Origin of the sequence: Corynebacterium sp., assembly GCF_022712275.1 — a bacterium.
Classification (GTDB): domain Bacteria; phylum Actinomycetota; class Actinomycetes; order Mycobacteriales; family Mycobacteriaceae; genus Corynebacterium.
On sequence record NZ_JALAGU010000011.1, the window covers coordinates 1 to 57671 of the forward strand.

General features: G+C 68.3%; 53 protein-coding genes (1 of these 53 running past the window's edge). 27 read left to right on the forward strand and 26 right to left on the reverse strand.

Annotated features, from left to right (window positions below; translation table 11 throughout):
- Positions 1-262: 262 nt before the first annotated feature.
- The 5 genes from Q0A27_RS01610 (at position 263) to Q0A27_RS01630 (ending at position 6758) form a co-directional block, all read left to right on the forward strand.
- Positions 263-1903 carry an ABC transporter ATP-binding protein gene (locus Q0A27_RS01610; protein WP_291473333.1) on the forward strand — a complete coding sequence of 547 codons (1641 nt, stop codon included), beginning with the start codon at positions 263-265 and terminating at the stop codon, positions 1901-1903.
- Positions 1900-3657: an ABC transporter ATP-binding protein gene (locus Q0A27_RS01615; protein ID WP_291473334.1), complete on the forward strand. Its 1758-nt coding sequence runs from the start codon at positions 1900-1902 to the stop codon at positions 3655-3657. The genes Q0A27_RS01610 and Q0A27_RS01615 overlap by 4 nt, the downstream gene beginning before the upstream one ends.
- Before the next feature lie 10 nt (positions 3658-3667).
- On the forward strand, positions 3668-4303 hold the full coding sequence (locus Q0A27_RS01620) for a TetR/AcrR family transcriptional regulator (RefSeq protein WP_291473335.1): 636 nt from the start codon (positions 3668-3670) through the stop codon (positions 4301-4303).
- 76 nt (positions 4304-4379) lie between these two features.
- Positions 4380-5372, forward strand: coding sequence for an ABC transporter substrate-binding protein (locus Q0A27_RS01625; RefSeq protein ID WP_291473336.1), 993 nt, complete (start codon positions 4380-4382; stop codon positions 5370-5372).
- Between the two features lie 24 nt (positions 5373-5396).
- Entirely contained in the window at positions 5397-6758 is a 1362-nt protein-coding gene (locus Q0A27_RS01630; RefSeq protein ID WP_291473337.1) for an aminotransferase class I/II-fold pyridoxal phosphate-dependent enzyme, read from the forward strand.
- On the opposite strand, the gene Q0A27_RS01635 is transcribed toward Q0A27_RS01630, so the two are convergent.
- On the reverse strand, positions 6745-7497 hold the full coding sequence (locus Q0A27_RS01635) for a LiaF domain-containing protein (RefSeq protein ID WP_291473338.1): 753 nt from the start codon (positions 7495-7497) through the stop codon (positions 6745-6747). The two genes, Q0A27_RS01630 and Q0A27_RS01635, sit on opposite strands and share 14 nt — an antisense overlap.
- Positions 7498-7770: 273 nt before the next feature.
- On the opposite strand from Q0A27_RS01635, the gene Q0A27_RS01640 reads away from it, so the two are divergent.
- The 9 genes from Q0A27_RS01640 (at position 7771) to Q0A27_RS01680 (ending at position 17479) form a co-directional block, all read left to right on the forward strand.
- A complete protein-coding gene (locus tag Q0A27_RS01640) occupies positions 7771-8784 on the forward strand; it encodes a substrate-binding domain-containing protein (protein WP_291473339.1) in 1014 nt (337 codons plus the stop codon).
- Positions 8785-8864: 80 nt separating this feature from the next.
- Entirely contained in the window at positions 8865-9839 is a 975-nt protein-coding gene (locus Q0A27_RS01645; RefSeq protein ID WP_291473403.1) for an ABC transporter permease, read from the forward strand.
- Entirely contained in the window at positions 9836-10603 is a 768-nt protein-coding gene (locus tag Q0A27_RS01650) for an ATP-binding cassette domain-containing protein (RefSeq protein ID WP_291473340.1), read from the forward strand. The genes Q0A27_RS01645 and Q0A27_RS01650 overlap by 4 nt, the downstream gene beginning before the upstream one ends.
- Positions 10604-10748: 145 nt before the next feature.
- Positions 10749-11444, forward strand: coding sequence for an ABC transporter ATP-binding protein (locus Q0A27_RS01655; RefSeq protein WP_291473341.1), 696 nt, complete (start codon positions 10749-10751; stop codon positions 11442-11444).
- A complete protein-coding gene (locus tag Q0A27_RS01660) occupies positions 11444-14035 on the forward strand; it encodes an FtsX-like permease family protein (protein ID WP_291473342.1) in 2592 nt (863 codons plus the stop codon). Before Q0A27_RS01655 ends, Q0A27_RS01660 begins: the two co-directional genes overlap by 1 nt.
- Positions 14032-14382: a hypothetical protein gene (locus Q0A27_RS01665; protein WP_291473343.1), complete on the forward strand. Its 351-nt coding sequence runs from the start codon at positions 14032-14034 to the stop codon at positions 14380-14382. Before Q0A27_RS01660 ends, Q0A27_RS01665 begins: the two co-directional genes overlap by 4 nt.
- Positions 14383-14386: 4 nt before the next feature.
- Entirely contained in the window at positions 14387-15451 is a 1065-nt protein-coding gene (locus tag Q0A27_RS01670) for a hypothetical protein (RefSeq protein ID WP_291473344.1), read from the forward strand.
- Positions 15452-16178: 727 nt separating this feature from the next.
- On the forward strand, positions 16179-16499 hold the full coding sequence (locus Q0A27_RS01675; RefSeq protein WP_291473345.1) for a hypothetical protein: 321 nt from the start codon (positions 16179-16181) through the stop codon (positions 16497-16499).
- Between the two features lie 98 nt (positions 16500-16597).
- Positions 16598-17479 carry a hypothetical protein gene (locus tag Q0A27_RS01680; RefSeq protein WP_291473346.1) on the forward strand — a complete coding sequence of 294 codons (882 nt, stop codon included), beginning with the start codon at positions 16598-16600 and terminating at the stop codon, positions 17477-17479.
- A gap of 7 nt (positions 17480-17486) precedes the next feature.
- On the opposite strand, the gene Q0A27_RS01685 is transcribed toward Q0A27_RS01680, so the two are convergent.
- From Q0A27_RS01685 to Q0A27_RS01705, 5 genes are read right to left on the reverse strand one after another with little or no spacing between them, the layout of a single operon-like run.
- Positions 17487-19259 carry an FUSC family protein gene (locus tag Q0A27_RS01685; protein ID WP_291473347.1) on the reverse strand — a complete coding sequence of 591 codons (1773 nt, stop codon included), beginning with the start codon at positions 19257-19259 and terminating at the stop codon, positions 17487-17489.
- Between the two features lie 49 nt (positions 19260-19308).
- Entirely contained in the window at positions 19309-20622 is a 1314-nt protein-coding gene (locus Q0A27_RS01690; protein ID WP_291473348.1) for a hypothetical protein, read from the reverse strand.
- A gap of 11 nt (positions 20623-20633) precedes the next feature.
- Complete coding sequence (locus Q0A27_RS01695; RefSeq protein WP_291473349.1) at positions 20634-20861, reverse strand: hypothetical protein; 228 nt, start codon at positions 20859-20861, stop codon at positions 20634-20636.
- A 9-nt stretch (positions 20862-20870) separates the two neighbouring features.
- Positions 20871-21854: a C40 family peptidase gene (locus tag Q0A27_RS01700; protein ID WP_291473350.1), complete on the reverse strand. Its 984-nt coding sequence runs from the start codon at positions 21852-21854 to the stop codon at positions 20871-20873.
- The gene (locus tag Q0A27_RS01705) at positions 21851-22156 is read right to left on the reverse strand and encodes a hypothetical protein (protein WP_291473351.1); all 306 of its coding nucleotides are present in this window, start codon (positions 22154-22156) and stop codon (positions 21851-21853) included. Before Q0A27_RS01705 ends, Q0A27_RS01700 begins: the two co-directional genes overlap by 4 nt.
- A 62-nt stretch (positions 22157-22218) precedes the next feature.
- On the opposite strand from Q0A27_RS01705, the gene upp reads away from it, so the two are divergent.
- Positions 22219-22866 (forward strand): uracil phosphoribosyltransferase, encoded by a 648-nt coding sequence (gene upp, locus Q0A27_RS01710; protein WP_291473352.1) that lies wholly within the window; start codon positions 22219-22221, stop codon positions 22864-22866.
- 6 nt (positions 22867-22872) lie between these two features.
- On the opposite strand, the gene Q0A27_RS01715 is transcribed toward upp, so the two are convergent.
- Genes Q0A27_RS01715 through Q0A27_RS01725 form a run of 3 tightly spaced genes read right to left on the reverse strand, consistent with a single transcriptional unit; the run spans position 22873 to position 27141 of the window.
- Complete coding sequence (locus tag Q0A27_RS01715; RefSeq protein WP_291473353.1) at positions 22873-24684, reverse strand: DUF2029 domain-containing protein; 1812 nt, start codon at positions 24682-24684, stop codon at positions 22873-22875.
- Between the two features lie 49 nt (positions 24685-24733).
- On the reverse strand, positions 24734-26314 hold the full coding sequence (locus Q0A27_RS01720) for a phospho-sugar mutase (protein ID WP_291473354.1): 1581 nt from the start codon (positions 26312-26314) through the stop codon (positions 24734-24736).
- The gene (locus tag Q0A27_RS01725; RefSeq protein ID WP_291473355.1) at positions 26311-27141 is read right to left on the reverse strand and encodes a purine-nucleoside phosphorylase; all 831 of its coding nucleotides are present in this window, start codon (positions 27139-27141) and stop codon (positions 26311-26313) included. Before Q0A27_RS01725 ends, Q0A27_RS01720 begins: the two co-directional genes overlap by 4 nt.
- 142 nt (positions 27142-27283) lie before the next feature.
- Here Q0A27_RS01725 and Q0A27_RS01730 point away from each other — a divergent pair, with 142 nt between their 5' ends.
- Positions 27284-28477, forward strand: coding sequence for an amidohydrolase (locus Q0A27_RS01730; protein ID WP_291473356.1), 1194 nt, complete (start codon positions 27284-27286; stop codon positions 28475-28477).
- A gap of 160 nt (positions 28478-28637) precedes the next feature.
- On the opposite strand, the gene Q0A27_RS01735 is transcribed toward Q0A27_RS01730, so the two are convergent.
- The 11 genes from Q0A27_RS01735 to Q0A27_RS01785 all read right to left on the reverse strand — a co-directional run bounded on the left by Q0A27_RS01735 (position 28638) and on the right by Q0A27_RS01785 (position 42790).
- Positions 28638-29294 carry a DUF1707 domain-containing protein gene (locus Q0A27_RS01735; RefSeq protein ID WP_291473357.1) on the reverse strand — a complete coding sequence of 219 codons (657 nt, stop codon included), beginning with the start codon at positions 29292-29294 and terminating at the stop codon, positions 28638-28640.
- A gap of 23 nt (positions 29295-29317) precedes the next feature.
- Positions 29318-30580 (reverse strand): helix-turn-helix domain-containing protein, encoded by a 1263-nt coding sequence (locus Q0A27_RS01740; protein ID WP_291473358.1) that lies wholly within the window; start codon positions 30578-30580, stop codon positions 29318-29320.
- On the reverse strand, positions 30577-32022 hold the full coding sequence (locus Q0A27_RS01745) for an NAD(P)/FAD-dependent oxidoreductase (RefSeq protein ID WP_291473359.1): 1446 nt from the start codon (positions 32020-32022) through the stop codon (positions 30577-30579). Before Q0A27_RS01745 ends, Q0A27_RS01740 begins: the two co-directional genes overlap by 4 nt.
- Positions 32023-32074: 52 nt before the next feature.
- Positions 32075-33898 (reverse strand): DUF3556 domain-containing protein, encoded by a 1824-nt coding sequence (locus Q0A27_RS01750; RefSeq protein WP_291473360.1) that lies wholly within the window; start codon positions 33896-33898, stop codon positions 32075-32077.
- Between the two features lie 90 nt (positions 33899-33988).
- On the reverse strand, positions 33989-35479 hold the full coding sequence (locus Q0A27_RS01755) for a class I adenylate-forming enzyme family protein (protein ID WP_291473361.1): 1491 nt from the start codon (positions 35477-35479) through the stop codon (positions 33989-33991).
- 192 nt (positions 35480-35671) lie between these two features.
- Entirely contained in the window at positions 35672-37255 is a 1584-nt protein-coding gene (glpK, locus tag Q0A27_RS01760; RefSeq protein WP_291473362.1) for a glycerol kinase GlpK, read from the reverse strand.
- Between the two features lie 16 nt (positions 37256-37271).
- On the reverse strand, positions 37272-39047 hold the full coding sequence (locus tag Q0A27_RS01765) for a biotin carboxylase N-terminal domain-containing protein (protein WP_291473363.1): 1776 nt from the start codon (positions 39045-39047) through the stop codon (positions 37272-37274).
- 118 nt (positions 39048-39165) lie between these two features.
- A complete protein-coding gene (locus Q0A27_RS01770; RefSeq protein ID WP_291473364.1) occupies positions 39166-39996 on the reverse strand; it encodes a sulfurtransferase in 831 nt (276 codons plus the stop codon).
- Positions 39997-40270: 274 nt separating this feature from the next.
- Positions 40271-40924, reverse strand: coding sequence for a nucleoside triphosphate pyrophosphatase (locus tag Q0A27_RS01775; protein ID WP_291473365.1), 654 nt, complete (start codon positions 40922-40924; stop codon positions 40271-40273).
- Positions 40917-41183, reverse strand: coding sequence for an acetyl-CoA carboxylase subunit (locus tag Q0A27_RS01780; protein ID WP_291473366.1), 267 nt, complete (start codon positions 41181-41183; stop codon positions 40917-40919). The genes Q0A27_RS01775 and Q0A27_RS01780 overlap by 8 nt, the downstream gene beginning before the upstream one ends.
- Positions 41184-41203: 20 nt before the next feature.
- On the reverse strand, positions 41204-42790 hold the full coding sequence (locus Q0A27_RS01785; protein ID WP_291473367.1) for an acyl-CoA carboxylase subunit beta: 1587 nt from the start codon (positions 42788-42790) through the stop codon (positions 41204-41206).
- A gap of 32 nt (positions 42791-42822) precedes the next feature.
- On the opposite strand from Q0A27_RS01785, the gene Q0A27_RS01790 reads away from it, so the two are divergent.
- From Q0A27_RS01790 to Q0A27_RS01810, 5 genes are read left to right on the forward strand one after another with little or no spacing between them, the layout of a single operon-like run.
- Complete coding sequence (locus Q0A27_RS01790; RefSeq protein WP_291473368.1) at positions 42823-43695, forward strand: biotin--[acetyl-CoA-carboxylase] ligase; 873 nt, start codon at positions 42823-42825, stop codon at positions 43693-43695.
- A 4-nt stretch (positions 43696-43699) separates the two neighbouring features.
- Complete coding sequence (locus Q0A27_RS01795; RefSeq protein WP_291473369.1) at positions 43700-44254, forward strand: PH domain-containing protein; 555 nt, start codon at positions 43700-43702, stop codon at positions 44252-44254.
- Between the two features lie 5 nt (positions 44255-44259).
- Entirely contained in the window at positions 44260-45519 is a 1260-nt protein-coding gene (locus Q0A27_RS01800; protein ID WP_291473370.1) for a 5-(carboxyamino)imidazole ribonucleotide synthase, read from the forward strand.
- A complete protein-coding gene (purE, locus tag Q0A27_RS01805; RefSeq protein WP_291473371.1) occupies positions 45520-46032 on the forward strand; it encodes a 5-(carboxyamino)imidazole ribonucleotide mutase in 513 nt (170 codons plus the stop codon).
- Between the two features lie 9 nt (positions 46033-46041).
- The gene (locus Q0A27_RS01810; RefSeq protein ID WP_291473372.1) at positions 46042-47067 is read left to right on the forward strand and encodes a YdcF family protein; all 1026 of its coding nucleotides are present in this window, start codon (positions 46042-46044) and stop codon (positions 47065-47067) included.
- A 31-nt stretch (positions 47068-47098) separates the two neighbouring features.
- On the opposite strand, the gene Q0A27_RS01815 is transcribed toward Q0A27_RS01810, so the two are convergent.
- The 6 genes from Q0A27_RS01815 to Q0A27_RS01840 form a co-directional block, all read right to left on the reverse strand.
- Positions 47099-47596: a hypothetical protein gene (locus Q0A27_RS01815; RefSeq protein WP_291473373.1), complete on the reverse strand. Its 498-nt coding sequence runs from the start codon at positions 47594-47596 to the stop codon at positions 47099-47101.
- A 66-nt stretch (positions 47597-47662) separates the two neighbouring features.
- On the reverse strand, positions 47663-47893 hold the full coding sequence (locus tag Q0A27_RS01820; RefSeq protein ID WP_291473374.1) for a hypothetical protein: 231 nt from the start codon (positions 47891-47893) through the stop codon (positions 47663-47665).
- Positions 47893-48726 carry a carbohydrate ABC transporter permease gene (locus Q0A27_RS01825; protein WP_291473375.1) on the reverse strand — a complete coding sequence of 278 codons (834 nt, stop codon included), beginning with the start codon at positions 48724-48726 and terminating at the stop codon, positions 47893-47895. Before Q0A27_RS01825 ends, Q0A27_RS01820 begins: the two co-directional genes overlap by 1 nt.
- Positions 48723-49808 carry a carbohydrate ABC transporter permease gene (locus Q0A27_RS01830; RefSeq protein WP_291473376.1) on the reverse strand — a complete coding sequence of 362 codons (1086 nt, stop codon included), beginning with the start codon at positions 49806-49808 and terminating at the stop codon, positions 48723-48725. The genes Q0A27_RS01825 and Q0A27_RS01830 overlap by 4 nt, the downstream gene beginning before the upstream one ends.
- 104 nt (positions 49809-49912) lie before the next feature.
- Positions 49913-51181, reverse strand: a complete 1269-nt coding sequence (locus Q0A27_RS01835; RefSeq protein WP_291473377.1) for an ABC transporter substrate-binding protein — start codon at positions 51179-51181, stop codon at positions 49913-49915.
- Between the two features lie 198 nt (positions 51182-51379).
- Positions 51380-52420 carry an ABC transporter ATP-binding protein gene (locus Q0A27_RS01840; protein ID WP_291473378.1) on the reverse strand — a complete coding sequence of 347 codons (1041 nt, stop codon included), beginning with the start codon at positions 52418-52420 and terminating at the stop codon, positions 51380-51382.
- A gap of 62 nt (positions 52421-52482) precedes the next feature.
- On the opposite strand from Q0A27_RS01840, the gene Q0A27_RS01845 reads away from it, so the two are divergent.
- From Q0A27_RS01845 to Q0A27_RS01870, 6 genes are all read left to right on the forward strand, one after another.
- Complete coding sequence (locus tag Q0A27_RS01845; RefSeq protein WP_291473379.1) at positions 52483-53766, forward strand: histidine kinase; 1284 nt, start codon at positions 52483-52485, stop codon at positions 53764-53766.
- Entirely contained in the window at positions 53763-54536 is a 774-nt protein-coding gene (locus Q0A27_RS01850) for a response regulator transcription factor (RefSeq protein ID WP_291473380.1), read from the forward strand. Before Q0A27_RS01845 ends, Q0A27_RS01850 begins: the two co-directional genes overlap by 4 nt.
- Before the next feature lie 127 nt (positions 54537-54663).
- On the forward strand, positions 54664-55680 hold the full coding sequence (locus Q0A27_RS01855) for an ABC transporter ATP-binding protein (RefSeq protein WP_291473381.1): 1017 nt from the start codon (positions 54664-54666) through the stop codon (positions 55678-55680).
- 5 nt (positions 55681-55685) lie between these two features.
- On the forward strand, positions 55686-56420 hold the full coding sequence (locus Q0A27_RS01860; protein ID WP_291473382.1) for an ABC transporter permease: 735 nt from the start codon (positions 55686-55688) through the stop codon (positions 56418-56420).
- Positions 56421-56545: 125 nt separating this feature from the next.
- Positions 56546-56881 (forward strand): hypothetical protein, encoded by a 336-nt coding sequence (locus tag Q0A27_RS01865; protein WP_291473383.1) that lies wholly within the window; start codon positions 56546-56548, stop codon positions 56879-56881.
- A 267-nt stretch (positions 56882-57148) separates the two neighbouring features.
- On the forward strand, positions 57149-57671 hold the 5' portion of the coding sequence (locus tag Q0A27_RS01870) for a hypothetical protein (RefSeq protein ID WP_291473384.1). Its footprint extends 131 nt past the window's final position; the window shows 523 of its 654 coding nt (coding positions 1-523); it begins with the start codon at positions 57149-57151; its stop codon lies beyond the right edge, outside the window.

Sequence of the window (57671 nt, forward strand, 5' to 3'; positions counted from 1 at the left end):
GGATGGGGGAGGGGTGGACGGGTGTGACCCTTGCGTGCGTGGTTCCACGCAACCTAGTGTGATGAGCATTCACAGTTAGGTAGTGCAAGCCTCAAGGAGGACCATGTCTGCGCAGTCGCAGAGTCCGCATAGCCCGCATAGCCCGCAGGGGCCACCCGCACAGTCTCCACCGGTTGTCCCTGATGCACCGGACAACAGGGCCGAACAGAAAGCCGGCGCGGCCGCGCTGAAGAATCTTCTCCGTCCGGTCTCAGGGCGTCTCATGCTCGGACGGATTCTTTCCGCTCTCTCCGCCGTCCTGGCTGTCGTCCCGTACATCGCCCTGGTCAAGATCGGTGCACTGCTCATCGACGGGGCGTCCTCCGGCGACGGTTCCGGCGCCGGCACCGGCATCGACGGAGACGAGGTCAACCGTTGGCTCACGATTCTGCTCGGCGCCTTCATGGCTCGGCTCGTCATCTACTTCATCGCCCTGTCGGTCACCCACTTCGCCGATGTGGCCCTGGGGCACGGTATCCGGCTGCGGATGGTGACACGCTTCGCGAAGGTCCCGCTGAGCTGGTTCACCGCGACGAACTCCGGCCGCGTCCGCAAGGGCCTGCAGGACGACATCACCACCGTCCACTACCTCATTGCCCACCAGCCGGTCGAAGGCACCGGCGCGGTGGTCATGCCGCTGGCGCTGATGGTCTACGCCTTCATCGTGGACTGGCGGCTCGGACTGCTCTCCGTCGCCGTCGTCCCCGTGTACCTGCTGGCCATGATGATGACCATGAGGAACATGGGGGAGAAGACGGTGGAGATGGACCGGCGGCTCGGCGATGTCTCGGCCCGCATGGTCGAGTTCGTCACCGGCATCTCCGTGGTCAAGGCCTTCGGCCGGGTCGGACGCGCGCACCGCAGCTACCAGCGTTCCGCCGATGAGTTCTACGACTTCTATCTCGCCTGGGTGAAGCCGCTGATGGCCGTCTCCTCCCTCGGCCAGTCCATCCTGGCGGTGCCGCTGATCCTGCTGGTCAACCTCGGCGGCGGCATGCTGCTGGTCCACAACGGTTACGTCGGTGTGGCAGATGTCCTGGCCACGTCGCTGATCGCACTGCTGGTGCCGTACTCCCTGGAGACCATGCAGAACAACACCTGGTCCAGCCAGATCGCCGGGGCCGCCGCGCTGCGCCTCACAGGTCTGCTCGAGACCCCCGTGCTGCAGGACGCCGCCAGTGCGAAGACCGCCCCCGTCTCCCACGAGGTCACCTTCGACCACGTCACCTACCGTTACCCCGGGGCAGACACCCCGGCGGTCGACGACGTGAGCTTCACCCTGCCCGCCGGCACTGTCACCGCTCTCGTCGGCCCGTCAGGGTCCGGTAAGTCCACCATCGCCACCCTGCTCGCCCGTTTCGATGATCCGCAGTCGGGCACGGTGGCTATCGGCGGCGTCCCTGTGAGGGACATCGCCGATCTGTACTCCCATGTCGGGTTCGTGCTGCAGGATCCGCAGCTGGTCGCCGTGAGCATCCGCGACAACATTGCGCTGGGTCGGCCGGACGCCACCGATGCCGAGGTCCGGGATGCCGCCCGGGCCGCCCATGTCCTCGACGAGATCGAGGCCCTGCCCGACGGCTTCGACACCGTCTACGGCTCGGACACCGGACTGTCCGGCGGACAGGCCCAGCGCATCGCCATCGCCCGCGCGCTGCTGATGGACGCCCCGGTGCTCGTCCTCGATGAAGCGACCGCGCTGACCGACCCCGAGTCGCAGCACGAGATCCAGCAGGCCCTCTCCACCCTCGCGGAAGGACGCACCGTGCTGGTCATCGCCCACCGCCCCGAGGCGATCGCCGGGGTGGACCGGGTCATCCACGTCAACAACGGACAGGTCACCGCCGAGGAGGCACGGGCATGAAGCTCCCCCTGATCGACATCGTTCCCCGGATGCGCCGGATGATCTCCCATCCGGAGGCCATGACTCCCGCCCTGCTCACCAGTGCCGTCGCGGGGCTGGTCGAAGGTCTGGCCCTGGCGGCCCTTCTGCCGGCGATCTCGTCACTGGCCGCCGACGAGGCCTGGTGGGGGCTGACCACACCCGGCTGGCTGGTGGTCTTTGCCGTCCTGGCGCTGGTCAGTGTCGCCCTGAACTTCGTCAAGGACCAGCGCAACTACCGCGTGGCGATGGACTTCCTGCGCAGTATCCACCGCCTGGTGGGTGATCAGGTGTCGCGTCAGCCGCTGGGCTGGTTCGCGCGTCCACTCGCCGGACGTCTGTCCCGGATGGTCTCCTCCGAACTCATGACCACCGGCGAGATCTTCGCCCACATGATCGGCCCGCTGGTGTCCCGCATTGTCACGGCGACGGTCGTCATCGTCGCCGCCTGGTTCTGGAGCCCGTGGCTCGGGCTCGTCCTCACCCTCGCCGTCCCGGTGTTCCTGGTGATCACGCTGTGTTCCACGGCGCTCGCCAGGAAGGGTGGACGCATCCATGAGCCGGACGAGGAGGAACTCGCCGACCGCATCGTGGAGTACGCCCAGTGTCAGGGTGCGCTGCGTTCCTGCGGGCACAGTGAGGACTTCGCCCCGCTGACTGCGGCTCTGGACAATGCGGTCGCGTCAAAGGAGAAGTCACTGTGGATCGAGACACTGGGACTGCTGCTGTCCGGCGCAGTGACTCAGGGGGTGATTGTCGCGCTGATCGCGGTGACCGGCACATTGGCCGTCGACGGGACGCTGGAGCCGGTCCCGGCACTCGCCTTCATCGGACTGGCACTGCAGTTCACCTCCACACTGTCGGCGATCACCGAGGGGGCGATGGGTCTGGAGACCAGGCGTCCACTGCTGGACAGCATCGACGGCGTCCTCACCGCCGAGCCGTTGGCCGAACCGGACACCCCCGCGCGGCTCACCGCGCCGGGCTCGGTGGAGCTGCGCGGCGTGACCTTCGGCTACACGCCGGACGCCCCGGTGGTCCGGGACCTGTCCTTCGAGGTGCCCACCGGGTCGATGGTCGCGCTGGTCGGGCCGTCCGGCTCGGGTAAGACGACGGTGGAGAAACTCATCTCCCGGTTCCACGATGTCGATTCCGGTGAGGTGTTCGTCGGTGGCGTCCCGGTGACGCGGCAGACCACGGAGCAGCTCATGGCGCAGCTGTCGATGGTCTTTCAGGACGTGTACCTCTTCGACGACACGCTGGAGGCGAATATCGCGGTGGGCCGGGAGGGGGCGTCCACCGCCGAGATCCGGCACGCCGCGGAGCTGGCGGGTGTCACGGAGATCGCCGCGCGACTCCCGGAGGGCTGGGCGACACAGGTCGGGGAGGGTGGTAAGGCACTGTCCGGCGGTGAGCGGCAGCGGGTGGCGATCGCCCGGGCACTGCTCAAGCAGGCTCCGGTCGTGCTGCTGGACGAGGCGACGAGCGCGCTGGACGTGGAGAACGAGGCACATATCGTCGCATCCGTCGAACAGCTCCGGAAGGACGCGACACTGCTGGTCGTCGCACACCGGCTGGACACCATCGCGAAGGCGGACTCGATTGTGCTGTTCACCGCCGACGGGCAGATCGAGGCGCAGGGCACGCATGAGGAACTGCTCGCGGCTGAGGGCACGTACACGAGGTTCTGGAACCATCTGCACCATGCGCAGGGGTGGACACTCGTCGACCGGTAGGCTGGTCATCATGGGTGTCGGAAAGAAGACCGGGCCGAAGCCGTCGTTCACCAGGGGGGACGTGGTGGACGCCGCACTGGCGATCGGCGTCGACACGTTCACGCTCGCCCAGGTGGCGAAGCGTATCGGCGTGGTGACCTCGGCGGTGTACCGGCGGTTCGATTCCCGCGATGACCTGTTGGACGCCTGCCTGGCGAAGGCGGCGTCCTCCATCGCGGTCCCTGCGCCGGGGGCGAGCTGGCAGGAGGTCTGCCGGCTGTGGGCCGACGAGTGCTGGCAGGTCTGCGAGAACTTCCCCGGCCTGGCTCGTGCCGTGTACTCCTATGCGCCGGCCTTCACCCATGTGGGGCAGGTCGCCGGGGCGTATGCGGCGGCGCTGGAGTCTCACGGGTACACCCGGGGACAGGCGGGGTTCGCGCTGGACTTCCTGGGGGACACGGTCTTTGCGTGCCGGCTCGGCGTGGAGTCCATGCGCGCCACCGACGGGTCGGGGGAATCCGGTCTGTCCCGGGCGAAGGCGAGGGTAGGGAAGGAGGTTCCCGACCATCCGTTCCAGCCGGACGAAACCTGGGCTGACCGCGGGGCCACTGATGTGAAGGTGGAGTTCATCATCGACGGTCTGGGGCGGCACTGGCCGGAGATGTGAGGGTGTGTCCGGTGTTCACCCCCATTACCGTGAATACTGTTGACAGTTGGGTGAGCGCTGCCTAACTTCTGTGAATATGACGTACACATCCGCCCTGTCACGGGCCACCGCCGCCATCCTCACACTCGGGCTCGCCGCCGGCTTCACCGCCTGCGGCTCCGACGACGCCTCCTCCGACGGTGGTGCTGACACCATCACCCTCACCAATGCCTTCGAGGACGCCGACTACCCGGTCGCCCCGGAACGTGCGGTCGTCACCGCGTCCGCCCTCGACAATGTCCTCGCCCTCGGGATCACCCCGGTCGCCGTCGTGATGACCGAACAGGACGAGGACGCCCCGTGGCGGGAAGGCAGGCTCGACGGGGTGGAGCGGATCACCGTCGCCGCCTACGGAGACATCGATGCCGAGGCGATCGCCGCCGCTGACCCCGACGTCATCATCGGTGACATCTACTGGATCGACTCGCAGGACGAATACGACCAGCTCACCGGAATCGCGCCCACACTCAACGGTCCTTCCGCGGACCCGACGGAGGCCACCTGGAAGGAACGGCTCAGCCAGCTCGGTGACCTCTACGACAGGGAGGACGAGGCGCAGCAGATCATTGACGAGGACGCGGACCTCTTCACGCAGTTGAAGGAGGATCTGCCTGGTCTGTCGGGGAAGACCGGCTGGGTGGGACGTGACCAGGGCGACGGGAAGATCGGTACGTCACCGGACCCCTCCGAGGCGTCCAACTCCTTCCTCTACGACCTCGGCATGACCCTGCCGGCGACCATCGAGGGGAAGGAACCCAATGCGGCAGGTGGCGCGTACGTCGTCAGTCCGGAGAGCTATGACGAGTTCGCCGCCGACTTCTCGGTGATCTACACCTCTGCCGGGATCGCATCGCTCGAGAGCCGCCCGACCTTCGCTGCCCTGCCGCAGGTGAAGAACGGGACCATGATCAGCGACAACTATGCGGTGGTCATCGGCCTGGCACAGCCGAGTTCTCTGGTCCGTACCTGGGCGGTCGACGAACTGCGTCCCACCCTGGAGAAGGTCGCTGCGGCTGACCCGGTGGAGTGACCTGCCTGTGGCATAGTGGCTCACGTGACTGAGCAGGAAAAAGGGCACCTCCCCATCACCGGATCGACCGCCGCCGGCATCGCCGACAGTGTGCGGGGACTCGTCGACCGTGGCGTCCTCGTCCCGGGTGACCGACTGCCGCCGGTCCGCAGCCTGGCGGACACCCTCGGCGTGAACCGGAACACCGTACAGGCGGCCTACCGGAACCTCGTCCACGCCGGAATCGCCGTCAGCCGTCGGGGTGCGGGCACGACCGTGGTGGGAGTCGAGGAAACCGCGACAGAGGGGGCTGCGTCCGGTAACTCCTCCACCGTGCGCGACATCGGCCACGGCAACCCGGACGCCACCCTGCTGCCGGACGCCTCCTCGGTCCGCCTCGCTCCGGCACCACCACCGCTCTACGGCACCGCTGCCACCCATCCTGAGCTGGGACGCGTCGCCCTGCGGTTGCTCGGCCCCGACCTCGCTGACCGGGCCGAGGACGCCGTGATCAGTGTGACCGCCGGCGCCGTCGACGCCCTCGAACGCCTCCTGGCCACCGTCGCCACCACCGGCGACGCCGTCGCTCTCGAGGACCCCTGTTTCCTCAGTTCCGGCAACTCCACGCGCCTGGCCGGTTACCGCATCCTGCCCGTTCCGGTGGACGCCGAGGGGATGGACGCTGCCGCACTACGCGCCGCCCTGGATGACGGCGCACGGGCCGTGGTCTGCACGCCGCGGGCACACAACCCGACCGGGGTGAGCCTGACGCACGCGCGGGCGCAGGCGCTGCAGGAGGTGCTGGCGGACTACCCGGGCGTCCTCGTCATCGAGGACGACCAGTTCGCGGGACTGTCGCAGTCACCCTACGAGACCGCGATCCCGGCAGGTCAGACGCGGTGGGCGCTGGTGCGCTCGATGTCGAAGTCCCTGGGTCCGGATTTGCGGACCGCGCTGGTGGCGTCCGACCCGGAGACCGCGGAGAAACTGTCCCGGCGGATCAACGGCGGCACGACCTGGGTGAGTCATCTGCTGCAGCGCACGGTCGCCGCCCTGCTGTCGGACGCCGACATCCGCTCCAGGCTCGATGCGGCGGCGACCCATTACGCCGGACGCAACGCGGTGTTCCTGGCCAAGCTGGCGGGGGCGGGGCTGGTGTCCCCCAGCGTCGACGGACTGAATATCTGGGTCGACCTGGGTGTTCCCTCGGCTGCGGCGGCCGCCGACCTGCGGGGACGCGGCTGGATCGTGCGTGACGGCGGGCTGTTCCGGCTCGACGGTGCAGCCGGTGCTGATGCGGACACGCATCTGCGTCTCACGGTGCATGAACTGTCGGACGCCGACATGGACCGTCTGGTGGCCGACCTGGTGGCGGTGTCTGGGGAGGCCACGTCTAACCTTCGGTGAGCCAGCTCCAGAAGCCCTGCTTCTCGCCCGGCTCGGCGACCCGTACCCGCAGATCGCCGAACATCGACCGGCCGGTGAGGACGACCGTCGGCGCACCCGGGTAGTTCGGCGTCGCACCGCCCTCGCGCTGCGAGACCTTCACATCGCCGAAGGTGAGCTTCATCTGGTTGACGACCTGTACCCCCGGTGGCACGGTGAGTTTCACGTCGCCGAAGATCTGGTTGACCTGCAGCACCGTGGTGGACGCCGTGAGCGTCATATCCCGGATATCCAGGTCGAGGTCACCGAAGACGAGGCTGTAGCCCTCGCGTCCGCGCAGCTGCATGGTGCCTCTGAGAGCGATGTCGCCGAACCAGGTCGACTGGGTGGGGACGTGGTTCTCGGGGACGACCGTGGTGGACTGGTAATGGTTGATGGTGGTGGAGAAGGAACTGATACTGCCCTTGGGCTTCGCCGCCGGGGCGGGGTTCCCGGCGTCCTCGGGGGAGGGGGCCGCCTTTTCCGCGAGCCGGTCGATCTCGGCGTCATCGGGCGGGGAGGTCTTCCCCGCGACGAGCTGCTCGATGCGGGTGAACCGGTCGGCGTCGGTGACCGACCAGACGGCGTCGCTGATCGTGGAGAACTCGCTGAGGTCGATCCGCCCCTGGCCGACGGCGAGGGTGAGCTTCTCATTGAGTGCCTGGCGTCGCTCATCGGTGATGCGTGCGGGCAGCGGGTCAGTCGGTTCAGAGGACGTCATATGGTCGAGGATACCTTCGGGCTTCGTGTCGCCATTGCAGCAGTTCTGCGTCAGGCACAGGTCCGGACTCCGCTGCCACAGAATCGCGATTCCGTGCCTGACGCAGAATTGAAGCCCCAGGATGGGGAGGGGCGGCAGGCGGGGCGAGATGTCGTACCCGGGGTCGGCGTCCTACTGCAGGTAAACACCGCTTAACCGATCAAGTTAATCGATAAATGAGCAGGTCAGACGGCTTGACTTAAACGCTTCAGAAGCCTTGACTGAGCCGTTGTGATGTTCAAGAAGACCCTCAGGACCGTTGCTGCCGCCATGACGGCAGCCCTCGCAGTGTCCCTCGCCGCCTGCTCCTCCACCGGCGGTGCGCCGCGTGACAACGGCGACGGCTCCGGCGGTGGCACCGTCGACACCCCCCGTTACGTCGTCAGCATGGTCAGCCACGGCGCGCCGGGTGACACCTTCTGGGACCTCGTCCGCAAGGGTGCCGAGGACGCCGCGCAGAAGGACAACATCGAGCTGCGCTACAGCTCCGACCCGCAGGCTCCCAACCAGGCCGCCCTCGTGCAGAACGCCATCGACTCCAACGTCGACGGCATCGCCGTGACCATGCCGAACGCCTCCGCCATCGGCCCGGTCGCCAAGAAGGCCGTCAACGCCGGTATCCCGGTCGTCGGCCTCAATGCCGGCATGGAGCAGTATGAGAAGTACGGGCTCACCGGATTCTTCGGGCAGGAGGAGGGCGTCGCCGGTCAACGGGCCGGTGAACGCCTCAACGACGAGGGGGCCAAGAAGGTCCTCTGCGTCATCCACGAGCAGGGCAACCAGTCCCAGGAGGACCGCTGCGCCGGTGTGAAGAAGGGCCTCGGCGGTGCCGGCACCGTCGAGACGCTCTACGTCAACGGCCAGGAGCTCACCTCGGTCCAGTCGACCATCAAGGCCAAGCTCGCCCAGGACAGCTCCATCGACTGGATCATGTCCCTGGTCACCCCGGTCGGCCTCGTCGCCGCCCAGGCCGCCGAGGAGGCCGGCCGCAACCCCGGTGAGGACGTGCAGATCGGCACCTTCGACACGAACGCCGAGCTCGTCCCTGCGATCGGGAGCGGCGACATCTCCTTCGCCGTCGACCAGCAGCCCTACCTGCAGGGCTACATGGCGGTCGACTCGCTGTGGCTCGCCAAGCGCAACGGCACCACCGTCGGCGGTGGACGCCCCGTCTACACCGGCCCGAGCTTCGTCGACGCCGACAACATCGACACCATCTCCGAGGCGGCCAAGGAAGGCCTGCGATGAGCGTCCCCTCCACCCAGGTGACCGCGGAGATCTCCGCGGAGACCACCACCCCGCGCACCCGCCGGGGCCTCGACAAGCTCATGCACCGCCCTGAGCTCGCCAGTGTCATCGGCGCGGTCGGCGTCTTCGTGCTGTTCATGATCGTCGCGCCGAGCTTCCGCTCCTTCGACTCCTTCGCGACGGTCCTCTACGTCTCCTCCACCCTCGGTATCGTCGCCCTGGCCGTCGGCCTGCTGATGATCGCCGACGAGTTCGACCTGTCCACCGGTGTGGGCGTGACGACCACGGCCCTGGCCGCCACGATGATGAACTACCAGTGGCACCTGCAGTCCTGGGTCGGCTCGCTGCTCGCCCTGGTGCTCGCCCTGGCCATCGGCTTCTTCAACGGCTGGATGGTCACCAAGACCGGTGTGCCCAGCTTCCTCATCACGCTGGCGACCTTCCTCATGCTCCAGGGGCTCAACCTGGCGCTGACCAAGCGGATCATGGACGCGGTCTCCACCAAGTCCATCGCGGACATGCAGGGCTTCGAGTTCTGCCGGAAGCTCTTCGCCGGCCAGTGGGACATCTTCGGCGTCACCTTGAAGGTCACGGTCTTCTGGTGGATCCTCTTCGTCCTCGTGGCACACTTCGTCCTGTTCAAGACGAAGTTCGGCAACTGGATCTTCGCTGTCGGAGGCAACCCGGAGGCCGCCCGTGCCGTCGGTGTGCCGGTCGACCGGGTGAAGATCACCCTGTTCATGGTCGTCGCTGCGTCCTGCTGGTTCGTCGGTCAGCACAATCTCTACGAGTTCGACTCGATCCAGGCCGGACAGGGTGTCGGCAACGAGTTCTTCTACATCATCGCCGCCGTCGTCGGCGGTGTGGCGATGACCGGTGGCAAGGGAACGGCGATCGGCACCGCGATCGGTGCCCTGATCTACGGCATGACCACCCAGGGCATCGTCTACGCCGGCTGGAACCCGGACTGGCTGAAGTTCTTCGTCGGCGGCGTCCTGCTGCTGGCCGTCCTGTCCAACCGTTCCTTCTCGAAGTTCACGGAGGCCCGCAAATGAGTGAAGAGCACATCATCGAACTCCGTGGCGTCGGCAAAGCATACGGCGCTTTCCGTGCGCTGAGCGACATCAACCTCTCCGTCGACGCCGGCACCGTGACCTGCGTCCTCGGTGACAACGGTGCCGGTAAGTCGACGCTGATCAAGATCCTCGCCGGGCTGCACAAGCCCACCGAGGGCGAGATCCTCGTCGACGGGGAAGAGGTGAGCTTCGGCTCCCCGCGTGACTCCCTCGACCACGGCATCGCGACCGTCTACCAGGACCTCGCCGTTGTCGGTGACATGCCGGTGTGGCGCAACTTCTTCCTCGGCCAGGAACTCACCGGCCGGTTCGGGAAGATGCGTGAGGCCGAGATGCGGGAGATCACCCGTGAGCGGCTCCACCATATGGGCATCGACCTGCCGGATGTGGCGGTCCCGATCGCCTCACTGTCCGGTGGTCAGCGCCAGGTCGTCGCCATCGCCCGCGCCATGTACTTCGGCGCCCGCCTGCTCATCCTCGACGAGCCGACCGCGGCCCTCGGTGTGAAGCAGTCCGGCATGGTGCTGCGGTTCGTCGCCGCAGCCCGTGACGAGGGGCTCGGCGTCATCTTCATCACCCACAACCCGCACCACGCGCACCTGGTCGGTGACCGGTTCGTCCTGCTGAACCTGGGACGCCAGAAGATGGACGCCACCCGCGACGAGGTCACCCTCGACGAGCTGACCCTCGAGATGGCCGGCGGTGGGGAACTGTCCTCCCTGGCGCACGAACTGGAGCGGTGAACGGAACCCGCTACAGCGGTTGGGGAAAGAAAAGTACCTGGCAGGGACAGGTTTCAGGAAAACTTCCGAATAGGTGAGGCACGCCCGTTAAAGGTAGGCTACATTCAGTTGCATCCGCACTGACTGATCCGAGGAGCCTCCGCACGTGTCACACGCCTCATCGCCGGTCCGCGCCGCCGGCCTGTCCCGGTACTTCCGTTCCGGTGACGAGACCGTCACCGCCGTCGACGATGTCTCGCTGACGGTCGAACCCGGGGAGATCGCCGTCGTCATCGGCCCCTCGGGCTCGGGGAAGTCCACCCTCCTGCAACTGCTCGCCGGACTCGACCGCCCGGACGCCGGCAGTGTCGCCATCGGCGGCGTCAACCTCGGCGGCCTGCGGGACAAGGCCCTGACCCGGCTGCGCCGCGACCGGGTCGGCTTCATCTTCCAGGACTTCCAGCTGCTGCCCCGGATGACCGCCCGTCAGAACATCACCCTGCCGGTCCGTCTCGCCGGACATTCCGTGGATGACGCCGAGGTCGACTCGCTGGCGGAGTCGCTCGGCATCTCGCACCGTCTCGACCACCGGCCCAGTGAGCTCTCCGGAGGCCAGCAGCAGCGCGTCGCCGTCGCCCGGGCCCTGCTGAGCCAGCCCGACATCATCTTCGCCGATGAACCGACCGGGGCACTGGACTCCGCCACCGCCGGGGACCTGGTGGATCTGTTCACCTGGGCGGCCCGGAACCGGCAGCAGAGTTTCGTCATCGTCACCCACGACGACCGCATCGCCGCACGCGCGGACTCGGTCCACCGGATGGCCGACGGGCGGCTCACCACCGACGTCGGAGCGGGCGCCTGATGCGTGTCCCCACCACCCTGTCCCTCGTCGGGCATGAGCTCGCGGCATTCCGCCGCACCCGCGCACTGCTCGTCGCCGTGCTGCTCGGTGGCATCCTCGTCGTCGTCGGCAGCGTCCTGGGAACCACCCTCGACAACCGCGTCGACGCCGGCGCCGGGATCAGCTACGAGGGCGCTGACCTCGTGGTGCGCGGCCAGACCGGCGCCGGGACCGGCGTCGGAGGAGAGGACGCCGACCCGACCGCCGCCGGTGGCGGGACCGGCATGTCCCCGGGGGACGTGGACAGTCTCGGTGCTCTCGACGGCGTGGCCTCGGCGGACGGACTCACCCGCGCCCGGGCCGCCCTGTGGGCCGGTGGGAAGGTCACCCCGACCGTTATCGAGTCACTGCCCGCGGAGAACTTCCGCTGGCAGGACCTCACCGACGGCGCCTACCCGCAGACCGGCACCGAGGTCGCGCTGAGCAGGGAGACCATGGAATCCACCGGGCTCAGTCTCGGTGACGAGGTCACGATGGGCACCGATGAATCCGGCACCGGCGACTTCACGGTCGTCGGTGAGGTCGACACCCGTGGTGCCCTGGACTACACGGGCACCGACTACGCGGTCGTCACCCCGGAACTCGCGCAGGCCTTCGCCGGCACCGACGGGTCCAATGAAGTGCGCATCGCCCTGGAACCGGATGCCGACGTCCGGGCGGTCACCGACGAGATCAACGCCACGGTCCCGGGCAACTGGCCGGAGACCACCGCCGCACTCGTGACGTCTACCAAGACCCTCTACGACACCGGCCTGTCCATCCTGTCGTTCACCGTCAACGGGTTCGCACTGATCACCGCCTTCGTCGCTCTGACGGTGCTGGGCACCGTGATCTGGGCGTCCCTGCCGGGACGCCGGCGCCAGCTCGCGCTGATGCGGCTCATCGGCGCCTCCCGGACCCAGATCAGTGCGGTCCTCTTCCTCGAGTCCGCGCTTATCGCCCTGGTCGGCGGACTGCTGGCGGTCCCGGTCGGCATCGGCCTGGCCTACCTGGCCACCCCACTGCTCGGCATGGTCCCCGGCGTCCCGGAGATCCCCTGGTCCCAGGTGGTCGTCCCGGTGGCCCCGCTCATCGCGGTCCCGGTCGTCGCCGTCCTCGGTGCCCTGGTGGCCGTGGCAGGACCCGCGGTCGCCGGTGGTCGTGTCTCCCCGGCGGATTCACTGCGCCGGTCCACCGGTGCCGGCCAGGCACGGCCGAAGGCCGTCACCGCCCGGCTGGCGGCCGTCGTCGTGCTCGCCGCCCTCGCCCTGCTCATGTCCCGGTTCGCCGGGTCCGGTGCGACGGTCGTGGTCGGGGTGCTCTTCGCCCTCGCGCTCGTCCTCGCCGTTCCGGCACTGTGCTGGGCGGCGGCGGGTCTGGCGGGACGGCTCATCGGTGACCGGCATCCGCTCGGGGAGATCGGTGCGGCGGAGATCCGCAGCTTCCCGGGGCGGACCGCCGCCACCGGGATGGCCGTGGTGCTCGCCGCGGCGGTCATGGCGGTCAGCTGGGTCAGTCTGGCGTCGGTCTCCGCGATCGCGGACGCCCGCTCCAGCGACGACCCCGGCCCGGAGATCATGGTCGGCGCCTACTCAGGATCCGCCCCGCTCGACACCGTCGTGCTGGAGGCACTTGACCAGGTCGAAGGGACCGACGGTACCGTACCGGTCACTATGGGCCAGATGCGGTTGACCGGGGAACCCTCGCCGGAGTCGGCGTCCTCCCCGGGGCAGACCCGCAGCGAGACCCGGCTGATCACCGACATGGTCGCCGGTCACGCCGAGGACTTCGGGAAGGTCACCGACGGCCGGTTCCCCCTGGCGGAGTCCGACCCGGATGCGGTGTACCTTCCCGCCTCCGAGCAGGCACCGTTCCGTGACGGATCGACGGTCACTCTCACCGGCCCCACCGGGGAACGTGCACTGACCGTGCACTACGTCGCCGACCTGCCGCTGTCCGGCCTCATCGACCCCTCGGTGACCTCGGCGGTCGGCATCACGACCGCCCCCTCGGCGATGTGGGTCCGGGTCGACGGCGACGCCGACCGCGGCGACGTGCTGACATCGGTGCGCACCGTGGCCACCATCGGTGGTGATCTGCCGGTCACCGGCACCGCCGTCACCGACGCGAAGGTCGACACCATGGTCGACACGGCGCGGGTCATCGCCACGGCGATGCTCGCGGTCGCCGTGGTCATCGCGGTCCTCGGTGCCGTCGTCACCCTGACGACGAGCCTGCGGGACCGGTCCGGCGAGTTCGCGGTCCTGCGGCTGCTGGGCATGGAAGGCGCCCAGTTGCGCCGCCTGGTGGGCTCGGAGACCGTTGTCGTCGGTGCGGTGAGCGTGCTCATCGGACTGGCGGCCGGCGTCCTGCTGGGATGCGTGACCGCCGGCGCCGTCGCCGGGGCACTGGGGGTGGGGACGCATATCGCCGTCCCCCTCATCGCCCTGGCCGTCATGGGTGTGGTGACCGTCGTCGCGCTGCGCGCTGCGGTCACCGGCCCGGTCGACAAGATTTCACTCGTCCCTCCGGCCGATGCGCTGCGGGACGCCAACCTGGGAGGAAACCAGTGACCCATTCACGAACCGGGCGGTGGAAGGCCTGCGTCGCCACCGCCGCCCTCGCCCTGACCGTGGGCGCCACCGGAACCGGGACGGCCGTCGCGCAGTCCACGGAACCGCCGGCGTCAGGCTCCGTGTCTGTCCCGGCGTCCGCCATGCAGGAAGCGACTCCTGCGACCGGGGAGGCCGGCCCCGCCGATGAGGAGGCCGCCCCACAGGACGACCCGCACAAGAACGACATCTGGGTACCGGATTGGATGCTTCTGGTCATAGCCGGTCTCGTCGTCGCCGCCGCCGTCTCGGTGGCCACCCAGTCCTATCTTCGTTTCGCCACCACCCGCAGAGATCTGGAGGGTTAGCCCCATGCCGAAAAACTCCACCATCGTCCGGACCGCGGCCTGCGGCTCCGTCGCCGCTCTCGGACTAGGGCTCGCCCCGGTGTCCGTTCTTCCGCAGGCGCTCGCCGCCCCCGCCACCGCCCAGCAGACCTACAACTGCGCGGTCACCGTCGACGAGAACCCCACCGAGCCCAGCTACATGGACCTCACCGCCAACATCACCCTGAACCTGCCCGACCAGGTTGCCGCGGGTGACACCTTCTCCGTCGACGGCACCTTCCAGGTGCAGCTGCCCGGCGAGATCGGCGCACTGTTCGCCGGCTACTTCCCGTTCGCCCAGGTCACCTCGGATGCGCTGACGCTGCCGGTCAATGTCGCCGGCGAGGACCAGCTGGTCGCCGCGTCCCGCATCGACAGCGGGCGGGTGGACACCCGCAACCTGCCGGTCGTCTTCAACAGCAGCTTCAGCACCGACCAGATCACCGTCCCGGCGGACGCCCGGGGCGAGGTGGCCTTCGGTATGCCGCGCAATGACAGCGTCCCGTCGCTCAACGAGGAGGGTATGGCCGCCTTCACCGCGACGCTGTTCGCCGAAGGTGGTCTGGTGCCCGGCTATGACAAGGGCACCGACCGCGTCTCCTGCAAGTCCGCGTCGGGCGAGTCCGCCCCGATCGGTTCTGTCCCGGTGTCCGGTGCCGCAGCAGGTACCGGTGGGGGAGCTCCCGCAGTGACGTCCGGTGCCACCGGTACCGCCGGTACGGCTGCCGGTGGTGCGGCGACAGGCGGCGCGAACCGTATCGCCGCCGCCCAGGACGCGGACGCGGCCGGGGACGACAAGGAGAACAAGGACGACGCCGGGAACACCGATAACGCAGCCGACTCGTCTCAGGTCGACCAGGCGCTGGCGGACCAGCTGCGCCTGATGTCGATGAACCAGGCTGCCTCGAACAACAGCAACGACGGCGGGGCCTACATATCCAAGGCGGCCGTGGGCTGGGGGACTCTCGGCATCGTCGTCGCCTCGGTACTGTTCACCGTCCTGACCAATGTTCGCACCCGCCGACTGGAGCGCGCCGAGGACGAGTACTGACATTCCCGGCTCCGACCTCGTCGGATAGGATGGGCTGGTCGACACGCGGGCCTTCCGGGCGCAGCGCACGGAACGCACGGAGGAACAGTGGCGCAGGACGCGGTACACCCCGGCCAGATGGTCGTGGACGATCTCATCGGGCACCGCGTCGCCCTCGACCCGGGCAGACCCTGATGACCGGGCGCTCGGCGTCCTTCCCGGTCGGGGAGGGCACCGAGTTCATGGACCGGAGGTTCCTCCCGTCCTCGACGACGGCATCGACCTCGGCACGATGACGGTGGGTCGCGGTGAAGGTACTGGAGAGTGCCGGTGCCCCCCCCCGACAGCCTGCAGCGTTTCCGGTAGGAGAGTCGGATCCTCGGGCAGCTGCGTCATCCCGCGATCGTCAGCGTGCACTCGGCACGGACCTCGCCGGAGGGGGTGGCGTACTCCGCCATGGACTATGTCGAAGGCGGTGACCTCGGGGCACTCATCGCCTCACGGCGCAGGTATGTGACGCCGGCGAATATCCTCGTGCCGGACCGCGCCCACCGCGACAGTGCATGGAGTGTCCCGCTGCTCACCGACTTCGGCATCAGCCTCACCCAGGGCGGGACCCGCCTGACCTCCGCAGGATTCCTCATCGGCACCGACCGGTACATGGCCCCGGAGCAGTTCCGGTCGGTCCAGGTCGGACCGGTGCCGGGGAGTCCGTGGACCTCTACGCCTTCGCCTCATCGTCTTCGAGATGCTCACCCTCCGGTCACTGCGCGATACCATGAGCCAGGAAGCCTGGCATTTCGTCCGGCGGTTCCCCGAGGTGCCCGCCCACGCACTGGCCGGCCCGGACCAGGTCAGGGCGCAGGCGGAGGCCGCCGCGACCCGCGACCGGCTCGGATCGAGTCAGCAGCTCCAGGTGTGGTCCGACGGGGAGTGCGTCATCAAGATCGGTCCGGTGGGTGATGCACAGGTCGCGCTGTCGCAGACGGCAGGGAAGGACAGGTATTCGCTGCTGCTGTCGGCGGAGAACGCAGAGGACGATCTCAGAGGCATTCCGGTCTGTTCATGACATTCCCGTGAGATTCCCGACGAATTTTCAGGTTGATGTATTAGTGTTTCACTCTGTCAATAATGAGTAGGGTTCACTCACCGAGAACCAGAACGGACGTGACCAGAGCAATGCCCAACTACGACCTGTACACCGAGCTGGGGCTGGACAAGGACATGCCGCCCGCGGAAATCGGGACGCTGCTCGACGGACGGATCAACGGACTCGTCGGCCAGGGTTATCCGACGAACTCCCCGGAGGTCGACCAGCTCGCGACGGCACGGGCAATCCTCTCCGACCCCTCCAAGCGCAACACCTACGAGGCTGCGCTGGCCGGTCCCGACGGCGTCATCGACGTCTCCTGGCTGCACCAGCTCGCCGACAGCCCTGCTGCGTCCTCGGTGCCCTCGGTGTCCTCGGAGTCCTCTTCGTCGGGCTCCTCCGCGGTCCCGTCCTACGACGCCGCGTCGACCGGTGTGATCAACGCCTCCGGCGATGCAGGGTCTTCCTCTTTCCCGGAGGACGCCGCCCCGGCCCACGCCGCCGGCTCCGCGCAGAGCCCCTACGGTCAGTACAGCGGCTACAGCGAGCAGGGCCAGTCGCCCTACGGCCAGTCCCAGTCCGGGCAGCAGGGTCAGTACGGCCAGCAGCAGTTCAGCTCCGGCAACTTCGGTGCCCCGGTGCAGCCGGCCCCGGCCAAGGCGCAGTTCAACACCGCGCAGCTGTCCGTTGCCGGTCGCGACCGGTCGCAGTCGAAGGTCTACCTGGCCTGCCTGGGCATCATGGTTATCGGCATGATCTACCCGCTGATCCTCATGTTCACCGCCGACGACGGTGACCTCAGCATCTTCAAGGGCATCCTGTTCGCCATCGCCCACACCGCCGCCTGGGTCGGCATCGCCGAGATCATCTGGGGCGTGCGTCGCATCGTCGCCCCGGAGGAGGAGAAGGAGGACGACGACGTTGTCTCCTCCTCCTCCTCCGCCGACTCCGGCAGGTAGCGGGGGATCAGGACGTCGCTGCCTGCCGGGCGTCCTTCACCGTCGCCGCCAGCCGCGTGATCTCCTCCGGGGTCGCCGGGCGGTCACCGACGGCGGTGCAGAAGTCCAGCAGTCCGTAGCCGGAGCGCTGGATCACCAGGTGACGCGGCCAGTGCCGGTCAGCGAAACCGGCGGTGTCCAGGGCGACGGACTGCGCGGCACGACGCTCGCTGAGCAGCTCGTACTGCAGGTCGCGGCGCTGGGACAGGGCGTCCTGCACCGAGGGGGAGGTCATCAACTCACCGAGCAGCGCACCCATCGCCTCGAAGGAACGGTTGACCAGCCGTTGCGCATGACGGACCGTGGCAGCGCGCGGGTACAGCCACAGCACGCCGAGGGAACACACCGTCGCCAGCCCGATCTCCGCCCAGCGGGCGCTGATCACCTCGCCGAGCGGCAGGTGGATCGTGCCGCCCATGAGCAGGGCCAGGGAGGTCGAGGACACCACCGTGAGCGCGTAGTTCTTCACGACGAAGACCTCGGCGAAGAACTGGCAGACCGCCAGGGCCAGCAGCAGCGTCCAGTCGTGGACCCCCAGCAGGTGAAGGATTGCGAAGATACCCACACCCACCACCGAACCGATGACGCGGTGCAGACCACGGATTGTTCCCGAGCGACGCTCCGGACCCCACTGCAGCACCAGCATCGCCGAGAGCACCGCCCAGTCCGGCCGGTCGAAACCGCAGGCGATGCCCAGCACACCGGCACCCAGGCAGGCCACGGTGACCTTGATCGACGCCATCGTCGCCCGTGAATACCAGTGCAGTGAGCGGTACACGCGGTAGCGTATCGACGGCCGGGCCAACGGCACGTTGTGCCGGGAGAGGTCGATGTAGTTCGGGGTGTCGGTGAGCTCCTCGGCGGCGGAACCGTCGCGGCGTCCGACCGAGGGGTTGCTCCGGGCCAGCCGCACATGGGCGGTGAGGGTGCGCTGCACCAGCTCTTCACTGAGAGTTCCGGGCTGGTCGGGGCAGGCATGGGATGTGCTCTCTCCGCCGCGGGCGTGACCGGCGTCGAAGAGGGTGTACCAGGTAGTTACGAGCAGCGTCTCGACCTGGTGGGTGCGGGCGACGGTGGGGGCGGGATCCGTGGCGTAGGACGCCACCGCCTTCTCCAGGCGTTCCACCGCGGTGATCTCCGGGCGGTGCAGACCCCACAGGGCAGGAACCATGCCGATGAGGATGGCAGTTACGGCGCCGAGGAGGGCCCAGCCGCCGACTTCGACCGGGTTCATGCCCTGCTTGGCGACCATCGTCGCGCCACCGGAGACCATGATGATGAAGAAGCCGCCCGGCGGGGGAAGACGCAGGGCGTTCTGCATGAACACCACCAGAGCGGAGACGGCGGTGGCGTAGAGCGCGATGAGCAGCATCCACCAGTCGGACCCACCGGCGTCGATCGCGGGCCAGACCACCGAGCCCACGAAAGCACCCGCCATCTGTCCCAGGGAGAGAAGCAGCCCGGCGGTGACCATGATCTTCAACCGGGATCGGAACGGGTGGCCCTCACCGTAGATGACGGCGAAGGAGCCACCGGTGATGAGCAGCATCTGCTGTTCGTAGCCCAGCAGCAGCGCGGTACCGGCGGGGATCGCCACAGCCAGGGCGGCGCGCAGGGCACCTGGCCAGGTCGGACGCGGGTTGTGGATCGCGGTGAGCAGGGCCCACCATCCCGGGGAGGTGGGGATAGCGTCGGGGGCCGGAGTTCCGGATGTCGGGGACGGGGGAGTCGGGCTGGTCACCGGTCAACTATAGGACCACGAGCTACCGGATCCCGCGCGGTGGGCAGGCTCAGAACTTCGTGAAACGCTCGGTGAGACGACGCTCCATCTCGCCCCAGCCCTCAGCCTCCTCGTCGAAGGGGGCGGTCGGGGTGCCGGAGGACGGGGAGCCGAGCATGTAGGCCACGTAATCCTGCAGCCGCGGGTAGGCCAGCAGCACCTTGTTCACGGAGTCATCGTCGGCCCAGTCGGCGGCGTCGGCGACGAGCTCGTAGGCGCGGCTCAGCTGGTCGGTGTCGACGGCATCGGTGCCCTTGGCGATGTCCTCACGCAGGCCGGTGAAACCGTACTCGTTCGACGGGTGGACGCTGACCTCCAGCTCACCGGCATTGGCCAAGGTGACCAGGTCGTCCCAGGTCTCGAAGTGGGAGAGGTCGTGGTCCTTGGCGTCCACGATCCACCGGACCAGGGACCGGCCCGAAGTGAAGGTGTGGATCTGGCCGTTCTCGCCGAGGAAGACCGGCTCGCGGTCGCCGACGTAGCAGCGCAGGGTGTAGACGGTCGTGCCGTCGACGGTGATACGTACCGGGTCGATACCGGCGGCGGCCCAGGGGGTCGAGTCGTAGGGGTCGGCGTCCTTGGCTGCGGCCTCGGCGGCCTCGGCGGCCTCGGCGGCCTCGGCGGCCTCGGTGGTCTCGGCGGCCTCGGAGGCGTCCTGCTCGGCGACGGCAGCAGCGGCGTCCGCCTCCTTCTTCGCGTCCTCGGCGGCGGTGATGTCGTCCTCGGCGGTGGCCAGCGACTTCTCGTCGACGTCGGGGGAGACGATCTGCTCGTCGACGAGCTCCAGGATGTCCTTCCAGTTGCCCAGCACCGTGTAACCGACGTTGGACCACTCGCCGAGACCGTTCTCACCGTTGTAGTGGTCGGCGCCGCGGGAGGTGTTGCCGAGGATGGAGTAGGAGCGGAACCAGGAGTTGATCTTCTCGATGCCGCAGACCGCGCCGAAGGACTTCATGACGTCGAATGCGGAGGCGACGGCCTTGACGTTGTCGAAGGAGGGGCGGCCGGCGAGGTTGTTCGGGACCTCGATGAAGCTGATCTTCCCGGACTTGCGGGGGGTGACCTTCGCGGCGGCGTTCTCGGTGAACGAGGCCCACTTCGGATGGTCGGTGAGATCGTGGGCGTCAGCACCCTTGTGGTCCCGGATCCAGGCGAGCAGTGCAGCAGGGGACTCGAAGCCGAACACCCCGGAATCGTCACCGAGGAATGCCTGCCACTGTTCGCCCCGGGCGGTCCATCCCGGAGCCCAGAGAGTGAAGAAGGTTCCGTTGGTGGTCTCGAGTTCGAGGGGGACGATTCCGTGGTCTGTCGAGCGTTCTGCCATGGACGGCAATTCTAGCGGGCGGAGCGTGGTGGTGCGACGGTCTGTGCCCCCGACGTGTCGGTGGCTCCGGGGGAACCCCCGGCGGCGCTCCGGTGAGCAGCACCGGGAGCGGCACCGAAGAGACTCCGGTCCAGGACCGCGGGCACCGTAGGAGGGGGAGTACCGAGGAACTGACTGGCGTGGTAGCCGGGGTCGGGCGGGGTGGAGGTGATCCGGGCGAGTCCGGAGCGGTTCTGCATCGTGTTCTCCTATCCGGTGGGTCGGTAGAAGCCGTGGAAGGCCATTCCGATGTTCTCGGTACGTACCGGCGACATCTGCACCGGGTCACCGGCCTCGATCATCATGCCGTCGCCGGTGACCATGGCGACATGGCCGTCCCACACTGCCAGGTCACCGGGTGCGAGCTGGTCCATCGGCACCTGCGGCCCGACGGCCTGGGCACTGGCGGTCCGGGGGATGTCGACACCCGCCTGGCCGTAGGCCCACTGGGTCAGCCCGGAACAGTCGAGTCCCTGGCCGGGCACTGTTCCGCCCCAGGAGTACGGGGTGCCCAGCGCCGTCGTCGCCGCTTCGACCGCCGCGGCGGCTTCCGGGGTGGGCGCGCCGACTACGTCGCCGGAACTGTCCGTAGGCTCCGTTGACCCGGTGCCGGACGCCGTACCGGATACCGGGGACGCTGTGGGCGTCTGTGCCCCTGAGTCCTCCGGCGCCCCCGACAGTGCCGAGGGTGAGGCCGGGGCAACCGGGGATGCGGCGTCCACCGTCTCCACCTGAGATGCCAGACCATCCAACTCGGACTCCAGCACGGTGAGCCGCTCCGCGGCCCGGCCCAGGTGCTCCCAGCCGATCTGTGCGGCGGCAGCCCCGGTCGTCGGATTCAGCGGGGAGACCATGAGCAGTGCGACGATCTCGCGGGCGCACTGCCCGGCGATGAGGGTGATGTCGTCGGCTGCCCGGGTCACCGCCGCGACCGCCTCCTCGGCCAGCACCTCCAGGTCGCCGGACAACCGGAGCAGCTCCACCGCCCGCTGTCCGGCGTCCGCCAGGGTGGAGACCACCGCTGTTCCGGCGGCACCGGCGACCGCGGACTCCGCCAGAGAGGGAAGGCCCGACAGTGCATCACCAAGACCGGCGTCCTCCAGCAGGGACGTGAGTGGATGGATACCGGGGGCCGGCGCAGCGGGGATGAGCTGGGCGACCGGGGTGACCAGGGTGGTGAGGTCCGGGATCATGACGGACCTCCGGTGAACGTACTGAAACTGTCGGCTGCCGCGTCCTCCTGGCGGGTCAGTGCTCCGGCAAGCGTGGTGAGGGAGGCCCCGGCGTCCGCGTAGAAGCGGGCGAAGTCGTTTGCGGCGGCGGCCTGCCGAGTCCGGGCGGCGGTGAGCGCGGTGAGGAAGCGCGACGCCTGGGGGAGCGCGAACACCGGCGGCCCCTCACCCGGGTCGGTCCCGGCGGCGAGGCGTCCGGCGGTCAGCGCCGCCCGGTCGGCGACGACGGTCAGTGCGGCGGGTTCAGCTGTGATTCCGGTCATGTCATTGTTTGACTCCGGTTGCGGTGCGGTGGTTCCCCGCGTGGCCAAGTATTTTGGAACGCATGGAGATTGTCGAGGTAAACCATCCGCTCGTCGCCTCACGGCTGACGATCATGCGGGACGCCCGGACCGACAACGCCGCCTTCCGCGCGGCGCTCGCTGACCTGGGGATGATGCTCATCTACGAGGCGTCCCGGGACCTTCCGGTCGAGACGTTCAACGTGACGACCCCGGTGGCCGTCGCGGAAGGACGCCGCCTGCAGGATCCGCCGATCATCGTGCCGATCATCCGCGCCGGGCTCGGCATGGTCGATCCCGCACTGTCGATGATCCCGGACGCCCAGGTCGGTTTCATCGGCATGGCGCGTGACGAGAAGACCCACGAGCCGGTGCCGTACCTGGAGGCACTGCCGGAGGATCTCACCGGACGCACGGTGTTCCTGGTGGACCCGATGCTGGCGACCGGTGGCTCGCTGATCCACGCGCTGCGGCTGCTCGCGGGTCGTGGCGCCACGGACATCACCGTGGTGTGCATGGTCTCGGCGGTGCCGGGCGTGGAGACGGTCCGCGATTCGGGGCTGCCGGTCGGTCGCCTGATCACGGCGACGATCGACCCGGGCCTCAACGAGGACGCCTACATCGTCCCGGGTCTGGGCGACGCAGGCGACCGGCTCTACGGGCCGCGCAACATCGACCTCGACGAGCTGTAGGGACGGTCAGTCCCGGTCCGCTGACTCCGACGGCTCTGACTGGTCTGACGGCTCAGACTGCTCAGCCTTTTCGTCCTCGCACGAGGGGGACAGTGGCTCGAGGATGCTCGACACACTGAATTGACCGGTGAGGATGTAGCGTCCCGGCTCGTCGAAGCGAACCGTGGTCCAGTCCTCGTCCTCGGTCGGGACCAGGCAGGCGGTGACCGGATCGGCGTCCGGCGACGGGGAGGTCGTGGCCGACGCAGAAGTCGACGCAGAAGTCGACGCAGAAGCCGTGGCCGGCGTACTCCCCGGCACCTGCGTGGCGGTGAGGTACCGGTTCGGGCGGATACGGATCAGGTGCTCCTCGCCCACGGCGTTCTCGGGAACCTCCACCGTCATCTCCGACGGGGTGGTCTCCAGCAGGCGCAGCGGGGAGGGGACGATCGGGGTCGGCTCGTCGACCTCGTAGAGGGTCCAGTCGTCATTGCCCCAGACCCGGTTCAGGTACGGCAGGCCCTCATTGATGAGCTCGGCCTCGGGACGCTGCTGCAGGATCGGCTTGTCGGCCACCGCCACGAACGCCACCGCGTTGTCCGTCAGCCAGTCCTGGTAGGACTCCTCGTGCAGGGCGTCCTTGTCGAAGAAGACGGAGTTGTAGCGCATGTCGGACTGGTTCTCCCAGCCACGTGCCAGCGGGGCGGAGTCGGTGAGCAGGTAGGCGCCGGCATGGGTGTCCGTGTCCACCAGTTCGACGCGGTGGTTCTCGATCCGGCCGTCGTCGGCGAGCTCGTCGAGCTGCGAGGTCAGTGGCGCGTACAGGGTCTCAGGGTTCTCGCCGTCCGTGACCGACACCTGGTCGTAGAGGGCGTAGAACAGCCCGTAGACCAGTGCCGGGGACAGCAGCAGTGCCAGCACCTTCGGCGACTTCAGGGAGAAGAACAGCACCACGCAGGGCAGGACGAACAGGAAGAACCGGCCCAGGTTCGACCCCACCCCGGTCGGGATGATGAACAGGACGGTGGCGACGACGATCCCCAGTGGGGCGATCCACCGTGCGGGGACGTGGTTGGTCGCCACGGGGCTGTCCAGTGCGAGGATTGCGCCGATGCCGATGACCAGGTACCAGAGGAAGCTGGTCACCGGGTAGGGCTGCTGGCCGGGTGCACCGAAGAGCAGGTAGGGCAGCGCGACGCCCAGTGCGGCACCACCGATGGCCCACCACAGCCGTGCGTTGCGGTACCGGCGGACGAGGAAGAACGGCAGCAGGACCATCCCGACGAACGCGGGGACCAGGGCACTGGCCAGGCCCGAGACCACCAGGAGCAGCGCACCGGTCACCGGCCGCTTTCTCTGGAACACCCACACCGCGAGCATCGCGATCGCCGCGCCGGTGGCGAAGGTGACCCGGCCGGAGAACATGTTCAGCACCGCAGACAGGGCCACGGCCCAGGTCAGCAGGGTGGGGTGCGTCGCGTTGCGGGATACCGGGTACGCCAGCGCGGAGATGATGACGGTGCACAGGCACAGCAGGAACAGGGAACCGAACCAGGAGGTCAGCGTCGGAACGATGAGCGAGTAGCTGCCCGGGGAGACACCACCGAACCAGTCGAACCAGTAGCTGACGCCCACCCCGGCCCGGTGCGCGGACTCGCGGGCCAGCGCGGCCTGCAGGTCCCGCATCGGCGGGTCGATGATCCACAGCAGGACAGCGGCGAGGACGGACAGGGCCAGCGGCATCCAGGGGATCCACGGCCACCGCGGCAGGGGACGTCCTGAGCCCTCGCCCCGGTCCTCGTGGGTGGTGCTGGTCGACGACGCGGACGCTCCGTTCACCGGGGGGTCTCCTGTCTCTGGGGCGGGGCGGATCAGATTCGTGCGCGGGTCACTGTCCGGCGAGGCGTCGGACGGTGGCCGTCAGCTCCGCGAGTGCGGATTCCACAACGGTGCCGGACACGGCACCCTGGGTAGTGTCCGGCACGGGACCGGCGACCTGGAGGTAGAACTTCGCCTTCGGTTCGGTCCCGGACGGGCGGACCACCACACGGTAGTCCAGTCCCCGCCCGTCATTCCAGACGATGCGGAAGCCGGCATCCTTCCCCGCGGTCGGATCCAGCGCGGTGACCGCGGTCGACGCGTCCCCGCTGAGACCCTCCGGCGGTTCCGTCGCCCACCGCGCGACCAGTGTGGACGCGGCCTGGGGTCCGCTGAGACGCACCGACACCTGGGCGGTGCGCACCGGACCGTAGAGCTCGTCGAGTGTGACGAGTTCATCACGCAGGGTGCGTCCCTGTGCCTTGAGTGCGGCGGCCCATACCGCGGCGACGAGTGCCGTGGCGACCCCGTCCTTGTCCGCGACCAGTGAGGGGGCGGGGCAGGAACCGATGGCCTCCTCGTATGCGAAGGCCAGCTCGCCGTCGGTGTCGTCGGCGGCGCGGGCCAGGTGCTTGAATCCGGTGAGCGTCTCCCGGAACTCCCAGCCGGACGCCGCGGCGATGCGCTCCAGCAGCCCGGAGGAGACGACTGTCGTCGCGACGACCGGGGCAGGACCGGCCTTGTCGTCACCGCCGTCATGCGCCGGGACGAGGTGTCGTGCCAGCAGCGGGCCGGTCTCGTCGCCGCGCAGCATGCGGTAGCCGCGCGGGTCATCGGGGTCGGGGATGCCGAGCATGCAGCGGTCGGCGTCCGGATCCAGGGCGATGAGCAGGTCAGGACGCTTCGACGGGCCGGACGCCGCTGCGGTCTCCAGCAGCGCATCGCAGGTGCCCGGCTCCTCCGGGTTGGGGAAGGAGACCGTGGGAAACTCCGGGTCCGGCCAGCGCTGCGAGGCGACTGCCGCGGGGGCGGTGAACCCGGCGCCACGGAAGACCTCGGTGAGTACCGTGCCGCCCACCCCGTGCAGCGGAGTGAACAGGACGCGCAGGTTGCGTCGGGCGGCCAGTACCGCGCTGTCGCCCGAGCCGACGAGGCCGGTCACCGCGGTGACGTAACCGTCGACGGCGTGGATGTCCAGGTGCACATCCGGGGAGCGGGGGATTTCCGTGGCGGGCGGGGTCGCGGCGATACACGCCTCGATCTCCCGGTCCGCCGGGCTCACCAGCTGGGACCCGCCGGCGAGGTAGAGCTTGTAGCCGTTGTCGGCCTTGGGGTTGTGGCTGGCGGTGATCTGCACTCCGGCGTCCAGGTCACGGTCGCGGACCAGCCAGGCGAGCACCGGTGTCGGGGCGGGCAGCGGCAGCACCACGACCTGACAGCCGGCACCGGCGAAGGTCTCCGCGGCGGCCCGGGCCATGGCATTGGAGCCGTAGCGGGCGTCGAAACCCACGGCGACGCGGGGGCTTCCGATGCCCTGCTTCTTGAGCCAGGCGGCGACACCGGCGGTTGCCCGGGTGACGGTGGAGACATTCATCCGGTCCTCACCGGGGCCGACAGGGGCGCGCAGGCCCGCGGTTCCGAAGGTGATCACAGCGAGGTCACCGCCTCGGAGGCGACGAGCTCCGCCAGCAGCCCACCCATGTCCTCGGCGGCGGCCGCACCGGCGGCCAGCACCTCCTCATGGTTCAGCGGCTCACCGGTCACCCCGGCGGCCAGGTTCGTGACCAGGGAGATGCCCAGGACCTCCACGTCGGCGGCACGCGCGGCGATGGTCTCGTAGACCGTCGACATGCCCACCAGGCCCGCACCGCAGGTCCGCAGCATGTGGATCTCGGCCGGCGTCTCGTACTGCGGGCCCGGCATCATCGCGTACACCGCCTCACGCATCCCCGGACGCAGCTCCTGCACGATCTTCCGCAGGCGCGGCGCGTAGGCGTCCACCATGTTGACGAACTCCGCGCCGACGAGCGGGGACCGCATCGTCATATTGAGGTGGTCGCTGATGAGCACAGGCTCGCCGACGCTCATGCCCTCGGTCAGCCCACCGGCGGCGTTGGTCAGCACCACGGTGCCCACCCCGGCCGCCGCGGCGGTGCGCACGGCGTGGACGATGCGCCACAGCTCGTGGCCCTCGTAGGCGTGGGTGCGTCCCAGGAGAACGAGGACGCGGCGTCCTCCCAGCTCCAGGCTGCGGACCGTGCCACCGTGGCCCTCGGCGGTCGGCGGCAGGAAGCCGGGGAGATCGGACATCGGGAACTCGACGACCTCGGCGTCCCCGCAGAGCACGTCGGCGGCGGGACGCCAGCCTGAACCGAGCACCACGGCGATGTCATGGGCGTCGCGCCCGGTGCGTTCGGCGAGGGCGGCGGCTGCCCGGGAGGCGAGTTCCGGCGGAGTTTCGAGGGGAGAGGCAGTCATGAGGTCAAGCATAGGTCGAGGACCGGACGGCACGGGGAGCGAGTCAGGAGCGGGAGGGGAGAGGGAGGGGATGTGGTGGGGAGGTCAGGGACGACTAGAGTGGGGAGGTCACTGTCTGTCTCGTGGAGGAGCCCTACGACCCGTGAGTACCCCCGGCGCCGTTCAATCGGCTGTCAACACCTGGTTGGTCGACCACCACGACGACGTCATCGGCTGGCGCCGCCACCTCCACTCCCACCCCGAGCTGTCCCATGACGAGGTGCAGACCACCGCGTTCCTTGATGCCACACTGCGTGGCGTCGGCCTGGAGCCGGTGCTGCTGCCCGGCACCGGCCTTATCGTCGACATCGGAGGGACGCCCGACCAGCCGGCCGTGGCCTTCCGCGCCGACATCGACGCCCTGCCGGTCACCGAGGTCACCGGACTGGAGTTCGCATCGAAGAACCCGGGCGTCATGCACGCCTGCGGCCACGACATCCACACCACCGTGGTGCTCTCCCTGGCGTGCGCCCTGGCGGAATACGACCGGACCGAGGGCCTGGACCAGCGGGTGCGTTGCATCTTCCAGCCTGCCGAGGAGGTCCTCGACGGTGGTGCGACCGACGTCATCCGCGCCGGGGCGCTGCAGGGCGTGAGCCACATCTTCGCCGTCCACGCCGAGCCGAAACTGCGCGCGGGGCAGGTCGGGGTGCGTGCCGGAGCCATCACCTCGGCGACCGATGTCGTCGAGATCATCGTCAAGGGCCCGGGCGGGCACACCTCGCGTCCCCATCTCACCGCGGACGCCATCTACGCCGCCGGCCTGCTCATCACCGGTCTGCCCGGGCTGCTGTCGCGCCGGGTCGATCCACGCACCGGCACCGTGCTGACCTTCGGTGCGGTCAACGGTGGAGCGGCGTTCAACGCCATGCCGCAGGAGGTCTCCCTGCTGGGGACGCTGCGCACCGGCAGCCCGCTGGTGTGGCGTCAGCTCGGGGACCTGTTCCCTGAGCTGGTCGACCAGCTGCTGGCGCCGACCGGGACGACCGCGGAGATCCGGCACACCAAGGGTGTTCCGCCGGTCACCAACGACGACGCCTGCACCGCCCTGATGGCCCAGGCTGTCAAGGACATGGACCCGCATGCGCTGCAGGAGGCGCCGCAGTCCTCCGGCGGCGAGGACTTCAGCTGGTATCTGGAGCATGTGCCGGGGTCGATGGCCCGACTGGGTGCGTGGAACGGCCGGGGGGAGAAGGCCGACCTGCACCAGGCGGACATCATCTTCGACGAGGCCTGCCTGCCGGTCGGCGTGCGCCTGTTCGCCGGCGTGCTCGAGGAGTTCCGGAACCTGGGGTAGGGGACCGGTTCACCCGATGTGGTGGACGCCGCGTTCCTCGGCGACGCTGAACACCTCGGTCAGCCTCCCGGTGGCGAAGCGCACGGCGACACCGTCGTCGAGTCCGATCCCGGGTACGAGACGCCCCTGGGCGATGAGGTCGGCGCGGTCGCGGCGGGTTTCACTTCCGCTTCCGCCACTGGTCCCAGCCGTTGTTGACGGTGCGGCCGGCCCTGCCCATTGCCCGGTGCGCGAAGTCGAGGGCGTCGGTGGTCATCTCTGTCTGCTTGATCTTGCGCTGGGCCTTCTTCTCCTCGAGCTGCAGCTGGTGCGCCTGGCGCATCTTCTTCACCCGGGCCCGTTCCAGCGCCTCCGGGGAGGGGACGTACCAGGACGCAGGCCCGACCTTCATTACGTAGAGGAGAATCGCCACGACGGCGATCAGCGCCGCCGGGATCACCGACAGTGGCCCGTTGATGACCGCCGCCACCGCGCCGAGCGAGATACCGGTCAGCGCCATGATCCCGGCCCGCGGATTCGCCCCACGCCGGTGCTGCTCGGCGATCTCCCCGGCGGAGTACACCGCGATATCCGTTCCGGGGGAGGACGCCGGGCCCGACTGTGACCCGGGCAGCACCGGCAGGTCGCTGAACTGCTCGTCGATATCACCCCGGGTCATCGCCCCCGCAAGCACCCGGCACCGCTCGTCGTACTCGGTGATGCTGAGCCGGCCGTCGGCGAAGTGCACGCCGAGCAGGTTGATGGCGTGATCACGGTCGGCGTCCCCGATCCGGACGTGGCTGTCCCGGGACGCTGCACCTCGGCGGGGGTCATTCATGTTTCGTCAGTCTAGTCGCCCGGTCACTCCTCCCGGGGGTCGACGTTCAGCACAGACTCCCCGAACAACCGGCACATGTGCAGTGCCACCGAGGCCTCCGCAGGGGTTTCCCGTCCCCCGACGTCCATCAGGGCGCGGGCCTGCACGATCCGGTACTTCACGCTGTTCCTGTGCAGCATCATCAACTCTCCGGTCCGGGTGTAGCTTGCTCCGGAGTCCAGGAACACCGCGTACGTCTCCCGGAGTCTGGCGGCCCCTTCGGTCTGTGCCGCCAACCCACCGAGTTGTTCGGTGACCCACTGTCTCAGGGCCGGCATATCGGCGCTGAGCAGGGACGCCAGTGCCACTCCCGGATCGTCGTAGCTCACCGGAGTGAGGTGCGCCGGCCCGGCGATGTGGGCGACCCGTTCGGCGGCCTGTGCCTGGCGGTGGGAACCGCAGAACCCGGAGATCCCGGATTGCGCGGCACCGAAGCAGATCTGGGCCTGCGGCAACCGGCTCCGGAGTTCTTCAGCCAGTTCCGTCAGTCCAGCGACCGGGTCAGCGTCCTCCACGCCGAACCAGACCCAGGCGGTGCCACGATCCACGGCAGTGAACAGCGTCGATCCGGTGAATCCAGGTCGTCGGGAGATCCGTTGGACCTGCGAGAGCAGGTCAGTGGTGTGATCGACAGCTGCACTCTCCTGATTTACCCAGATCACCGCAGCCCGGTGCTGCTGGTCGATCCGGTACCGGGCGACACTCTCGAAACGCTCGGTCGGAACCTGGGCGCCTGCCAGCACGTCGCGGATCATCCTCGCGGTTGCTGTCGCGCTGTAGTCGGTGAGACGACGGGCTTCCTGCTCGTATGCGGTGAGGACTTCCGTACTCATCCAGTCGATGTAGGAGTGCAGGAAGCCGTCGATGTAGTGGAGAGCCTTGAGCTTCTCATCTGCGGAGCAGTCCAGGTTCCTGACGATCTCGAAGATCTCGCGACGACCGCCCTCCGCACCGAGATGATAGGCACGGCGTAGCTGATCGGCCGAGATCCCGCGCTCGGCCAGTTGCTGTGCGTACCGGATAGCCACCGTACTGGGGCGGGCCTCCTCCACCGGGATCCGGTTGCACATCAGCTGGATCACGGTCTCCAGATTGCCGGACACACTGGACGCCAGCATGCGGGCAAGTTCATCCGAGGCCAGGGGCGTCTCATTGTCGACGATGAGTTCGGTCATCGCGTCACTGATCCGGTCGAACCTGTCGCGCATGAGTGTCCCGATACGGACGACGAGATTCTCCACTGTCACACCGCCGCCCCCATACCGGCAGGGAGGTCGACACCGTGCTCCTTGAGCGCGGACAGCGCCGCGTTGTAGCCGCACATGCCGTGGGCACCGGCGCCCGGCGGGGTGGCTGCGGAGCACAGGTAGATGCCGCGCGTTCCCGTGCTGTACGGGTCGAGGGCGATCCGTGGGCGGAACAGCAGCTGGCGCACCGAATTTGCGCCGGTGACGATGTCCCCCTCGATGTAGTTCGGGTTGGCGTCCTCGATATGCCGGACATTCCACACCGTCCTGGCCACGATGCGGTCGCGGAATCCTGGGGCGTATTCCTCGATCCGATCGATGATCGCGGCGGTGGCGTCCCCGGTGAAACCGGCGGGGACATGGGCGTAGGTGTCCACCGGCTGGATGCCGTCGCGGGCACGGGTATGGTCCGCCACCGACTGCTGGGTCACCAGCACGAAGGGCCTCTCCGGCATGGTGCCCCGGTGGACTTCCCGTTCCGCCAGAGCCGTCTCGTCGAAACTGCCGCCGACATGGACCGTTCCGGCCTCGCGGGACGGCAGATGCGACCACGGTATACCGCCCTCGACGGCGAAGTGCACGGCGAAGGCGCCCGGACCGTGCCGGAAACGGGACAGTGCCCGGGACACCGCCCGGGGCATGAGATCTCCGACGATGTCGACGGCGGCTCTGGGGGAGGTGTCCAGCATCACGATCCCCGGATCGGGGATATCGGACAGTGACCGTACCCGTACCCCGGTCTCAACTCTGCCACCGTGGGATTCGAGGACGCCGACCATGGCGTCGGAGATCGCCGCCGAACCACCGACCGCCGCGGGCCACCCGAAGGTGTGTGCTGCAGTGCCCAGCGCTGCACCCACAGCAGACGACGCCAGAGTGTGGAACGGTCGGAAGGCATGTGCCGCCACACCGCCGAACAAAGCCCGGCCCTCGGGGGTGCGCAACAGTCGGGCGGTCACGGAGACCGGCATCCCGGCGACGGCACTGAAACGGGCCAGTTTCACCGGGTGGTCGGGAACATGGATCATCGGGCGGAGGAAGTCTTCGGTGACATCGGCGAAACTCCGGGAGAGCGGGCCGAAGACGGACCGCCAGACTGCGGCATCCTTCCCCAGCGCCCCAGCGGTGTGGTTGACGTCCCGGTAGACCGCCGCACCTGCCCCCGCTTCCAGTGGATGGGAGTACTGCACCTCCGGCCAGGTCCAGGACAGGCCGTGTCCGGCGAGATCCACGGAACGGGAGAAGGCATTGTCCACCGCCAGTGGGTGGATCCCGGAGCAGTGGTCGTGGATCAGACCCGGAAGCGTGACTTCCCCTGACCTGGTTCCACCCCCGACTTCGTCGGCGGCTTCGAGCACTGTGACATTCAGGCCGGCACGGGCGAGGGTCACGGCGGCGGCCAGTCCGTTCGGGCCGCTTCCGACAACAGTTGCTTTGTCCATGGTAAGCAGTCTGTCACTTTCTGTTCGTCCGCAGGGGCGGAGCGGGGTTTCTCTACGCGGGTTCCGGTGCGGTGACCGGGGCGGCGTCAGTGCCGCCAACGGAGGTGGATGCCCTGCCAGGGAAGCTGTAGCCGGGCAGCTGCCAGGTCACCGTGTGGGGGATCGGGCCGTCGGCCAGCCACGGGCAGGCCTCGCTCGCGTCGGTGACGATGAAGGTTCCCCGTTCGACGACGCCCAGCGCGGCGTCGATGACGCGGTACTCGACGTAGTTGCGCTGGATCGGCTGGGACTCGGTGTAGACGACGACCAGATCGCCGGGTGCATAGTCACAGCGCTTCTGGACAGAGGCGAGGAGCCGTTCATCGTGGAGGTGGCCTTCGCCGAAGTTCCAGCCCATTATCCCGGAGACCACCGTCTCGCCTTCACGGATGCGGTAGGTGTCTATGTCCACGAACCGGGGCATGATGCTGTGCATGGCTCGCCCGGACGTGTGCAGCGAGCGCCAGGCGTTGGCCTTCTGGGTGAACATCTCACCGAGATCCTCGCCGAAGGCGTCCACGATCTGGGCGGAGTGCTGTGCCCCGCCCTTGACGATGCACTCGTCGATCTTCCGCTCGGCGGCGGCGTCCTTCCAGGCCCAGCAGGTGGCAGCCCAGTTTCCGGCGTACTGACGGTAGGAGACGAGGAAGGAGATCCACTCCGGCTTCAGGTTGCCGAGGATCGGCCAGATCAGGATGGAGGCCACGACCACGAGGGCGATCCACGGGTTGCTGAAGTCCGTCACTGCGAAGCCTGCGCCGGCGTTGTGGCCCCAGAAGAGGAACACGGCGGAGAACATGAAGAAGAGATTCCATTCCAGGGGCACAGCCAGTGGAATGGTCGAGATGATGAACAGGTGGAAGGACAGGACCGCGAGCAGGGCGAGCAGGGTGACTGTCCGGTTGGTGGAGAACAGGAGCACCAGCGGGGCGGCACACTCCAGGATCGTGCCCGGGCCGTGGGCCATGAAGTGGGTGAATCCGGAGGGACGCAGGTCGTTCGGGAAGTTCTTGTACAGCTTCCGCTTGATCCATGTGCCGGGAACCCAGGGGGTGTTGGACATCATCACGGCGACGGTGGGGGAGAAGTGGTGGCCGATCTTGGAGAAGGCTGCGCCGCACCAGACGATGACGATGGTGATCTTCGCAGCCAGGATCATGTCGGTGTAGTTGGTGAGCACGGCGAAGGCCAGGAGAATCAGGGGGTACTGCTCGGATCGGGCAGCGAGGAAGACGGTCTTGTCGCGTAGACCCATCACGCAGATCAGCACGAGGTAGCTGAGGATCGCCCAGGAGGGCAGCAGACCCGCCTTTCCGTCGGGGACGAGGTCGTGGCGCTGTCCCGGGGCCACCAGGAGGTAGACCAGGTTGGCGAGGATGATGACATAGAGCGCGACATCGAAGACAGTGCGTCGGTCACCGCGGGTGAAGGGGATCCTCTCCCACGGAGGTTGGCGCAGGGAATTCGGACGCAGCCAGTAGAAGACGCCGCCGAACAACGGCTTGATATTGAAGGACAGCGGGCCGGAGGACGCGGACAGTCCCAGGATCTCGCAGAGAATCGACCAGACCATCAGTTTGAGGTAGACGATCGGTTCGGTCCACCAGGAGGTGAACTCTCCCCATCCGCCGAGGTCAGGGGTCGTCAGGCCGACGAGGAGGATACCGAGGCCGATGTAGGCGGCAATCTTGGCGACGTAGAACAGCGTCAGGACCTTCGGGACGCCGAAGCCGTAGTCGACCCAGTGCTTGTCGAGGACACGGATCCGCTCCTTGAACGGGAGGCGGACGACCGCCTCTGCGCCACAGGGCGGCAGGTCAGGTGTTGTGAAACCCATGGTACTTCCTTTATGTTCACGAAACTTAGGAGTCGGATGGACGAAGGCGCCGGTGACATGTGCGGGCTGCCTGTAGTGGGGGAGTTGAGGTCAGGCGGGGGCGAGGAACTGTGCGCGCAGGGTGGGCTTGTCGATCTTTCCCACCGGGTTCTTCGGGATCTCGGCCACGATCTGCAGGTCGACAGGGACCTTGACCTTCGTGAGATGCGTCCGACAGTGCGCCAGCAGGTCTGCTGCGGTGAGTGGACTTCCCTGCATCAGCGACACCACGGCGACCGGCTCCTCGCCGAGGACCCGGTGGGGCCGGGCAACGACCGCGGCTTCCAGGACACCGTCGGCACCGTGGAGCACGGCCTCGATCTCCCTGGGGTAGATGTTCTCCCCGCCGCGGATGATCATGTCCTTGACCCGGTCGATGAGGGTCAGGTACCCATCCTCGTCGAGGTGGCCGATATCGCCGGTGTGCAACCATCCGTCGACCACGGTTCCGGCGGTCGCTTCCGGAAGGTTGAGATAGCCCTGCATGACGGTCGGACCGGAGACGATGACCTCACCGGCGGTACCGGTCGGGACATCGTCGCCGGCCTCATCCACGACGCGGATGGTCTGGCCCGGCATGGCGGGGCCGACTGTCCCCACCTTCTGCTTCCCGTGGACCGGGTTGCAGGCGCTGCAGCAGGTGCCCTCGGTCAGTCCGTAGCCTTCGGCGACAGTGGCCCCGAACTGCTCGCTGACCCTGGTCAGTAGTTCGGGGGATGCCGGAGCAGCGCCGCAGATGATGAACTGCAGGGAGTCCGTGGCGGGGCGTCCTTCCGGGGGAAGGTCTGTGAGACGGGAGAGGATCGTCGGTACGCTCGAGAAGTAGGTTGGACGGTGCTGCTCGATCAGCTCCAGGAACGGCCTCGGTGCGAACCTCTCGACGAGGGTGACCTGTGCACCGCACCGCAGCGGGGTGAGGATGCTGACAAGGATCGCATTGACGTGGAACAGCGGTAGAACGAGAATGCAGTGGTCGGTGGAGTCGGTCCTCATCCGCTCCTCCATCGCCGCCGACATGGCGTCCAGCTGGGTGTGGCCGAGCATCGCACCCTTCGGGCGGCCGGTGGATCCGCTGGTGTAGACCACCAGGGCGGTGTCGTTACCGGTGATCACGTAGGGGGTATCGGCCCCGGACGCTGCCTCCGGTGCGACCTCGTTGCCGTCCTCGATGAGGGTGGTGACGGTGGTGACGTCGACGGTGCGTACCTGACGCGCGAAGCGCGCCGGGTCGGCACAGACGACCGTGCGTGCCCCGGAATCCTCCAGCTGGCGCATGGCCTCGCTGTCCGTGAACACCGGGTTGATCGGGGTGACGGTGGCACCGAGATACCAGGCGCCGAACATGGTCACGACGAACTCGCAGCAGTTCGGGAGCATCACGGCGACCACGTCACCGGGGGACACCCCCTGCTCCCGGAGGAGATCGGCGACCGCCCGGGACCGGTCGGCGGTCTCCCGGTAGGTCAGGCAGTGGTGGTTGTCCCGGATGCAGGGACGGTCCTGCCTGTCATCGGGGACGTTCCACGGCAGATATGTGAACAACGGGGTGCCTCCTTGTTGACGACGGTGGAGACCGGGGTCGACGGGACTGTCCCGGGGCCTCTCGATCTTTTCCACCACCATAGGAAGTATGTGAGGAGGGTCACATCGTCCTGTGCCGACAATCTTCTGCGCAGCTGTTGTGCACGGTGACCAAGAGCCGACTGGGGGAGGCGCAGACAGCCGGGGAGCGTCTCACGCCCAACCGACGGAGCGCTCCACGGCCTTGTTCCACAGGGCGAAGGCGGCGTCCCGCTCCTCCTCGGAGTCATTGGGCATGTAGGTCTCCTTCTCCTGCCACAGCGACCGGATCTCGGCGACATCGGCGAAGAACCCGACCGCCAGTCCCGCGGCATAGGCTGCGCCCAGTGCCGTGGTCTCGGCGACCTCCGGCACCGTCACCGGGACCCCCAGCTGATCAGCCTGGAACTGCATGAGCAGCGAATTCACCACCATGCCACCGTCGGCCCGCAGCCGGGTCAGCGGCACACCTGCGTCCGCGTTCATCGCGGCCACAACCTCGCGGGTCTGGAAGGCCGTGGCCTCCAGCGCGGCCCGTGAGATGTGCGCCTTGGTGACGTACCTGGTCAGGCCGACGATCACGCCCCTGGCGTCCGGCACCCAGCGCGGGGCCAGCAGGCCGGAGAAGGCCGGCACGACCACACAACCGCCGTTGTCGTCGACACTGCGGGCCAGCCCCTCGATCTGCGAGGAGTCGGCGAAGAAGCCCAGATTGTCGCGCAGCCACTGCACCAGCGAACCGGTGACCGCCACCGATCCCTCCAGGGCATAGACCGCCGGGGCGTCCCCGAGCTGGTAGGCGACCGTGGTGATCAGCCCGTGCTCCGAGGTCTTCGGTTCCGTGCCCGTGTTGAGCAGCAGGAAGTTGCCGGTGCCGTAGGTGCACTTCGCCTCACCGGGCTCAGTGCACGCCTGGCCGAAGGTCGCCGCCTGCTGGTCGCCGAGGATGCCCGCGATGGGGACGCCGTGCACCGGGCCCGAGCGCTGCACCTTGTCGATGACCTCGGAGGAACTGATGATCTCCGGTAGCAGGGACATCGGGATCCCCAGTCGCTCACACAGTTCAGGATCCCACTGCCGGGTCCGGATGTCCATGAGCATGGTGCGCGAGGCATTGGTCACGTCGGTGACATGACGGGCGCGCGGCTGGCGTCCCCGGGCAGGACGCCCGGACCGGCGTGTCGAGCGGGTCAGTTCCCAGATGATCCAGGTGTCCATGGTGCCCACGGCGAGCTCGCCGCGCTCGGCACGCTCACGTACACCCGGCACATTGTCGAGGATCCAGCGGATCTTCGGGCCCGCGAAGTACGTGGAGACCGGCAGCCCGGTCCGCTCCCGGAACATGTCCCCGTCCCCGGCTGATTCCAGGTCCTCGCAGATGGGGGTGGTGCGGGTGTCCTGCCAGACGATGGCGTTGTACACCGGCTCGCCGGTCTCCCGGTCCCAGATGACCGTCGTCTCGCGTTGGTTGGTGATCCCCAGTGCGGCGATGTCCTCGGTGCCGATGTCCGCCCGGGCCACGGCGTCCGCGATGACGCGGCGGGCATTCAGCCGGATCTCCTCGGGGTCATGCTCCACCCACCCCGGGTGCGGGAAGATCTGCCGGTGCTCCAGCTGGCTCACCGAGACGACAGCACCGCGGGCGTCGAAGACGATCGCGCGGGTGGAGGTGGTGCCCTGGTCGAGGGCGAGGATGAACCCCTTGTCGGAGTCGCTGCCGGACCCCGGGTGACGGAAACGCGAGAACAGGTCGGCCATCAGTGGTCCCCCCGGGTCACACCAGCTGCAGCATAAGCTGGGACTTCTTCACACCGTCACCGGCGGCGACCGCCAGCCCTGCCACGGTGCCGGCCTTGTGCGCCTTCACCGCGTTCTCCATCTTCATGGCTTCGAGCACCAGCACCGGATCACCCTTGGCGACCTGAGCACCGTCCTCGACGAGGACGGTCACCACGGTGCCCTGCATCGGGGCGAGCACGTCGTCACCGGAGGCAGCGGCGGACGCGCCACCGGAGGACTTGCGAGGCGCACGACGTGCCGTGCCACCGTTACCGACGAGATCGCCGGGCACGGAGACCTCCAGCCGACGACCGTCGACCTCGACCGCGATGGTGCGCGGCGGGACGGCATCCGCCTCGGCCGGATCGCCGTCGAAGGCGGGGACGCGGTTGTCCCACTCCTCCTCGATCCAGCGGGTGTACACGGTGAAGGATGTCACCTCCGGGTCAGAAAGCTCCGGGGCGAACGCCGGATCGGCGACCACGGCGCGGTGGAACGGGATGACCGTCGGCAGCCCCTCGACCGTGTACTCGTCGAGTGCGCGGGCGGCGCGCTGCAGTGCCTCGGCGCGGGTCTCACCGGTGATGATGAGCTTGGCCAGCATCGAGTCGAACTGGCCGCCGACAACGGAACCCTGCTCCACACCGGAGTCCATGCGAACGCCGGGGCCGGCAGGCTCGCGGTAGGTGGTGAGGGCACCGGGGGCGGGCATGAAGTTCGCGGCGGCGTCCTCCCCGTTGATCCGGAACTCGATGGCGTGGCCGCGGATCTCCGGATCGGTGGTGCGGGACAGTTCGCGGCCCTCGGCGATGCGGAACTGCTCGCGGACCAGGTCCCAGCCGGTGACCTGCTCGGTGACCGGGTGCTCGACCTGCAGTCGGGTGTTGACCTCCAGGAAGGAGATCAGACCGTCGGCGCCGACGAGGTACTCGACGGTGCCGGCACCGTGGTAGCCGGCCTCCCGCATGATCGCCTTGGCGGACTCCCGTAGCCGGGTGTCCTGCTCCTCGGTGAGGAAGGGGGCCGGGGCCTCCTCCACGAGCTTCTGGAAACGGCGCTGCAGCGAGCAGTCACGGGTGGACGCCACGACGACGTTGCCGTGGGTGTCGGCGAGCACCTGGCACTCGACGTGCCGGGCCCGGTCGAGGTACCGCTCGACGAAGCACTCTCCGCGGCCGAAGGCCTTCTCGGCCTCACGGGTCGCGGACCCGAAGAGTTCCGGGATCTCTTCGACGGTGTGGGCGACCTTCATGCCGCGCCCACCGCCGCCGAAGGCGGCCTTGATGGCGACCGGCAGGCCGTGCTCGGCCGCGAAGTCGACGATCTCCTGCGCGTCCGCTACCGGCTCAGGGGTGCCGGGAGCCATCGGGGCGTCGACCTTCTCGGCGTAGTGCCGGGCGGTGACCTTGTCCCCGAGCTCACGGATGGCGCGCGGGGAGGGGCCGATCCACGTCAGCCCGGCATCCTCCACTGCCTGGGCGAAGTCGGCGTTCTCGGAGAGGAACCCGTAGCCCGGGTGGACGGCGTCCGCACCGGAGCGGGTCGCGGCGTCGACGATCTTGACGATGTCGAGGTAGGTCTCGGCAGAAGTCTCGCCACCCAGGTTGAAGGCCTCGTCGGCCATGCGCACGAAGGGGGAGTCGGCGTCCGGCGTGGCGTAGACGACGGCGGAGGCGATGCCCTCGTCGCGCGCGGCCCGGATGACCCGGACCGCGATCTCGCCTCGGTTGGCGATCAGGACCTTGCTGATCTTCCGGTGTTCTGCCGGCACGTGTTCTCCTCTTTCTTGTACTTCATTCGTCGCCGCTCAAAGGTTGCGGTGGCAACCGTTCGACGCTACTACGGAATCCACCGTAGTAGCCACCCCCGCTGTTACAGCCGCGAATTTCCTACTGATCCGCGGTGACCGGCATGCGGACCATGTTGCCCCACTCGGACCAGGACCCGTCGTAGCAGCGCACGGCGTCCCGGCCGAGCAGATGGTGCAGCACGAACCACAGGTGAGCGGCACGTTCACCGGTCTGGCAGTAGGTCGCGACCGGGGAGTTAGCGTCGAGGTCGGCGAAGGCGTCCTCCAGGTCGTCCCGGGAGTGGAAGCGGCCGTTGGGTCGGATCGAGGCCGACGGGGCGATGTTCGCGGCACCGGGGATGTGGCCCGCGGCGAACTCCGGTGCATCCCGCAGGTCGAGGAGCTGCAGATCCCCGTTGTCCCTGAGGTCGGTGAGCATCTCGTCGACGAAGATGCGGTGGCTCAGGTCATCGCGTTCGACCACCGGGTAACCCCGGGTCGGTCCGGGAGGGGCGTCGTAGGAGGTTTCGCGTTCCTCCTGCATCCATGCCTCCCGGCCACCGTCGAGCAGACGGACATCGGGGTGACCGAAAAGTTCGAAGACCCAGAAGGCGTAGGACGCCCACAGATTGGACTCGTCGCCGTAGATCACCACGGTGTCGTCGCGGGTGATGCCCTTGTCGTCCATGAGGCGGGCGAAGGCCTCGCCGTCGAGGAAGTCGCGGCACACCGGGTCGCCGAGGTCACCGTGGAGGTCGATACGGATGGCGGTCGGCAGGTGGCCGATGTTGTAGAGGATGCTGTCAGAGTCTGACTCGACGACCTTGAGTCCGGACCCGCCCAGCTTCGCGCCCAGCCAGGAACTCGTCACGAGCCGTTCCGGATGGGCGTACTGCTGCAACGAGGGGGTGGGGTCATACTCGATTCCCATGGGTGCGGGTACCGCCTTTCATGTCTGGTGGACAGTGTAACGGTGGTGGTGGGCAGATGTGACCTGTGGGGCGGGAAGGAGTGGGCTGTGGTGCAGGTGACTGAGATTTACCGGGGGAGTGGTAGATACACCGCATCCGCCGCACTCACACGCGAAGAGCAGGAAATCTGCCACCGCTCAGGTCGTTTTCCCGGGTGGAAAGGGATCTGAGAGGTGGTGGATTCCCGTGGAGTATCGGAGGGGCGGGGATGGCGGGGAATGCCGGAGCTGCAGACTACCGGTTCCAGAGGTCGGAGACCGCCAGTCCGTAGCTCTCGACCGCGCGGCGCACCAGCGGCAGCGACAGCCCGATCACACTCGACGGATCTCCCTCGATCCGGTCGATGAACCAGCCGCCCAGGGCCTCCAGGGTGAACGCACCCGCACAGCCCAGCGGCTCACCCGTGGCCGCGTAAGCCTCGATGTCGCGGTCCGAGGCTTCCGCGAAATGCACCACCGTCTCACTGACGGCGGTGGTGACCGGGGCGAAGACGCCCGAGAACAGGTCCACCGGGCTTGCCCGGGTGAAGGCGTGGCCGGTGATCAGCGTCGCCGAGCGTCCCCGCTGGGCACGCCAGCGCTCAACCGTGCGCTCCACGGTGTGCGGTTTGCCCTGCAGTTCGCCGTCGAGCAGCAGCATCGAGTCGCCGGCGACGACCACGGCACCGTCCGGCACCCGGTCGGCGTACCGGTCGATGACTGCAGTCGCCTTCGCGGCGGCGAGACAGCTGACCACCTCCGCCGGGGAGGGGTCGGGAATCCGGGTCCGCAGGTCGGCGATGGCGGCGTCCTCGTCGACCCCGGGCACGAGTACCAGCGGTTCGATCCCGCCGGAGCGCAGCACCGACAGTCGTGAGGGGGAGGAGGACGCGAGGACGAGATCAGCCACGGAATCCCGCCGGACTGAAGACGGTCTGCCAGCGGGTGCCCGCCCCGGGCAGTCCCCAGGCGCCGCGCGGGTGCCGGCGCACCAGCTCGCGTGGATCGGAGTAGATGGTCGCGGATTCCGCGACCACGGTGCCCAGTGCCTCAGCCACCGCAGCGGTGAGCAGGTCGGCGTCGGGGGCGTCCCCGTCGGAGGCATCGGCGGGCAGACCGCGTAGCACGGTCACCGGGATCTGCGTGGTGTTCTGTGACGTGTCTGTCATGGCGTCCTTTCCGTTGCCGGTCACAGCGGCAGGTTGTCGTGCTTGCGGACCGGGGCGGGAACGACCTTGCGCTCCAGCAGTGCCAGCCCGTCGGACAGGCGGGCGCGGGTCTCAGACGGGGCGATGACCGCGTCGACGTAACCACGGGACGCCGCGGCGTACGGGGTGATCAGGGAATCCTCGATCTCCTCGGTGAGTTGGACGCGCAGCGCGTCGACGTCCTTGCGCTTCCGGGCGGCCTTTGCCAGCGTGTCCGCGTGGACCACGGTGACCGTGTTCGCGGCGTCCGCGTGGGAGATCTGCGCACTGGGCCAGGCGAGCACCAGGTCGGCACCCATGTTCTTCGCCCCCATGGCGATGTAGGCCGAGCCGAAGGCCTTGCGCACCACCACGGTGAGCACTCCGACGGAGGCGTCCGCCACAGCGGAGAACAGCGGGGCGGAGCGGCGCAGCAGGCCGTTGCGCTCTTCCGCGGTGCCCGGCATGAAGCCGGGGGAGTCGACGGCGAAGACCAGGGGGATGTTGAAGGCGTCGCACATCCGCACGAAGCGGGCGGCCTTGGCCGCGGCGGCGGCGTCCAGTGCACCGGCGAGGACCAGCGGCTGGCTGGCGACCACACCGACGTTGCGTCCCTCGATCCGGGCGAAGGCGGTGATGATGTTGCCGGCGTGGTCGGCCGAGAGCTCCAGCAGACTGTCGGGGTCGACGACGCCGGCCAAGGCGTCGAGCATGTCGTAGCCGGCGAGCGGGGAGTCCGGGATCAGCGCATCGAGCGCCCCGGTGTCCGGGGCGCCCGGCTCGGTCGGCGGGGTCAGTGCCCGGTTGTTCGACGGCAGCTGGGCCAGCACGTCCTTGACCAGGCCGAGAGCCGCCTCATCGGTGGCGGCGGTGAGGTGCGAGGTGCCGTTCGAGGCGAGGACCTCCACACCACCGAGCTCATCGGCGCTTACCTCCTCGCCGAGGACGCTGCGGGTCAGCTCCGGGTCGGTGAGGTAGAGGTGCGCACCCTCGACGGCGACGACGACATCGGCCAGGACCGGCTGGTGGGCCTCGGTGCCGGCGGTCGGACCGGCGATGACGGAGATCTGCGGGATGACACCGGACAGGCGTGAGCGCAGCCGGTAGAGCTTCGCGGCGGTGCCGAGGGAGACGACACCTTCCTTGACGCGGGCACCGGTGGAGTCGTGGATGCCGACGAGCGGCACGCCGGCACGCTCGGCGAGCTCCATCACCTTGATGAGCTTTTCGCCGTGGGTTTCGCCGACAGTGCCGTCGAAGACCGTGGCGTCCTGGGAGAAGACGCATACCTGGCGACCGTCGACGGTGCCGTAACCGGTAACCACACCGTCGGTGACCGGGCGGGACCGGTCGAGGTTGAAGGAGGTCGCACGGTGGCGTGCAAGGGCGTCGATCTCGACGAAGGAACCCTCGTCGAGCAGTGCGTTCACCCGTTCGCGGGCGGTGAGCCGGTCGGCGTCGTGGACGGCGGCGACGGCGTCCTCTCCGGTGGGGGCCAGTGTCTCGGCGAGCCGGTTGCGCAGGTCCTGCAGCTTGCCGACGGTGGTCGACAGGTCGGCCTCGGGCGTGGCGGAGGTGGGAACAGTCATGGAGGACAGTCTAAGCGTTATCCTCGGGAGGCATGAACGGTACTCCCGAACCATCCGCCGCTTCCCGCCACCCGGTCGACGCTGACCGGGTGGCGGCGGTCCTGCACGCCGCCGGTGTCCGGCGGTTCAGCGTGGACCATGTCGGCTCCACCGGCTCGACGAACGCCGACCTCGCGGCACGTGCGAACTCCGGCACCGGCACCGACCGCACCGTGCTGCTGGCCGAGGAGCAGGTCTCCGCGCGGGGCCGCATGGGCCGGCCCTGGTCCGCCCCCGCCGGTTCCCAGTTCATCTGCTCTTTGCTGCTCGCCCCGGAACAGCTCGACATCGAACGGCTCGGCGAGCTTCCGCTGTTCATCGGGGTCGCCATCGCCGGCGCCGCCCGGGAACTCGGCGTCCCCGCGGTCCTGAAGTGGCCGAACGATGTCCAGGTCGTCCGGGACGGTGTGCCCCACAAGCTCGCCGGCATCCTCGTCGAGGCCGCGTCCGTCGATCCGCCGGCCATCGTCCCGGGCATCGGCCTGAACCTGTCGATGACCGCGGACGACTTCGAGGACGCCGGGCTGCCCACCGCCACCTCGCTGACCCTCGAAGGCCTGGAGATCCCGGACGCGGAGGTACGCGACCGGGTCACGGCGGTATTTCTGCGTCATCTCCTGGCCGCCGACGACGCCTGGCGTGCCGGCGGGGACGCCGCCGCCGACGTCCGCACCCGTTACCGCGAGCTGTCCTCGACCCTGGGCACCCGGGTGCGGGCAGAACTGCCGGGCGGGGAGAACCTCTACGGCACCGCCGTGGACCTCGGCACCCACGGTGAACTCGTGCTGGAGTCCGTCGACGGGACCCGTCACGCGGTCACCGCCGGGGATGTGGTGCACCTGCGTCCCGACGAGCGGGAGCGCTGAGTCCATGCCCAAGGTCCGCTTCGAGCGCGGGGAGGTGATCCTCGCCGAGCTCAGTCCGTCGCGACGTAGCGTCATCTTCCCGGTGCTCGAACTCATTCTCGCCACCGGAGTCGTCTGGCTGCTCATCGGACTGCTGGACGCCCACCTCGCCGATGAGGCGGTACGCGTGGCCGGATACGTGCCCGACAATCTCGCCGAGGTCCCCGGCCTCCCCGGTGCGGCGGGTACTGCGACGGCCGCCCTGTGGGGACGCCGCGTCCTGCTCATCGTGTGGGTGTGGATCGCCTGGCGGCGGTGTATCCGGCACCTGCTGTTCCGGCAGCGCAGCCGGATCATCCTCACCGACCGTCGGCTGGTCACCGCCTCCGGCGACTGGCGCTCACGGGTCGTGGAGATCCCGCTCGACCAGATTGTCGAGGTGCGTCAGCGGGGCAGCACGGTCAATGTGTGGACCCGTGGGTACCGCGTCCCGGTGCGCCTGGCGGACGTGCCCTACGCCGCCGATGTGGCCGCGATGGTCGACGAGCGGATTGTCCGCTACGTGCGGCCGGTATACTGACGCGGGTGAGTAGCGAACCTGATCTGCACCTCGCCCGCCCTGAAGCCCACGCACCCGGAATGCCGCTGGTCACCGTCATCGGCGACGGCCAGCTGGCCCGGATGATGCAGCAGGCGGGTATCGAACTCGGACTGACCGTCCGGCTGCTGGCCGGTTCCGGGGCAGCCTCCGCCGCCCAGGCCACCGCCGACGTGTGGCTGGGCGAGTACACCGACGAGGGTGTCGTCCGCACGGTCAGTGAGGGGGCGGACGCCGTCACCTTCGACCACGAGCACGTGCCCAACGAGTACCTCGAGGGGCTCATCGCCGAAGGTGTGAACGTCCAGCCCCAGCCGTCCGCACTCATCAACGCGCAGGACAAGCTGGTCATGCGGCGGCGTATGCGGGAGATTGGCGCGCCCGTGCCGCCCTTCGCCGAGATCCTCTCGGTCTCCGACGGCGAAGGATTCTGGGACGCCACCGACGGCGCGGTGTGTCTCAAGGCCCGCCGTGGCGGCTACGACGGCAAGGGCGTCTGGTTCCCGGAGTCGCGGGAGCAGACCGCCTCCCTCGTCGCCGAACTGCTGGAGCAGGGCGTGCCGCTGATGGCGGAGAAGAAGGTCCGCCTGGTCCGCGAACTGTCCGCCATGGTCGCCCGTACCCCCTCCGGTGAGACCGCCTCCTGGCCGGTCGTGGAATCCGTGCAGGCCGACGGCATCTGTTACCTGGCCGTGGCCCCCGCCCCTGCGGAGACCGCCGGTCAGGCGCGCGTCGTCGCACAGGCCCACTCCCTGGCCCGTGAGGTCGCCGAGGAACTCGGTGTGACCGGCGTCCTCGCCGTGGAACTCTTCGAGGCCGTCGATGAGGCCGGGCAGCCCGAGATCATCGTCAACGAACTGGCGATGCGTCCGCACAACACCGGCCACTGGACGCAGGACGGCTGCGTCACCGGCCAGTTCGAGCAGCACCTGCGTGCGGTTCTCGACCGTCCGCTGGGCTCGACCGCGCTGAGCTCCACCACCACCGTGATGGCCAATGTGCTCGGTGACCCGGACGCCGATCCGGAGATGCCGATGTCCGAGCGGATGGACGAGGTGTGGCGCCGGTTCCCGACCGCGAAGATCCACCTCTACGGCAAGGAGTGGCGTCCACGCCGCAAAATCGGGCACGTCAACATGTCGCTGCCCTGCGGCGCCGCCGCGACCGCGGAGAACGTGGAGAAGCTCCGTACCTCCGCCCGTCTCGCCTCCGATTTCCTCGTCACCGCCACCTGGAAGGACCAGTGAATGACTGACCAGAACACCCCGCTCGTCGGCATCGTCATGGGGTCGGACTCCGACTGGCCCACCGTCGAGCCCGCTGCCGAGGTCCTCGCCGAGTTCGGCGTCCCCATGGAGATCGGTGTGGTCTCCGCCCACCGTACCCCCGACCGGATGCTCGACTACGCCCGTGAGGCACACACCCGCGGCCTCAAGGTGATCATCGCCTGCGCCGGCGGTGCCGCGCACCTGCCCGGCATGGTCGCCGCCGCCACGCCGCTGCCGGTCATCGGCATCCCGAGGTCCCTGAAGAACCTCGACGGCATGGATTCCCTGCTCTCCATCGTGCAGATGCCCGCCGGTGTGCCGACCGCGACCGTCTCCATCGACGGCGCGAAGAACGCCGGCCTGCTGGCCGTGCGGATCCTCGGCGCGGCCTACCCGGAGCTCACCGAGCGGATGGTCGCCTACCAGGAGACGATGCGTGACGAGGTGCTGGTCAAGGATCAGCGGCTCAAGCAGAAGCTCATGGGGGAGTAGTCCTCCGCAATGTCACTGCTGATGCTGGTCAGCCTGGTGCTGATCGTGCTTCTGGCGGGCACCGGCTGGAGTGTGAAGGCCCGGTCCCGTTGGGCCGGCAACGGTGCGCTCGTGTTCACCGTCGGTCTGCTGCTGTGGGTCTGGCTGCTGGTCGCGGCGACCGGCGCAGGATTCGCCCGGACGATGTGGATCGTCTTCGGGCTCTCTCATGTGGTCGTCGCCCTGGTCGGCTGGTTGACTGCACGGTGGATGGGGGACGCCCTGCCCGGGGTCGACGGTCGTGGTTGGTTCCACCTGTCGACGGTCGTGGCCGCCGCCGAACTGCTGAGCCTGGGGGCCGGTGCCCTGTCCATGGTGCTGCGTTCGATCAAGGGTATCGGCGACGGTGGCGACGACATCCGCTTCTCCCTGGTCATTATCGGTGTCGCGGCCCTGGTCCTCTGGGTCTGTGCCGTTGTCTCGATGATCCGCTACCTGCGTGACGTGGGGCGTGGTCGTAGGCGTCGTGCACCGGAACGGGCGGATGCGGTGATCGTGCTCGGCGCCGGACTGGTCAACGACCGGGTCAGTGATCTACTGGCATGCCGTTGTGACCGGGGCGCGGCGGCCTGGCGCTCGGTGACCGAGCATCGCCCGGCCCGGAGTACTCCGCTGATCGTCACCGGTGGCCGTGGGGACGACGAGCCCTGCAGCGAGGCGGAGGCGATGCACCGGTACCTGGCCTCACGGGGATTCCCACGGGGTGCGGTGCTGGAGGAGCGCTACGCCACGGACACCACCGAGAACCTGCACTTCAGCCTGGACCTGCTCAAGGAGCGTGGGGTGCGTGACCCACATGTGGTGGTGTGCACCTCGGACTTCCACGTGCTGCGCACCGAGCGGATCGTCGCCGCCCTGGAGGCTGAGCGGGGGGACAACGGTGTGCCCTTCTCGGCGGTCGTGCTGGGGGCACCGACACCGAAGCCCGCGATCCCGGCGTCCTACCTGCGGGAGTACGTCGCGCTGACGATCCACCGGCTCATCGGCCGGGCGTGAACAGCCGGGCTTCACCCTGTCCTCTACGCCGTCATCCCACGGGCCACCCACCGGCGATCTGTTTCATCGTCTTCGTCCGGTTCTTCAACTGCACTCTGTTGATCCGGATGACCTCCCAGTCGGCGTCCCTCAACTCCTGGAACATGTCGACATCGATGTCGGTCTGGTCGGCGCCGTCGTGGTGCTGACCGTCATAGAACAGAGCGACCTTCAGTTCCGGACAGGCGAGGTCCGGTGTGGCACACCGGCCGCGGTAGTCCTCGGGGAGCGCCGCACCGTCCATCATTGAGATCTGCAGTGGGGACTGCCACCGGTAACCGGTCGGGAGCACGTCACGAACCACGAGCCGCAGCACTGTCTCCATAGGGGACTGGGCCCCGTATCCCGGATCAGTCAGCGCGACGATCTGCCGGAGCGTCCGACGGGCGATGCATCGCTGCCCGGCAGTGAGGACCTCGACGGGGGTCAGCCGGGTGCACTGGAAGAATGCGTCGAGGAACTGGACCGCACGCACGGTGTGGGACGTCAATCCCGGAACCAACGGAACCCACCAGCTCTTCCTACCGGTGATGATCGTGGTGAGGCACAGGGGCGCTCAGTCCCCGTACTTGCGCCACTGCCGCCAGGCCGCCCAGGTGAGCACCAGGAGGCAGAGCAGCAGCAGGGAAGGCCAGACCTCGGCATCGCCGAAAAGGTTCCACACCGCCTGGATCAGCGCCAGCAGGTCGAACAGGGCGAGGAAGCCCAGCACGGACTCCCACATCATGCGCCGACGCCGGTACTCCGAGGCGGGTAGCCCGGCGGGCCGGCCGGGTGTGTCCGCCACTACTTCACACCACCGGCGGTCAGGCCGGCGACGATCCTGCGCTGGAAGATGAGCACCATGATCACCAGCGGGACGGTCACCAGTGCACCGGCGGCCATCACCGCCGCATACGGGTACTCGTAGGCGTTCGCCCCGGAGAAGCGGGCGATGGCCACGGTCACCGGCTCCGTCTTCGTCGAGGACAGCTGCTTGGCCAGCATGAACTCGTTCCATGTGTTGATGAAGGCCAGGATCGCGGTGGTGAACATCGCCGGCGCGGCCAGCGGCAGAATCACCTTGCGGAACGCCAGGGAGCGGGACGCACCGTCGACCCGGGCCGCCTCCTCCAGTTTCCACGGCAGTTCCCGGAAGAAGGAGGTCAGCGTATACACCGTCAACGGCAGCACGAAGGAGATGTTCGGGATGATCAGTGCCTGGTAGGAGCCGATCCAGCCGAGGTCGGTGAAGAGCTGGAACAGCGGGGTGACCAGGGCGATGCCCGGGAACATCGACGCGGCGAGGATGATGCCGGTGACGAAGCCCTTGCCCCGGAACTCCACCCGTGCCAGGGCGTAGGCGGTGAACACGCCGACGGCCAGGGCGATGGCGGTCGTCCCGGCACCGATGAGCAGCGAGTTGCCGATGGCACGCAGGAAGTTGTTGCCCTTGTCTGTGGCCAGTGCCTCGACGAAGTTGTCGAGGGTGAAGTGGCTGGGCAGCGGGTTGGTGTCGAAGGTGTGCGTCTTGTCGCGGAACGCGGTGACCAGCATCCAGTAGAAGGGTGCGAGCGCCCACACGACGATGACGATGACGCCGAGGTAGCTGGCGACAGTGCGCCTGACTGAGCGTTTCATCGGGTGACCTCCTTCTCCGTGCCGGCATCAGGGGAGGAGGCGGCGTCCGCCGGGCCGTCCTGTCCGGCATCCTGGCCGTCCGGATCACCCGTGGCGTCCTCCTGCCTCCGCAGCGACCACCACTTCTCTTTCCCTGCAGTCTTCGGCATGTTCTGCGTGCCGGCGACATCGGCACCGAGGAACTTCACCATGATGAAGGCGACGGCGAAGATGAGCAGGAAGATCAGTGTCGAGATCGCCGAGGCGGAGTTGAAGTTGCCGCCCTGCATGTCGGCGATCACCAGCTGGCTGAGCACCGCGGTGGGGGAGTTCGAGGAGGAGCTGATCATGATGACCGGCAGGTCGTACATGCGCAGTGCATCGAGTGTGCGGAACAGGATCGCGACCATCAGCGCCGGCCGGATCAGCGGCAGGGTGATCTTCGTGAACTGCTGCCAGCGGGACGCCCCGTCGACGCGCGCGGCCTCGTAGACGCCCTGGGGAACCATCTGGAGACCGGCGAGGATGAGCAGCGCCATGAACGGTGCGGTCTTCCACACGTCGGCGACGATGACCGCGAATCTCGCGGCCCAGGGATCTGTCGTCCAGGCGATGTCCAGCCCGGTCACCGAGTTGATGATGCCGTCAGGGGCGAAGATGAACTGCCACAGCTTCGCGGTGACGGCGGTCGGGATCGCCCACGGGATCAGCACCGCGGCACGCAGCAGGCCACGGCCCAGGAAGCTCCGGTTCATCACCGTCGCCATCCACAGGCCCAGCAGCGTCTCGAGGAAGACCGTCACGACCACGAAGAAGAGGGTGATCTTCAGCGCCGGCCAGAAATCGACGGCGAGGTTACCCGGGGCACAGGTGGAGACCGTGCCGTTGGGCGACATGCAGCGTTGCGTCAGCCAGTAGAGGTAGTGGTCGAAACCGGCGAAGCCGCCCTCGACGAACATTCCGGTGGAGGGGTTGAGGTGCTTGTCCGCCTGGAAGGACAGCCAGATCGCCCGGATGATCGGGTAGCCGATGACGACGGCCAGCAGCGCCAGGCTGGGGCCGACGAGCCAGACGGCCCTGAAGTCGCGCTTCTTGGTTCTCACGGGAAGCAACCTTACAAAAGAGTGGAGGGAACGGCGATGGCCCGCCGCCGACGACAGTGTCGGAGGCGGGCCGGGCCGGAGGGGACCAGCGGAAGCTGGTGGAGCTAGCCGGTGACGTTGCTGATCGCGGACTCCATGTCCGCGGTGGCCTTGTCGACGTCCGCGTTACCGTTGACGGCGGCGTAGGCGTTGTCCTGGACGGCCTTGGAGAGCTGGTCGTAGCTCGGGGAGACCGGACGAGGCTTCGCGTTCTCCAGGGACTCCTTCAGAGCGGGCAGGTACGGGAACTCGTCGATGAGCGCCTCATCGTCGTAGATGGAGGACAGCACCGGCGGGAAGGACGCCTCGGCGAAGGACTTCTGGTTCTCCGGGTCGATGATGAAGTTCATGAAGTCCAGCGCGGTGGCCTTGTTCTCGGAGTTCACGTTGATGCCGTTGTTGTAACCGCCGAGGGTGGAGACACCGGTGCCGTCCTTGCCGACCAGCGGCTGGACGTCGAACTTTCCGGTGGTGGCCTCGGAGTCGTTGGCGTTGGTCCACATGTAGGGCCAGTTGATCGCCATGGCGGTCTTGCCCTCGGTGAAGGCCAGGTTGGTCTCCTCCTCGGTGGCGGCGGTGGACGCCGGGGAGATCGTCTTGTCCGCGTAGCCGTCGACCAGGGCCTGCAGGCCCTCCTTCGACTCGTCCGAGGTGACGGAGGGCTGGCCCTCGTCATCGAGGATGCCGCCGCCCCAGCCGTCCATGAAGTTGCCGGTGGCGATGGTGATGCCCTCGTACTGCTTGAGCTGGGTGGTCAGGCAGTCCTTGTTCTGCTCGACGACGGCCTTGCAGGCCTCGACGACGTCATCCCACTTCTCGGGGGCCTCCGGCACCAGGTCGGTGTTGCGGTAGAGCAGCTGGCCGTTGGTGTTCTGCGGCAGGGCGTAGAGGGTGTCGTTGTAGGTCGCGGACTCCACCGGGGCGTCCAGGATGTCGTCGGTGGACGCCTCCAGGTCGCCGGTCAGCGGAGCGAGCCAGCCGTTGGCGGCGAACTGGGCGGTCCAGACCACGTCGAGGGCCATGACGTCGTAGTCGGTCGAGCCGGCCTGCAGCGACTGGACGAGGGTCTCACGCTGGGCGTCGGCCTCACCGGCGAGCTCCTTGAGCGTGACCTTCTCGTCCGGGTGCTCTTCGTTCCACTTGTCGATGACGGGACGGAGCTTGTCCGTGTCGTTCTTGCCCATCGCGAAACTGATCGGACCGCGGGAGGTGTTGGATTCGGAATCACCGCCCGAGCTGTCGTCATCGGAGGAACAGGCGACCAGTCCGGCGGTGAGGCCGGCGGCGGCGAGGGTAGCGATCAGCTTCTTGGGAAGCTTCGGAAGGTGAGCCATGGGCCTGACCTTTCAGTAGGGGTCCTCAGTGAAACGCCTCGGCGACCGCGGTATCCGCTACCGCACCGCCGGGTGCTTCGAACGAGTGTAGTACCCGCGCAGCCCGTACGGGGGCACTGACCGACATTGCCTCCCGCGTGTCCCTCTGATTCGGGGGTGGGGAGGGGGAGTTGCCCCACCTCCCCGGGGGTGAACCCTTCAGCGCACCCGCTCGCCCTCGGCGTCGAAGAAGTACACCGCGGCGCCTTCGGCCAGGGCGAAGACCACGGAGCCGCCCAGCGGGGGCAGCGTCCCCGGGGCGTCCTCGGTACGGGCCGTGACCTGGCCGTAGGAGGTTTCGGCGTAGACGTTGGCGTCCGACCCGAGCTCCTCGACGAGGGAGACGGTGCCGACAAGACCGGGGGTACCGGCGTCCTGCACGGTGAGATGCTCCGGGCGGACGCCGACCTGGGCCGCACCGGCAGGCAGATCGATCCCCAGTTCGGTCAGCGCGGAGCCGTCGACGGTGAGCAGGTTCATCGACGGCGAGCCGATGAACCCGGCGACGAAGGCGTTCACCGGGTCGCGGTAGAGGTTCTGCGGGGTGTCGACCTGCTGCAGGGTGCCGTCCTTGAGTACGGCGACACGGTGCCCCATCGTCATCGCCTCGACCTGGTCGTGGGTGACGTAGACAGTGGTGACGTCGAGGTTCTGCTGCAGTTTCACGATCTGCGCGCGGGTCTGGACGCGCAGCTTGGCGTCCAGGTTGGACAGCGGCTCGTCCATGAGGAAGACCTGCGGCTCGCGGACGATCGCCCGGCCCATCGCCACACGCTGACGCTGACCGCCGGAAAGGTCCTTCGGCTTACGGTCGAGGAACTCGGTGAGGTCGAGGATCTCGGCGGCGCGTTCGACCCGCTCGGCGATCTCGGCCTTGGGACGCTTCTTGATGGTCAGTGCGAAGCCCATGTTCTCCCGTACGGACATGTGCGGGTAGAGGGCGTAGTCCTGGAAGACCATCGCGATGTCGCGGTCGCCTGGTTCTTCGTCGGTGACGTCCTTCCCGCCGATGGAGACGGTGCCGGAGTCGGTGGGCTCCAGGCCGGCCAGGGCACGCAGGGTGGTGGACTTACCGCAGCCGGACGGTCCGACGAGGACGAGGAACTCGCCGTCGGCGATCTCCAGGTTCAGGTCCTTGACCGTGGGGGCGTCGGCGCCCGGGTACCGGATATTCACGTGATCGAAGACGACGTCAGCCATGGTGACGGATCATACCGCAGGCTGATCCGTGTGCTGGGCGGCATTCCGTAGAGTCGACGGTTGTGAGCGACCTGAACGGCACGAACTCCACGACAACCTCCTTCGCCCTGCAGGCGACGCCGGGGCCGTTCTGGCGCGACCGCGGATTCTGGGTGCAGTTCGCCGTCCAGTCCGCGCTGTTCCTGGTCGTCGGTAGTCTTGACCTGGCTGGCGCCTTCAATACCCTGGTCGATTCCTCGGATCCGGTTTCCGCGGTCATCCTGTCCGTCGGCTACACCATCGTCTTCGTCGGCCTGCTGGTGCAGCGTCGCCGGCCGGAGCTCGGCCTGACCACTGTCGCCGTCGGGCTTCTGGTCGCTGCTGTCGCGCTGTCTGAGGTGTACGTCCTGGCCGCGGGCATCGTGGGGTACGAGGCGTGGTTCATCTCCGGGTACATCCGGCGGCGGCGTCGGGCATGGCTCGGCGCCCTACTGGTCGGGGCACTGGCCGGGGCAACGCTCGCTGTTCTCGCTCCGTATGTCGAACTCAGCTGGGTCGCAGGTCCTTCCCGGGAGGAGGTGTACGGCGAAGGCTCTTCGCCGCGGGAATTCGTCGGCGTCCTCACCATTCTTCTCGTCCTCATTGTCGTCTCTGTCGCGCTGTGCTGGCAGCTGGGTCTGGGGGTACGCCGTCAGCATCAGCAGATGGAGAATCTTGCGGCCCGCGCCGAGCTGGCCGCCGTCACCGAGCGCAACCGCATCGCCCGGGAGATGCACGACATCGTCGCCCACTCCCTTACCGCGGTCATCGCCCAGGCCGACGGCGGACGCTATGCGGGGAAGAAGAAGCCGGAGCTGGCGATCGAAGCTCTCGACACGATCGCGGCGACCGGTCGTGAGGCACTGGCACAGATGCGGCAGCTCCTCAGCGTCCTGCGCGAGGGCGAGACCCGCGACACCGGGTCCGCGCCGGGTGTAGACGGCGTCCCCGGTCTGGTGGACGACGCCCGGCGGTCCGGTCTGGAGATCTCCCTCGACATCAGGGGGGACGCCAGGGAAGTGCCGGCGACACTGGGCCTCACCGTCTACCGCACCGTGCAGGAGTCACTGACGAATGTGCTCAAACACGCCGGGAAGGTCCGCACGCAGGTGGTGATGGACTGGACTGAACCGGGGGCACTGCTGGTCAGCGTGGACAACGCGCCAGGACAGGGTCTGGTGGACGCCACGTCCGCCGCCGGTGGTGCCGGCGGCCAGGGGCTGATCGGGCTGAAGGAGCGGGCCCGGGTACATGAGGGGACGGCGTCCTGGGGTGCCTCGGCAGTCTTCCCCGGTGGGTGGCGCGTGGCCGTTAAGCTGGCCGCATGACCGGGAAAACTACAGTGGCCCTCGCCGATGACCAGCAGCTCGTCCGCGCCGGGTTCGCCATGGTGCTGGACTCCCAGGACGACATCGAGGTGGTGTGGCAGGCAGTTGACGGGGTGGAGGCGGTGCGGCTCGCGGAACAGCAGCCCGTGGACATCGTGCTCATGGACGTACAGATGCCGAACCTCGACGGCATCTCGGCGACCCGGCAGATCGTGGATACCGGTGTGCGCGGTCCCGGCGGCGAACCGACCCGGGTGGTGGTGCTGACGACCTTCGACAATGACGAGTACGTGATGAGCTCCATCACCGCCGGGGCGAGTGGTTTCCTGCTGAAGGACGCCGACCCGGAGGACCTCATCGACGCGGTGCGGACGGTCGGGGAGGCCTCTGCCGTGATCTCCCCGAAGGCGACGGCGCGGCTGCTGCGTCAGGTGCGGGCAGGTGGGACAGATGCCGGAGCGGGTGGCCTCGGCGGTGCCGATGCAGGCCGCGGTATCGCGACCTCATCGGATGTCCCGGCGCCGGGCCCGGACGACGATCTGGGTCTCGTGGATCCCCTGACCCCACGTGAGCGGGAGATCCTGGTGCTGATGGCTACCGGGGCGTCCAACCAGGAGATCGCCGCGCGGCTGTTCGTGTCCCTGCCGACTGTGAAGACGCATGTCGGACGGGTGCTGGCGAAGACCGGCTCGCGCGACCGGGTCCATGCGGTGCTCTTCGCCTTCCGGCACGGGCTGGTGGACCCGGCCCAGGTGCTCGACGGGGAGTAGGGATGCCCAGGCGATGGACGTCCTCATCGCCGTCATACCCAGGTATGACCGACCCGCACCACCCACCACCGCACAATCAGCCCGCAGACCGATGATCGCAGGCGCAGAGGCGACGACCATGTAGTCCATGATCACCGTCACCGACCTGCACAAGAGCTACGGCAGGCAGCACGCCGTCGCAGACCTCTCATTCACTGTCCCCGACTCGACCGTCACCGGCTTCCTCGGCCCGAACGGCGCCGGTAAGTCGACCACCATGCGTTGCATCCTCGGCCTCGACCGGCCGACCTCCGGCACCGTCACCTTCGACGGAGCCGACTTCACCGCCCTCGCCGACAAGCCCGGTACCGCCGGCGCCCTCCTCGACGCGACCTGGTTCACTCCGGCCCGTAGCGGCCGCTCCCACCTCCGCGTCCTCGCCCGGGGCGCCGGCATCCCTGACTCCCGCGTCGAGGAATGCCTCGAGACCGTCGGTCTCACCGACGCCGCGAAGAAGAAGGTCGGCGGCTACTCGCTCGGCATGAAGCAGCGACTCGGACTCGCCGCCGCCCTCCTCGGCGACCCGAAGCACCTCATCCTCGACGAGCCGGTCAACGGCCTAGACCCCGAAGGGGTCAGCTGGATGCGGCACACCATCCGCACCCTGGCGTCCCAGGGTCGCAGCGTCCTCGTCTCCTCCCACCTGCTCTCCGAGATGCAGCTCACCGCCGACCGACTCGTCGTCATCGGCAAGGGCCGCATGATCGGCGAGTACTCCATGGACGAGTTCCTTGCCGGCGGAGCCCGCGTCCTCGTCGAAACCCCGGACGCCCGCCTCACCGACACCCTCGCCACCCGCCTGCGGGACGCCGGCTTCACCGCGTCCTTCGGACTGGCGGACGATACCGGCGGCACAGACGCCGGGACCACACCACTCACCGTCGACATCCCCGAAGGATCCACCGACGCGGAGGTTCGCCGCGCCGTCGCCGAGATCGCCCTCACCGCAAGAGTCCCGGTCACCGGACTTCGCGCCGAGACCGCCAACCTGGAGACCCGCTTCCTCGCCGCGACCGCGGACGCCCAGGAGTACCGCACCGAATCCGCCACATCCGCCACCTCCGCCACATCCACCACATCCGCCGTCCCCGCCGGAAAGAAGTAGTCGTCATGTCCTTCACCAACGCCCTGCGCGCCGAGACCACCAAGCTGTTCAGCCTGCGCTCAAGCCTCGTCTACGCGATCCTGCTCACCGGCTCCCTCTTCGGCCCGGTCACCCTCATCGCCCTCTTCGGCGACGACGCCACCCTCGACTGGTCGACGATCCTCTTCGGCCTGCAGATCTTCATGCTCGTCGCGGTGATCTTCGCCGCCGCCACCACCGCCGGCGACATCCGCAACCACATGCACGCCCAGGCCTTCCTCACCCAGGCCGGACGTTGGCAGTGGGTCGCAGCCAAGATCACCGTCACCGCCGTATTCACCGCCGTGACCTATGTCCTCGGCACGGTCCTGGCGATCGGTGTCGGAGCGGCCCTCGGCGGCACACTGAGCCTCGGCACCGACAGCTTCATCCCTGTGGTCGGCCTGGTCACCAACGTCCTCTTCGCCGCGATGAGTGTCGGACTGGCCTGCGTCATCCGCAGCCAGGTCGCGTCCGTGGCTGTCCCCGTGGCCTGGCTGCTCGTCATCGACGGCATGCTCGGCATGGCCGCCGAGTCCATCGGGATCTTCCGCCCCCTGGCCGCCATCGCCCCGATGCAACGGCAGACCCAGCTCCTCAGTGGCGAGGACCCGCTCGGCTTCGGCTTCAGCACCGCGGTCTGCTACCTCATCATCATCGCCTGGTTCGCCGCCCTCGCCGCGCTCGGCCTGTGGCGCAACCACCGCGTGGACGTGCGCTGACCCTCAGGCCGGCCCCGTCCCGCACTGCGGGCTGAAGAGTGCCCCTGCTGGATTCGTGTGGGAACAGGAGAACATGTGACCTCCACCGACAGGGGCGATCCGCAGGCGGAGCAGAACTTCCCACCGTGCGACTGCGCGCCGCAGGACCCGCAGCGGGGGTGGGACTGCTCGCCCTGCGTCATCCCGGCGGTCAGGTCCACGTCCTGCAGCTTGATGCGTACCTGCTCGCGTGGCTCCACGGCCTTCAACTGCGCAAGCTCCTCGGAAGTGACGGGGGAGCGCCGGACACACCGGCCCACCAGCTCGTTCCGGCACACGTCGCCACACACCCGGTCGTCGCAGCCACGGCACTGGTGGAAGTGCGGGGAGATCTCCACCACCGCGCGGCTAGGGTCTTGTCCTTCGCCTCAGAGTTCGTCGACCGGTCGAGCACGCGGTCCACCGCGGACGTGACGCCGTAGAACCGGCCGCCGAAAAGACTGCCCAGACCCCGGGCGACCTTCTGTCCGGTGGCCGCGACATCTCTCCGGTACACCGAGCGGTAACTGTTGCCGCACCGGTCGCAGTGGAACTCGGACCGGTACCCGTCGGTATTCGACAGATCACTGCAATTGCTGGTGAAGGGGATGCTCGTCGGTATGGCGTCCTCTGTCCGTGGCAGGGGCCTGATCCCCTGTAGGAGGATCATATACCGGCCCCCGACCCCCGTCCCGGTACCCTGGGAACTCATGGACATCACCCTCGGAGACACCGGCCGCACCCTCCACCTGCCCTCGCACTGGGAAGTGCTCAACACCCTTCCGGAGGACGCCCCGGGCACCGTCGCCTTCGGCTACCAGCTCGCCGGGAGCAACGCCGTGGTCACTCTCGCCCCGCTCGACTCCCAGATGATGCCCGTCGACCGCGACGAGGTCATCGAGGGAATCCGCCCCAACCTCAGGGAGTTCCACGCCGGCCTCGTCGAGGCGGACGCCGGCGAGACCCCGGTCGGCGACCTCATCGTCTACACCGTGGTGAAGACCCTCCCGCCGGAGGACGCCGAGCCCGGCTCCGGCATGCAGTACAACCTCACCCTCCACGTCGCCGTGGAGAACGGCGAGTACCTGGAACCCTGGCAGCTCCAGGGGTTCTTCACCGAGACCGGTACCCCGGGTATGCGCGACGCGGCGGTCATGGACCTCAAGCGCCGTGCCGGGGAGATCAGCATCGGCGCCGACGGTCTCGAGGGTTGGTACGTCGACCCCTACGATC

What these genes read in the sequence shown, in the direction of transcription:
- Q0A27_RS01610 (WP_291473333.1), top strand. Translation starts at nt 263, where the DNA reads ATGCTCGGACGGATTCTTTCCGCTCTCTCCGCCGTCCTGGCTGTCGTC.
- Q0A27_RS01615 (WP_291473334.1), top strand. Translation starts at nt 1,900, where the DNA reads ATGAAGCTCCCCCTGATCGACATCGTTCCCCGGATGCGCCGGATGATC.
- Q0A27_RS01620 (WP_291473335.1), top strand. Translation starts at nt 3,668, where the DNA reads ATGGGTGTCGGAAAGAAGACCGGGCCGAAGCCGTCGTTCACCAGGGGG.
- Q0A27_RS01625 (WP_291473336.1), top strand. Translation starts at nt 4,380, where the DNA reads ATGACGTACACATCCGCCCTGTCACGGGCCACCGCCGCCATCCTCACA.
- Q0A27_RS01635 (WP_291473338.1), bottom strand. Translation starts at nt 7,497, where the DNA reads ATGACGTCCTCTGAACCGACTGACCCGCTGCCCGCACGCATCACCGAT.
- Q0A27_RS01640 (WP_291473339.1), top strand. Translation starts at nt 7,771, where the DNA reads ATGTTCAAGAAGACCCTCAGGACCGTTGCTGCCGCCATGACGGCAGCC.
- Q0A27_RS01645 (WP_291473403.1), top strand. Translation starts at nt 8,865, where the DNA reads ATGCACCGCCCTGAGCTCGCCAGTGTCATCGGCGCGGTCGGCGTCTTC.
- Q0A27_RS01650 (WP_291473340.1), top strand. Translation starts at nt 9,836, where the DNA reads ATGAGTGAAGAGCACATCATCGAACTCCGTGGCGTCGGCAAAGCATAC.
- Q0A27_RS01660 (WP_291473342.1), top strand. Translation starts at nt 11,444, where the DNA reads ATGCGTGTCCCCACCACCCTGTCCCTCGTCGGGCATGAGCTCGCGGCA.
- Q0A27_RS01670 (WP_291473344.1), top strand. Translation starts at nt 14,387, where the DNA reads ATGCCGAAAAACTCCACCATCGTCCGGACCGCGGCCTGCGGCTCCGTC.
- Q0A27_RS01675 (WP_291473345.1), top strand. Translation starts at nt 16,179, where the DNA reads ATGCTCACCCTCCGGTCACTGCGCGATACCATGAGCCAGGAAGCCTGG.
- Q0A27_RS01690 (WP_291473348.1), bottom strand. Translation starts at nt 20,622, where the DNA reads ATGGCAGAACGCTCGACAGACCACGGAATCGTCCCCCTCGAACTCGAG.
- Q0A27_RS01695 (WP_291473349.1), bottom strand. Translation starts at nt 20,861, where the DNA reads ATGCAGAACCGCTCCGGACTCGCCCGGATCACCTCCACCCCGCCCGAC.
- Q0A27_RS01700 (WP_291473350.1), bottom strand. Translation starts at nt 21,854, where the DNA reads ATGATCCCGGACCTCACCACCCTGGTCACCCCGGTCGCCCAGCTCATC.
- Q0A27_RS01705 (WP_291473351.1), bottom strand. Translation starts at nt 22,156, where the DNA reads ATGACCGGAATCACAGCTGAACCCGCCGCACTGACCGTCGTCGCCGAC.
- upp (WP_291473352.1), top strand. Translation starts at nt 22,219, where the DNA reads ATGGAGATTGTCGAGGTAAACCATCCGCTCGTCGCCTCACGGCTGACG.
- Q0A27_RS01725 (WP_291473355.1), bottom strand. Translation starts at nt 27,141, where the DNA reads ATGACTGCCTCTCCCCTCGAAACTCCGCCGGAACTCGCCTCCCGGGCA.
- Q0A27_RS01735 (WP_291473357.1), bottom strand. Translation starts at nt 29,294, where the DNA reads ATGAATGACCCCCGCCGAGGTGCAGCGTCCCGGGACAGCCACGTCCGG.
- Q0A27_RS01745 (WP_291473359.1), bottom strand. Translation starts at nt 32,022, where the DNA reads ATGGACAAAGCAACTGTTGTCGGAAGCGGCCCGAACGGACTGGCCGCC.
- Q0A27_RS01750 (WP_291473360.1), bottom strand. Translation starts at nt 33,898, where the DNA reads ATGGGTTTCACAACACCTGACCTGCCGCCCTGTGGCGCAGAGGCGGTC.
- glpK (WP_291473362.1), bottom strand. Translation starts at nt 37,255, where the DNA reads ATGGCCGACCTGTTCTCGCGTTTCCGTCACCCGGGGTCCGGCAGCGAC.
- Q0A27_RS01770 (WP_291473364.1), bottom strand. Translation starts at nt 39,996, where the DNA reads ATGGGAATCGAGTATGACCCCACCCCCTCGTTGCAGCAGTACGCCCAT.
- Q0A27_RS01780 (WP_291473366.1), bottom strand. Translation starts at nt 41,183, where the DNA reads ATGACAGACACGTCACAGAACACCACGCAGATCCCGGTGACCGTGCTA.
- Q0A27_RS01785 (WP_291473367.1), bottom strand. Translation starts at nt 42,790, where the DNA reads ATGACTGTTCCCACCTCCGCCACGCCCGAGGCCGACCTGTCGACCACC.
- Q0A27_RS01790 (WP_291473368.1), top strand. Translation starts at nt 42,823, where the DNA reads ATGAACGGTACTCCCGAACCATCCGCCGCTTCCCGCCACCCGGTCGAC.
- Q0A27_RS01795 (WP_291473369.1), top strand. Translation starts at nt 43,700, where the DNA reads ATGCCCAAGGTCCGCTTCGAGCGCGGGGAGGTGATCCTCGCCGAGCTC.
- purE (WP_291473371.1), top strand. Translation starts at nt 45,520, where the DNA reads ATGACTGACCAGAACACCCCGCTCGTCGGCATCGTCATGGGGTCGGAC.
- Q0A27_RS01810 (WP_291473372.1), top strand. Translation starts at nt 46,042, where the DNA reads ATGTCACTGCTGATGCTGGTCAGCCTGGTGCTGATCGTGCTTCTGGCG.
- Q0A27_RS01825 (WP_291473375.1), bottom strand. Translation starts at nt 48,726, where the DNA reads ATGAAACGCTCAGTCAGGCGCACTGTCGCCAGCTACCTCGGCGTCATC.
- Q0A27_RS01835 (WP_291473377.1), bottom strand. Translation starts at nt 51,181, where the DNA reads ATGGCTCACCTTCCGAAGCTTCCCAAGAAGCTGATCGCTACCCTCGCC.
- Q0A27_RS01840 (WP_291473378.1), bottom strand. Translation starts at nt 52,420, where the DNA reads ATGGCTGACGTCGTCTTCGATCACGTGAATATCCGGTACCCGGGCGCC.
- Q0A27_RS01850 (WP_291473380.1), top strand. Translation starts at nt 53,763, where the DNA reads ATGACCGGGAAAACTACAGTGGCCCTCGCCGATGACCAGCAGCTCGTC.
- Q0A27_RS01855 (WP_291473381.1), top strand. Translation starts at nt 54,664, where the DNA reads ATGATCACCGTCACCGACCTGCACAAGAGCTACGGCAGGCAGCACGCC.
- Q0A27_RS01860 (WP_291473382.1), top strand. Translation starts at nt 55,686, where the DNA reads ATGTCCTTCACCAACGCCCTGCGCGCCGAGACCACCAAGCTGTTCAGC.